The following is a 42,668-nucleotide window of genomic DNA, read 5'->3' as shown; positions in this document are numbered from 1 at the left end:
TCTGTTTAGTATGACAAACGAGCGTTCTCCTCGATGTAGTATCAGGTTTTCCTCGTCTCTGTCCTGTTCAGGAAAGGCACAGAAGATACACCCCGACGGTTTGTCGGTGGACTGGATATAGGATATTCTCCACGGTGCAAATATGTCTTTCATCGATAAGTTCCACCTCTCTGTGTGGTTTATTTCCCGGAAAATACTTTAGGGTATCTCTAGAAACTCACCTTCGAGTCCACTCGGAGAGACCGTCCCGCCTACGCCCTGTTTCGCCCAATCGTATACTCGACCTGCCTGTTCCGTACGAACCGCCTCGGAGGGCACGTCCTGTGCCCCCCTCGGCTTGGGGCGACGTCCTGTCGCCCCATTCGTACTACACAACGGCATGTCGAGTATAGGGGCTCTGGGCTCCGTCGGAACGATCTCTCCGAGGATTAGAGTTTCTAGAGGTGCCTTTTAGGGAAACCTCTTGCCCCTTTTTTTCAGTATGTCCCTTATGGCCCATGTGCCGTGAAACCCTCCGATTAAAGTTCCCAGCATAGCTCCTGCGGAGGTTCCCCAACTAGGGCCGCCTTTAAGGGTTAGCTCTTTACCTATATAAAGGCCCATCAGTATGTACCCGCAAAACAGGAGTGCTATGGATATTATCTTCCCGAAGAGCAGCAGGTCCTGAATAGAGTCGCTTTTCATGGAGACAGGTTATTCCCCGGGAAATAACCTGTCTCCAGCCTGAGACAGTATTTCCCCTATTGCCTGGGCTTGTTCTTTCGTGAGCCCCGATATGGTTATGTTTACCTTCCCTCTGCTCTCTCTCTGAGCCACCTCGATTTTTCTGTCCCTAAAAGGTCTTCCCCAATCAGGGATCTGGGGTCTAGGTGGGGGTGTCTCCCTCTTTTCCGTCTTTAGATGCCTTTCTAGGTCCTTTACCGACCACTCCAGCTGTGCGCAGCGGGAGGCGATTTTGTCGATTTTGTCGTTGTCCTTGAGGGACAACAGCAGTCTGCCGTGGCCTTCGGATATGTGACCCTGTTCCAGGAGATCTCTGGAGAGAGGAGGCAGGTTCAGAAGCCTTATCTTATTTGCCACCGCCGATCTGCTCCAACCGACCTTTGCGGCGGCCTCCTCCTGCGTTAGGTTGAGTTTTTTTATCATTTCCTGTAGGGAGCTGGCGATCTCTAAAGGGGAGAGATCCTCCCGCTGGAGATTCTCTATAAGTGAGACCTCCAGTATCTCTTCATCTGTTCCGTGAAAGTATCTGACCGGTGCCTTTTCCAGTCCCGCCAGAGAAGCGGCTCTCCATCTTCTCTCTCCTGCCACTATGGTATTTTGGCCGTCCTTAACCTTGATGAGTATAGGCTGTATGATCCCGTGGTTTTGTATCGATTGGGCCAGCTCCTCCAGAGCCTCATGAGGGAATATCTTTCGAGGCTGATCGGGATTGGGGACGATCTCCGTCAGCAGTAGTTCCTCTGCTTCAACCTTACCTTGGGGAAGTAGAGCTCCTAAGCCCTTCCCTAAAGATCTTTTTTGACCCATTTCCTGTTCACCTCCTCAGCAAGGTCCCTGTAGGCCTGAGCGCCTTTGCAGTTTTCCTGATAATACCTTATAGGCTTCCCGTAGCTTGGGGCCTCCGACAACGCCACGTTTCTAGGTATTACGGCGTCAAAGACCTTGTCTCCGAAACTCTCCCTGACCTCCGCCACCACGTCGTTGGCCAGTCTGGTCCTGCTGTCGAACATTGTCATGACTATCCCATCCAGCTTGAGATCGGGGTTTAGATACTGTTTTACCAGTTCGATGGTCCTGACCAGCTGTCCCACTCCCTCAAGTGCGTAATACTCGCACTGGATCGGGACTATGGTTCGATTCGCCCCTACAAGGGCGTTTATGGTCAGTAGGCCCAGAGATGGAGGGCAGTCTATAATTGCTACGTCAAACCTGTCTTTGACGCCGTCAAGGGCGTTTTTCAGTCTCGATTCCCTGCTTATGGCGGAGGAGAGTTCCACCTCCGCTCCCGCGAGGTTTATGTTCGCCGGTATCAGCGATACCCCTTCCCAGGGGGTTTCCCTGACGATAGATTGAGCCTCTTTGCCATCTATCAGTATATCGTAGAGGCTTTCAGGGGAACCCTCTCTGTCCTGTCCCAACCCGCTGGAGCAGTTTCCCTGGGGGTCGGCGTCGACGACCAAGACTTTCTTCCCCATAGCTCCAAGCTCTGCCGCCAGGTTTACCGAGCTGGTGGTCTTGGCGACCCCTCCTTTTTGGTTTGTAACAGCGATAGTTATCATTTTTTATCCTCCCACCAAGGTGTTTTTTCCGCTTTTCCTGGCTTTCTAGGGAATCTATCGGGACATGGGCCTGTTTTTACCATAGAGATCAAAAAACCCTGTCTCTCTCCGTTGACGTAGCCCTGTATGTCCGGTTTCCCCAGAGCAAGGGTATCCCATCTTCCGCCTATTTTCTCCATCTCTTCCACGTATCCCGGTCCCTTTATGGCTAAGACCGTCCCTCCTACGGCCACCAGAGGCGAGAGGTATTCTGCGACGATACCTAACTCGCTGACCCCTCTGGCGGTGGCTAGGTCGAAAGACTCTCTCTCCGTTTTAGCTATCTCCTCCGATCTTCCCCAGAGAACCTGAACGTTTTTAAGCCCTAGTGCCTCGATGACAGATGCAAGGGCGTTGGTCTTTCTGCTCTGGCTATCGAGAAGAAATACCTCAAGGTCGGGCCTGCAAATAGCCCATGCGGCACCTGGAAGTCCTCCACCGGTCCCTACGTCGATAATCCTCCCTCTTTCAGGAAGTAGGGATAGGGCAAAGAGACAGTCCTGAATATGGTCACTCCATATAGTCTCTTTATCTTTAGGTCCTGTCAGCCTCACCTTCTCCGAGGACCAGTGGCTTAAGAGCTCGCAGTAAGCCCGTAGTCTGTCCTCCGTAGTTTGAGATATGTCTGGCAGTGTTAGTATTTTTTCATTTTTCATTTATCTAAAACCCCTCTCTTTTATCTATTTTTGACCTTTCTCAAGTATTCTTCTGAAAGCCCAGCCGGCAAACCCAAGGCCAGTGGACTGACGATAAAAACAGACTATGTCCAGTTTTTTAACCGAAAGCCCCTCCATAGGTATGGATACCAGGTTTCCCGATTGGAGGTCCTCTTTTACCGATCCTCTGTTTATAAAAGCCAGGCCTGCCCCTGCTTTTACCAGAGCTCTGGCCACGTCTCGGCTGTTCACGAAAGTCCCTCTATGTTGATCTATTCTCTGCTCCATCAAATACTCTTGGATAAAAGGGCATAGAGAGCAATCCTTTTCGTAAAGTATCAGGTGTTCGTCGTTTAGCTTGGACGGGGTTATCCCCGGACCGCCTCTCCACGGATGATCTGCCGGGGCCACCAGGAGGATGTCGTCTTGACCTATCACGAAAGTCTTAAGGTCTTTATCGTTAAAGGTCCTGGCGTTACCTTCCAGTATGGCTATCTCTATTTCGCCTTGTCGCAGCATTTTGTGTATGTCAGGGTCGTTACCGGTCTGTAAGGTCATCGCGACGTCCGGGTGTATTGAGCGAAAGGCCGCCACGAAAGGGGGGATAACCGAGGTGCCTACGTAGGTGGATACGCCCAGATCCAGCCTGCCGTACCTCATGGCCTGCATCTCCCTGAATCTGGCGGGAATAGCCTCGGACCTTTTGAGCACGTCCAGAGCCAGGGTGTAGAGGGCGTTCCCCTCAGGGGTCAGGGAGAGCCTTCTGCCTCTTCGGTTAAACAGAGATACGTCGTACTCTTTTTCCAACGTAGAGATATGCTGGCTTACCGATGGTTGGGAAAGATATAGCTTTTCCGCCGCTCTGGTGAAAGATCCCTCCTCAACCAGCACGCAGAAGGTTTTTAGCTGATGAAGCAAGGTCATCCTGTATCCTCTCCTCCGTGTTTGCCTTTGTCAGATAGGCTTTTTTCATCATACTATATCACTTTATATAGGCTTGGCTTATATATAGGGTGAACTGATGGAAACTATAAAATTTATCCCGTTGATCATAATTATTCTCGGTGTATGCTTGATCAGGAGGTGGCCGTCATGGATGTTTCTAGACGAGACGACCTGATACAGCTGTGTCAGGAACTTATAAGACACCCCAGCCCTTCCGGGGAAGAAGGGGCTATAGCTCGTTTTGTCCACTCCGCGATGATCACCTTAGGTTACGAGGACGTCTACGTGGACGGTTACGGCAGCGTCGTAGGCACCATCGATTTTGGAGGATCAGGTCCAACCCTTTTGATGGAGTCACAGATGGATCACGCCGAGGTCGGAGACGTTGGAGAGTGGCGAAACTATCCCTTTGGAGGCATGATCGACAGAGGCAGGATATACGGAAGAGGGGCCACCGACCAGAAAGGCATTTTGGCCGCTATGGTCACCGCCCTCGCCTGGCTAAAACAGTGCCCTCCTGAGGGGATCGAAGGGAAGGCGGTTATGGCCGCTATGGTCCATCAGGAGACCTTCGAGAGGGCGGCCTCCAAGCTGGTCGCCGAGAGGATAAGGCCCGATAGGGTTATCTCCGGCGAGCCGTCGGAGTTGACGGTGGAGAGGGGACAGAGAGGTCGTGCGTCCATAGTCCTGGAGACCTCCGGCCGTATGGAGCACAGTTCTATGGGGGACAGAAGCTCCGCGGAGTTTATGATTGCTCTGGTCTCGGAGATAGGGCGGCGGTTTTCCCCGAAGGAAAGCCCTTTTTTCGGAAAAGGGGCCCTGACCCTAACAAGCCTTCACTCCTATCCTCTGGACGCCAGAACCACCATGCCGGTGAGGTGCTGTGCCACCTTTGACAGACGAATCCTGCCGGGAGAGACAGGAGAAGGGGTTCTGGAGGAGATAAGGTCCATTCTGAGGGCCGTAAATACCCCACCAGATCTGGAGTTTAAGGTCTTCATGGACAGAGGGGACGGTCATTGCTACACCGGTGCCATGATCGGTTCCGAGGGGTTTGCCCCTGCCTGGCAGATAGATCAGGATCACCCCTTTATATCCACCGTCCTGGATGGAGTCAAGGCCTGTGGTCTGAACGCCGTTCTTTCCAACAGATCGGGCTTTGGGACAAACGGGTGTATATACGGCGGAGAGATGGGAATACCTACAATAGTGTTCGGTCCCTCGAGGAGGGAGCTTGCCCACGTGGTGGACGAGTATATAGATGTAGATCAACTGGTTATGGGATGTGAATGTTATCGAGCGATAGCTGAAAAAATCCTGACCCGAAAGGAGGAGTTCCGTTATGGGGAAGGCTACTGAGCTTAAATGCTCCCTCTGCGGAAAGATATACGATCCCGATTCTAACGTAATGACCTGCGACGATTGTGGGATAGACGGGACGATGCACGTGTTGTACGACTACGAGGAGGTAAAAAAACAGCTTCCAATGGAGTCTCTGGCCGCCGATCCCGACCGTTCTCTGTGGAGGTATCTCCCTCTTCTCCCTGTGTCCGATATGGCCGCTATACCGTCCCTCCAGGTGGGGTGGACCCCTCTCTACGATAGTCCATCTTTGGCAGACCGATATGAGGTAGGACGGGTCACGATAAAAGACGACGGCAGAAATCCCACCGCCTCCTATAAGGACAGGGCCAGCGCTGTGGCGGTGGCCATGGCGAAAGAGCTAGGTCGAGATGTGGTGGCCTGCGCCTCTACCGGCAACGCCGCCAGCTCTTTGGCGGGATTTGCTGCGGTCGGTGGGCTGAGCAGCGTTATTTTCGTCCCCGAATCCGCCCCTGAGGCCAAGGTCACCCAGCTTCTGGTGTACGGTGCCCAGGTTTATCTGGTTAAGGGAGACTACGAGCAGACGGTAAACCTGGCTATAGAGGCCATAGAGGCCAACGGTTGGTATAACCGAAACTGCGCCATAAACCCCTATCTCGTCGAGGGCAAAAAGACCTGTGCCATAGAGATAGCGGAACAGCTGGGCTGGCAGGTACCGGACAGGGTTATCACGTCGGTAGGCGACGGCTGTATTATCAGCAGCCTCTACAAAGGCTTCTGGGATCTTCTCCAGATCGGCCTCATAGATCGTATGCCTAAAATCACCGGTGTTCAGGCCGAGGGAGCCTGCCCGATCCACAGGGCCATAGAGTCCGGTGCTAAAAGGGTAACCTTCCAACCAGCGGACACCGTGGCGGATAGCATCTCCGTTGGAGCTCCCAGAAACTGGGCCAAGGCCCTGAACGCCGTGAGGTCCAGCGACGGGACCACCGTGACCGTATCGGACAGGGAGATACTGGAGGCTATGACCGAGCTAGCCAGAACCACCGGAGTTTTCGCCGAACCTGCGGGAGTCACGGCCTTCGCCGGGTTTAAGAGAATGGCCCAGGATGGTCTTTTGGACCGTCAGGAGACCGTGGCTATCGTGGTTACCGGAAACGGCCTGAAGGACATAGTCAGCGCTAAAAAAGCGGTAGGCCTTCCTACCGTCGTCGAGCCAAATATCGACTCGTTCAGAGCGGTTAGAGCTTAAAAATACTTAAAGGGAGTGTTTTTGAATATGGCATACAATTTGATCGATCTGACGGTTCATCAGGACAAGCTGAAAAACGCGATTGACAGGGCCAGGGAAAAAGGCATAGTTATCCCCACCTTCGCCCAGATGAAGGACCCCTCTAAAATCCCTGCGGAAATTCAGGAGAAGCTCAAGTCCGTCGGCCTCTGGGACATCGACCCTCTAAACCTGTTCAGGATCACATGGAAGAACGAGCCGGTCAAGGAGGGGGGGCTTTACAGCGGAGTCAACTACATAGAGATTCCCCAGTCTATCTCCGGTGTGAAGGCCCGCATACTTGCGCTGGTGGGAAAGTGGTTCCCCACCGGAGCTCACAAGGTAGGAGCCACCTTCGGCTGTCTCGCCCCAAGGCTCGTGACGGGACAGTTCGACCCTATAAACCAGAAGGCAGTATGGCCCTCGACGGGCAACTACTGTAGAGGAGGGGCCTACAACGCCCAGCTTCTGGGATGCGAGTCCATCGCTATCCTCCCAGAGGGAATGAGCAAAGAGAGGTTCGAGTGGCTAAAGAAGGTGGCAGGGGAGGTCATAGCCACTCCCGGATCGGAGAGCAACGTAAAGGAGATCTTCGATAAGACCTGGGAGCTGAGAAACACCAGGGATAACGTGGTCATATTCAACCAGTTCGAGGAGATGGGCAACTACCTGTGGCACTACCAGGTTACCGGTGACGCCATAGAGGAGATGCTCAAGGATGCAATGAAAGAGGACGACCGTTACTTCGGATGTGCCTTCACGACAGGATCGGCGGGGACCATCGGCTGTGGCGACTACCTCAAAAAGCTGTACCCCTCCAGCGTTATCGCCGCCTCCGAGGCCCTTCAGTGCCCGACTCTTCTCTGGAACGGATGGGGAGCTCACAGGATAGAGGGCATCGGCGACAAGCACGTGCCTTGGGTACACAACGTCAGGAACACCGACATGATCGTAGACGTGGACGACAACGACTCTATGGCCTGGATCAGGCTATTCAACGAGCCAGCAGGCAAAGAATACCTCAAGAAGCAGGGCGTTTCCGAGGATCTGGTGGAGCAGCTCGATCTGGTCGGTATATCCGGCGCAGCCAACATAATCTCCTGCATAAAGATGGCCAAATACTACGAGCTCACAGAGAAGGACGTGCTGGTCACAGTGCTCACCGACTCTATGGAGCTGTACAACTCCCGTCTCACCGAGATGGAGGAGGAGTTCGGCCCCTACGGAGAGATGGACGCCGCCATCGACTACCACCAGCACGCCATGGGCCTCTCGGTGGACTACATGCAGGAGCTCTCCTACAGGGACAGAAAGAGGGTACACGACCTCAAGTACTACACCTGGATCGAGCAGCAGGGCAAAACGATGGAGGAGCTGGACGCCCAGTGGTACGACGCCGACCGCTACTGGGGCGAGATAAGGGATATGGCGGACAAAATAGACGAAAAGATAGAGGAGTTCAACGATAAGGTTGGCCTCGTAAAATAGATCAGTAAAGATCAGCCACTACGCCCTCTTTTAGCTTCTCCGAAAGAGGGCGTATATCGAAAAAATTAAGAAGGTATTGTTTTGTTTGACGTCGTATTCAACGGTGCTTTTATCGTGGACGGCCTTGGCTCCGATCCATTTCGTGCCGATGTGGCGATTCTGGGTGGTGAGATAGCGGCCATAGGCCATGATCTTGGCTCCTCCAGGGAGATTGTCGACATAGATGGTCTGCATCTGGTCCCTGGATTCGTCGACATCCACGGACACTCGGAGCTCCGGGCCATGGTGGACCCTGGGCTCTACCCTAAGCTCCTTCAGGGCTACACTACCGAGCTGGGGGGCAACTGCGGGGTGGGACTTGCCCCGGTTCGCCACGAAGGAAGGGTCGATCTGGCCAAAGAGGTATCAGGGATACTGGGCCTTGGGCCCCAGGACTGGCCTTGGAGCTCCTTTCCCGAGCTGCTGGACCATCTGGGCTCTATGAACTTCGGTCTTGACCTGGGACTTTTAGTTCCTCATGGCCCCCTCAGGCGTTTCGTTATGGGAGAGAGGTCATGTCAGTCGGCCACGGCGGAGGACCTATCCCAGATGGCTATGTTGCTCGATCAGGCCATAGAGGCCGGGGCATTTGGCCTCTCCACAGGGCTTTTTTATGACCCCTGTTGCTACTGCGACGGCAGGGAGCTCGAGGCCCTTTTCTCCGTGGTTGCGGCCCGAGGAGGGCTGGTCTCGGTTCATCAGCGTAGCGAGGGCGACGGTATTCTCGATTCCCTTGAGGAGATCCTGTCTCCCGCCGAGAGGACCGGAGCCAGGCTACAGATATCCCACCTCAAGATAGGGGGTAGACGAAACGCTCACAAGTTGGAGGCGGTGTTGGGCAGAATAGGATCGGCGGTCGACTCTGGGGTGGACGTCGCCTTCGACCAATATCCCTACTCAGCTGGCTCCACGTCTCTGTACAGCCTGTTGCCCCCTAGATGGATGGGCTTAGATTTTAGCCTGCTAAGGCGATCTCTCTGTGATAAAGTAGATAGATCCATCATAAAGGAGGAGATGGAGAACCCGGATGGCTGGGACGGTGTACACTCTCTGGTCGGTTGGGGCGGCATCTACCTGACCTCCGCTCAGAGGGAGGAACATCGGCCATACCTGGGTAAAAGCTTGGAGGAGATAGGCAGGATGAGGGGAGAGGATCCCTTCGACTCGTTCTTTTATCTCCTGTCTGAGGAGGGGAAGGCGTTGACCATGATTGACTTTATCACCTCCGACGAAATGGTGGAGGGGATCATGGCTCACCCGCTCCAGATGTTCGGGACCGACGGCCTTTACTCTCCCTGCCCTCACCCCAGGACCTTCGGCTGTTCCTACAGGGTCCTTGGGGATTACGTGAAGGGAGGAAAACTCTCCCTGCCGGAGGCGGTGAACAAGCTGTCCTCGAGGCCAGCGACCAGGATGGGTCTTTCCGACAGAGGAACTATCCAGGTCGGCAAAAAGGCGGACCTGGTTGCCCTGGACATGGATGCCATGGCTAACATGGCTGACTACGGCCATCCCGACAGGATCGGGGAGGGCATACCTTTCGTCTGGGTAGGTGGAAAGCTGTCGGTCAGGGACAAGACGGTCGTCGGACTGGGAGGGCGGTTGCTAAGGAGGTGATATTTTGGAATCTCTAAAAACACATTCCTCGGAGAGACCGTTCCGCCTGCGCCCTTGTCTCGCCCGGGCGTATACTCGACCTGCCTGTTCCGTACGAACCGCCTCGGAGGGCACGTCCTGTGCCCCCTCGGCTTGAGGCGACGTCCTGTCGCCCCATTCGTACTACACAACGGCAGGTCGAGTATACGGGCTCGAAGGGGCTTCGTCGGAACGGTCTCTCCGAGGAGACTGGAGCGTGCTTTTTTAGAGATTCCTATTGTGTTCCCCTGTGGTTCTCCAGAGTACAGTTAGAGAAATTCACCTATAAAAGGAGGAATATGAGAATGAACCGTAAAACTATGATCGTAGCGATGGCACTGGTGTTTGCCCTTACGACCTCCGCCATGGCGGGGCCGAAGGTGCTTAAACTGGCTCACCTGAACCCACAACAGCCCTTCGAGAACGCCACAGGAGCCATGGCGGCGGTGTTCAAGAGCATGGTCGAGGCCGGCACCAACGGATCGGTCCAGGTCACCCTTTTCCCAGCTGGGCAGCTGGGAAACGAGAGGGAGACCATGGAGCAGGTCAAGATCGGCGTGGTCCAGAGCTATATATCCTCCGCCGGTGGAATGGCCCCCTTCTATCCCCTCTACGGTGTGCTGGACATACCCTTCGCCGTCCCTAACTATGCCGTGGCATGGAAGGTCTTCGACGGCTCCTTCGGCGACTACCTTAAAGAGGACATCCGTCAGGCTACGGGCTTCAGGGTGCTGGGATTCGGCGAGGCCGGCGGCTTCTTCCAGCTCTCCAACAGCAAAAGACCCATCGAGACCGTGGACGACATGAAGGGGCTTAAGATGAGGACAATGACCCTTCCGACCCACCAGAACCTCATGAAGACCTACGGTGCCGCCGCCACCCCCATAGCCTGGGCTGAGGTCTACACCGCCCTCCAGACCGGCGTTGCTGACGGACAGCACAACCCCCTTCCCATAGTGCTCCTTGGGAAGCTCTTCGAGGTTCAGAAGTACCTCACCCTCACCAACCACATCTACAGCACCTATTGCTGGGTTATGAACGACGAGTTCTGGAACGACCTCACCGACAACGAGAAGGACGTCGTAAACTCCTCCGCCATGACCGCCATAGTGGCTGGCCGTGGGCTCAACAGGATAATAGAGGGGTCGGACAAAGGCCTTCCCACCATCATAGAGAAGGGAATGAAGGTCAACACCCCGACACCTGAGGCTATGGAGAAGTTCAGGGCGATGGGCAAAGACTCCGCCATGGCCTTCATAAAGGAGAACTTCGGAGACAAGGGCATCGAGATAGCGGACCTCTACCTCAAGGCCATCGACGAGGCTGTGGCAGAGATAAACCCGGTCAACTAGTCCTCAAGGGGACGGGCTTATGACCGACGGAAAGAAGAGCGCAGGCCAGGGGATCTTCTCCCTGGCCCAGCGCCTAGGTGACGGGTTGGAGCGTTTTTTAGAGATACCGGTACTAATTCTATCGGTGGTCATGACCGTATCGGTGCTGGCGGGGGTGTTTTTTTGCTACGTACTGAGGTCTCCCCTGGGATGGAGCGAGGAATTTTCCAGATACGTGATGATATGGATGGCCCTGCTATCGGTGGGGCTCTGTATATGGAGACAGGAGCACGTCGGTGTCACCATGTTTATAAAAAAGCTCCCAAGGCTTTTGGCTAAACTCGTGGTTTTCGCCTCAAACTGTCTGATAATGTACTTCCTCTACGTTCTGGTGGTTTACGGATTCAGGATGGCCGAGAGGGGAAAGTACCAGATCGCGACCGGGTTGAACACCACCATGGAGTGGTGGCTCATGGCGGTACCGGTAAGCGCTTTGGTGTGTATGGTCATGCTGGGCTGCAAGATGGTCCTGGACGTCCGCAGAAAGAACTTAGACGACATACTGATGTCCGAGGAGCTGGTGGACGCCGTCAAGAGAGAGGAAGGCCTCGACTTCTGATCGAGGCGAAGGGGGATTTTATATGACCGGATTTTTGGGAGCGACCTTCGCCATACTCATAGTCGTCGGGATGCCCATAGGCTTTGTCCTCGGAGTGGCTGCTCTGTTGGGAATGGAGCAGATGGGGGGAGGGGCCATTTTAAACCTGGTCCCTCAAAGATACTTCGCAGGGGTGGATATGTTCACTCTGATGGCTATGCCCTTTTTTATCCTCGCAGGGGAGATAATGAACAAGACGGGCATAACCCAGAGGTTGGTTAAATTCAGCAATATATTGGTTGGGCACCTACAGGGAGGTCTGGCCCACGCCAACATAGTGGCCTCCATCTTCTTCGCAGGAATCACCGGGGCGGCTGTCAGCGACACCGCAGCCATAGGCTCTATGCTCATACCGGCCATGGTGGACGAGGGATACGATAAAGACTTCTCCGCAGCTATAACCGCCGCTTCATCTATCATAGGTCCCACCATACCGCCGTCGAACATAATGGTCATATACGGGGCCTTCATGCAGGTTTCCATCGCGGGGCTCTTCATGACGGGGCTGGTGCCGGGACTTCTCCTCGGAGTGGCCCTTATGATAATGACCGCTCGGATATCGAAAAAAAGAGGTTACCCCGTAGGAGAGAAGAGGGCGACCTTTAAAGAGATGGTCATAGGGCTGAAAGACGCCACCGTGGCTCTTCTGATGCCCCTTATCATCCTAGGGGGGATCCTCTCGGGGATGTTTACCCCCACAGAGGCGGCGGCTGTAGCAGTCGCCTACGCCATGGTTCTCGGCTTCTTTGTGTACAGGAACCTCACCCTCAAAGAGCTTCTGCCTATATTCCTGAAGATGGCCCGCACCACGGGAGTGGTGTTCTTGGTGATAGCGGCGGCCTCCATACTGGGATGGGTCCTGACCATGGAGCAGATACCTATGAAGGTGGCAAACTTCATGCTCAGCATCAGCGATAACCGCTACATAATCATGGGATTAATTCTGGTTATGCTTATGGTGGTGGGGATGTTTATGGATATCGCTGCGGCCCTCATAATACTCGGGCCCATCCTTCACCCTCTGGCGGTGCAGTTAGGGTACCATCCCCTTCACTTCGGGATAATCATGGTGCTGGCACTGAACATAGCCCTCATGACCCCTCCGGTGGGAGCCTGTCTCTTCGTGGCCTGTGGCATAAGCAAGCTGAGTCTTGAGCAGATAAGCAAGGAGATATGGCCCTTTATTATCGTCGAGGTGATGGTGCTTCTGCTCATTACCTTCGTTCCCGCCATCCCTCTCGCCCTTCCAAAGGCGATGGGGCTTTTAGGTTGATTTTACTTTAAAAAAGGAGATGTATTGTGCGATGAAAATCCCTTTTGAGCAGGTTCTGGCAAAGGCGGAGGAGTACAAAGAGGACATGACCCGCTTCCTCAGGGACATGATAGCCATCCCCAGCGAGAGCTGCGAGGAGGAGGGCGTCATAAACAGGATCAAGGAGGAGATGGAGAAGGTCGGATTCGACAAGGTCGAGATAGACCCGATGGGCAACGTCCTGGGCTACGTCGGACACGGCAAACACCTTATCGCTATGGACGCCCACATCGACACAGTCGGCATAGGGGAGATAAAGAACTGGGAGTTCGACCCCTATAAAGGCATGGAGGAAGGGGACGTCATAGGGGGAAGGGGCGCCAGCGACCAGGAGGGCGGCATGGCGGCCATGGTCTACGCCGGAAAGATCATCAAGGACCTGGGCCTGGAGGACGACTACACACTTTTGGTCACAGGAACGGTCCAGGAGGAGGACTGCGACGGCCTCTGCTGGCAGTACATTATCGAGGAGGACGGTATCCGCCCCGAGTTCGTCGTCAGCACCGAGCCCACAAGCTGCCGGATCTACCGTGGTCAGAGGGGCAGGATGGAGATAAAGGTGGAGACCAAGGGCATAAGCTGTCACGGCTCCGCCCCTGAGAGAGGGGAGAACGCCATATACAAAATGGCCCCCATCATCACCGAGCTCAGGGCCCTCCACGAGAACCTTGGGGACGACGAGTTCCTGGGCAAGGGAAGCCTGACCATATCACAGATCTTCCATAAATCGCCCTCTCGTTGCGCTGTGGCCGACGGATGCACCATCTCCATCGACCGTCGGCTCACCTGGGGAGAGACCTGGGAGGGAGCCCTCCAGGAGGTCAGAAACCTCCCGGCGGTCAAGGAGGGAAAGGCGGAGGTGTCTCTCTATACCTACGAGAGGCCGTCATGGACCGGCCTGGTCTACCCCACCGACTGCTACTTCCCTGCCTGGAAGGTCGAGGAGGACCATCCGGCCTGTCAGGCCCTTATAGAGAGCTACCGCCATCTGTTCGACAAGGAGCCTGTCGTGGACAAGTGGACCTTCTCCACCAACGGGGTCTCCATAATGGGCAGACACGGCATTCCGGTCATAGGCTTTGGCCCGGGCAACGAGGAGGAGGCCCACGCCCCCAACGAGAAGACCTGGAAGAGCCACCTTGTCACCTGTGCCGCCATGTACGCCGTCATCCCTGGGCTGTACGTAGAAGGGCAGAAATAGGCTAGTCTCCGACCGCTTTGTGGTGGACTCTCGGAGAGATCGTTCCGCCTACGCCCTGGCCCAACCGTATGCTCGACCTGCCTGTTCCGTACGAACCGCCTCGGAGGGCACGTCCTGTGCCCCCTCGGCTTGGGGCGACGTCTTGTTGCCACATTCGTACTACACAACGGCATGTCGAGTATACGGGCTCTGGGCTCCGTCGGAACGGTCTCTCCGAGGATGAGCGTTTTTAGAGGTTTTTATTTTTAGACTAAATTATATGGATTGAAAGGGGTTTTTTAAAGATGAACAGCGTATTCCGCGGCAGAGACTTTATCACCCTGGACGAGTGGACCAAGGAGGAGATAGATACTCTTCTCGAGGTCTCCAAGGACCTCAAAAGGGACTTCGCCATGAACAAGCCCACTCCCTACCTGCCCTACCAGACGGTATTCCTGATGTTCTTCGAGCAGTCCACCAGGACCAGAAACTCCATGGAGGCGGGCATCACCCAGCTCGGCGGTCACGCTCACTTCCTGGACACCAGCACCATGCAGGTGTCCCACGGTGAGGTCGCCAAGGACACCGCCGTCATACTCTCCAGGATGGGCCACGCCATAGCCTGCCGTAACTGCTTCTGGGGTATAGGAAACGCCTATCTCCGGGATATGGCCAAACACTCTGCCGTGCCGATCCTCAACCTCCAGGACGATCTCTATCACCCGATGCAGGGCCTGGCGGACCTGATGACCATCCAGGAGAAGAGGGGCGGAAACCTGAAAAACCTCAAGGTCTCCATCATATGGGCCTACGCGACGACCCATAAGAAACCTATCTCGGTGCCTCTGACGCAGAGCCTTCTGTTCCCCCGTTACGGCATGGACGTGACTTTGGCCTACCCCGAGGGATACGACCTTCCCGAGTGGGTCATAGAGAAGGCCAAGAAGTACGCCGACCACACCGGCGGCTCCTTCAGGATCACCCACGACCAGGAGGAGGCCTACAAGGACGCCGACGTGGTCATCCCGAAGAACTGGGGATCCTGGGTCAAGAACCCCAGCACCGATGTGGTGGACGCTGGCCTCGAGGCCAACAAGGGCTGGAAGTGTACCGCCGATCGGTTCGCTCTGGCGGACAGGGACTGTATGTACATGCACGCCCTTCCGGCGGACCGCAAGAACGAGGTCGAGGACTGCGTCATAGACGGCCCTAACTCCATAATCTACGACGAGGCCGAGAACAGGCTCCACACCGCCAAGGCGGTCATGGCTCTGACCATGGGCGGCAGAGGAAGATAGATTTAAAGAGCATATCTAAAAACTCTGCTTTGAGTCCCCTCGGAGAGACCGTTCCGCCTACGCCCTGTCTCGCCCAATCGTATACTCGACCTGCCTGTTCCGTACGAACCGCCTCGGAGGGCACGTCCTGTGCCCCCTCGGCTTGGGGCGACGTCCTGTCGCCCCATTCGACTACACGACGGCAGGTCGAGTATACGGGCTCGAATGGGCTCCGTCGGAACGATCTCTCCGAGGGTCAGAGTTTTTAGCGATGTTTTCAATTTAAGCTTAAGGGGAGGGGGGCTTGCCCGTCTCCCCTGGCCCCGTTTTTTCAAATCGAAGGAGGGAAAAAGATGAACACGAAGAAAGCGTTTGTATCGTTGGTGCTAGCGGCATGTGTGGCTCTTATCGGTGTGGTCCCAGGTATGGCGTCGGACAAAAAACCAGGTGACTACAAAATCGTTCTGGTGCTCCCTGGTCCCATAAACGACCAGAGTTGGAACGCCACAAACTACGCAGGGCTTCTGGCCTGCAACGAAAAGCTGGGAACATCCATGGAATACGTCGAGAACGTACAGGCGAGCGATTACGAGTCGACCTTCAGAAACTACGCCGAGAGAGGTTACGACCTCATAATGGCGGCGGGAACCCAGTTCGACGAGGCCGCCAACAGGGTCGCCTCCAAATACCCTGACAGCGTTTTCTGCGTGGTCAACGGGATGGTCTCCAACGGACCTAACGTCCGTCCCGTCCTCCCCAAGGAATACGAGGCCAGCTACCTGGCTGGGATAATAGCCGGGTTCACCACAAAGACCGGAAAAATAGGGATGGTTGGAGGATTCCCCAACAAGCTTATGGTCCGCCTCATGAACACCTACGAGTACGGTGTCAGGATAGGTAGCCCCGAGGTCTCCGCTAACAGGGCCTACGCCAACTCCTGGAGCGATGTGGCCCTTGGCAAGCAGATGGCCACCTCCATGATAGACAAGGGAGCGGACGTCCTTTTCTTCTACGCCAACCAGGTCGGCCTGGGAGCCATACAGGCAGCCAAGGAGAAGGGAGTCAAGTTCGTCGGCTTCGCCAGCAACCAAAACGACATAGCCAAGGGCACGGTGGTGGCCAGCGTTTACTTCGACTTCGCCGCCATGTACACCTGGACTCTCGAGAAGTTCATGGAAGGAACCCTTGCCCCTGAGGTCAACGGAGCGGGAGTCGCCGAGGGCATCGTCAAGGTCGCCTACACCGACCAGGTCTCCGAGGAGGTCAGAGGATACGTGAAGCAGGCCGAGGAGGCCATCTCCAACGGCAACGTGCTTTACTTCGCCTCTCAGTTCCCTGAGTCTCTGGATTAACGTTACCGGCCGGGACGGGCTCGCCCTCTCCCGGCCTTTTTTGTAGGTGGAGGAGGGCTTTACATGAAAGGACAGGAACCTGACGGGGTTCCAGCGGTGGAGCTGAAGGGGATAACCAAGTACTTCCCCGGGACCGTGGCGAACGAGGACGTGCATATATCGGTGAAAAAGGGGGAGGTGCTGGCTCTTTTAGGGGAGAACGGAGCCGGAAAGACCACCCTGATGAGGATACTGTACGGCATGTACCGGCAGGATCAGGGGAAGATCCTGGTGGACGGCTCATCGGTGAGGATAGATTCCCCTCAGGACGCCATGGCTCTGGGGATAGGCATGATACACCAGCATTTCAGCCTGGTGCCGGTCCATTCGGTGGCGGAGAACGTCGTCCTAGGGCTAGGATCCTCTATGGATCGTCTCGATCTGGAGAGGGTCTCCTCGGAGCTGAGGGAGCTAGGTTCGCGGTACGGCCTTGAGGTCGACCCCTACGGCAAGGTGGGACAGCTTCCTGTGGGGATGCAGCAGAGGGTGGAGATAGTAAAGGCCCTCTACAGGAAGGCCAGAATACTCATAATGGACGAGCCTACGGCGGTCTTGACCCCTCAGGAGACCGAGAGGCTCGGCGAGTTCGTCAGGGAGTTCACCTCCCAGGGCAACTCGGTGATCCTCATAACCCATAAGCTGGGGGAGGTCATGGCCATGGCCGACTCGGTCACCGTGATGAGGGCGGGAAAGGTCGTAGGATCGGTGTCGACCGCCGAATCCAGCGAGAGGGAGCTGGCGAGGATGATGGTCGGAAGGGACCTTGAGCTGGTGTCCGGCCACAGGGAGGGCCTTCCCGGGGAGCCGGTGCTTTCGGTGCTGGACCTCACTGTGAAGGACGACAGGGGCTCTATCGCCCTGAACGGACTTTCTCTGACAGTTGGCAGAGGGGAGATATTCGGCATAGCGGGGGTAAGCGGAAACGGACAGCAGGAGCTCGCTGAGGCCATCTGCGGCCTGAGGGCCCCGGTTGATGGATCTATAACCCTCAACGGCAGGGATATCACCGGCCTATCGGTGAAGGAAATAATTGCCTCCGGCGTCGGCTACATACCGGCGGATAGACATAAAGACGGTCTGGTCCTGGATATGTCGGTGGAGGAGAACTTTATACTCAAAAACAGCGGCGACAGGCCTTATTTCAGGTCCGGCGTGATGGACGGCGGCTCCATAGGGGAACACGGAGCGGCCCTTGTGGGCAGGTTCTCCATAAAGGCTCCGTCCCCATCCACAAAGGCGAAGGCCCTCTCCGGCGGAAACCAGCAGAAGGTGGTCATAGCCAGGGAGATCGGCCTTGGATCCAGCCTTTTGGTTGCCGTCCAGCCCATAAGGGGACTGGACCTAGGGGCGGCGGACTACGTCCACTCGGTCCTGATGGAGGAGAGGTCCAAGGGAAAGGCCATTCTTCTCATATCGACGGAGCTTTCGGAGGTACTGACCCTTTCCGACCGAGTAGGGGTCATATACGGTGGGAGAATACTGGACGTCCTGGACCGGAGTGACATGGACGTGGACAGAATAGGCCTTCTGATGGCAGGGGTGGAGGAGGTTCATCATGGCTGATCGTAAGGGTGCGGCCCTTGGGGCGGTGGCCTGGCCCATATTGTCTGTGGCGGTGGGGCTGGCGGCGAGCGGCCTGATGATGACCCTGCTGGGGGCCAACCCCCTATCGGTCTACGGAAAGATCCTATCCATGGCTTTCAGGGACGAATACAACGTGGCGGACATATTCGCCAAGGCGACCCCTTTGATACTCACCGGGCTGGCCTTCGGCTTCGCCTTCAGGGCCAACCTGTTCAACATAGGGGCCCAAGGTCAGTTCTACCTGGGGTCCGTGGCCGCCGCCTGGGTAGCCATCTCCATGGGGGACAGCTCGCCTCTGGTGGTCCTACCTCTGTGCGCCCTGGGTGCCGCCTTGATGGGATGCCTGTGGGCCTCTTTGGTTGGCTTAGCCAAGGCCAGGTTCAACGCAAACGAGTTCCTGATCAGCATGATGTCCACCTACGTGGCGCTGGCGATCATGAACTATCTATTGAGAGGCCCTCTCAGGGAGGTCAAGGGCGAATACCCTCAGACCGACGTTATCGCCGACGCCGGTTGGATACCGGCCCTTATCCCGAAAACCAGGCTGCATTGGGGCTTCGTCCTGGCACTGGCGGCGGCGCTCCTGGCCTGGTTTATCCTCTGGAGGACCTCTTTGGGTTACAGGATCAGGGCCGTCGGCATGAACCGGGACGCCGCTAGATACGCTGGCATAAACTCCGGCGGCATCTTCGTGGCGGTTTTCGCCATAAGCGGCGCCTTTGCGGGCCTGGCCGGGTTCACCGAGGTCAACGGTATGCAGCACATGCTCGTCCAGGGTTTCAGCCCCATGATAGGGGCCGAGGGCATCGGCATAGCCATACTGGGCAACGCCCATCCCCTGGGGATCGTCCTCGCCTCGATCCTTTTCGGGGCCCTTCAGGTGGGAGGGAACCTGGCGGTCCAGACCTCCGGGGTTCCATCCAGCATAATAGGGATCATGGAGGGATTTGTCATGCTCTCTGTGATACTGTCCTACGCAGCTCAGTCAGCCCTCTCCGCTGCCGCCAGCAAAAGGGCTCTCAAGAAAGGGGGAGATCGGAGATGATGGTCATCACCGGGCTTATAGCCGGAGCCTTACAGATGAGCACGCCGCTGCTCCTCGGCGGACTGGCGGAGGTCTACGCCGAACGGACCGGGGTGATGGTCATAGCTATAGAGGGGATCTTCCTGCTGGGGGCCTGGAGCGGTTTCGTGGTGGCCTACTCAAGCGGAAGTATCCTCCTGGGCCTTGTCGCCGCCATGGCGGTCGGGGTCGCAGTTGCGGCGGTCTACGGCCTTTTCACCGTCAGGCTGAAGCAACACCAGATAGTCACAGGGACGGCGCTGAACATCCTCGCGGCGGGGCTTGGCATATACCTCTACAGGGTGATCTTCGGAGTTCCCCTCCTGCCTCTGACTTTGGAGCCCATAAGGCCCATGGCCATTCCCCTGCTGTCCTCCATACCGGTGCTGGGCAAGGCTCTGTTCACCCAAAGCCCTCTGACCTACCTCGCCTGGGCTTTGATACCTCTGGGGTACTGGGTTCTCTATAAAACTCAGCTCGGCCTGATCCTCCGCTCCACCGGCGAGAACCCCGAGGCGGTTGAGGCTGCGGGGATCGACGTGGACAAGGTTCGGTTCAGGACACTGCTGGTGGCAGGGGCCGTCGACGGTCTGGCTGGAGCCTTCTACTCCCTGGCCTTTCTGGGGATGTACACCAACGATATTATCGGTGGACGGGGATGGATAGCCTTCGCCATATGTTTCCTGGGCAACTGGAATCCTATGGGGGTCTTCGTGGGAGCCATGGTCTTCGGCCTAGCCGACGCCGTGGCGATCCAGCTTCAGACCTCCGGCATAACCTTGGTCCCGAACGAGTTCCTTATAGCCATACCCTATATCCTGACCATAGTGGCGACGGTGGCCAGGAGCAACTTCAACGTCCCCGCCACGCTGGGCGTCCCTTACGAAAAAGAGCGGCGATAATATCAAAAATCATAAACTCAACTTCCCACGGAGGTGATTTTTAGTGTATGATCTTGTGGTCAAAGATGGTATGATAATAACCGCTTCAGGGCCGTTATTTGCGGATATAGCCCTGGAAAACGGCAAAATAGCCGCCTTAGGTAAAAAGCTCAAAGGACGGCAGGAGCTGAACGCTCAAGGGCTTATGGTTCTCCCTGGCGTCGTCGACGCCCACGTCCACCTTGATCTCCCGGTCCGGGGGGATCGCTCCAGCGACGACTTTTTATCCGGTACCGGTGCGGCCCTGGCCGGAGGGGTTACCACGGTGGTGGACTTCACAGTAGGAAGCCACGAAACCGCACTGGTTGAGGACCTAGAGTCTCGCCTGGAGACCGCCCGTCCCGCCGTCGCCGACTACAGCTTCCACTGCGAGGTCATAGGATGGCGTCCCGGCAAAGAGGAGCAGATCGCCCAGGCTGTGGAACGGGGAATCACCAGCTTCAAGTTCTTCACCGCCTACGGCGACTCAGGCAGGAGGTCCGACGGAGGAACCCTGTTCAGGTGCTTCTCGAAGATAGCCGAACTCGGGGCTGTGGCGGTGGTCCACGCCGAGGACGACGAGCTTATAAGGGTACTCACGTCGGAGCTGTCGGAGGAGCAGAAGGGGTCCATGAGGGCCCTAGCCAGGACCAGGCCCGACACCTGCGAGGGGGCCGCCATAGATCAGGTGGCCTTCTACGGCGAGGCCACAGGGGCGTCGGTCCACGTGGTCCACGTCAGCTCTGGCCTTGGGGCGAGCCGTATAGACCTGGCCCGGAGGCGAGGAGTGGATATAACCGGCGAGACCTGTCCACAGTACCTTTTCCTCACCGACGAGGTCTACGACCGGCCCGACGGACACCTTTACTCCGCCAGTCCGGCGCTGAGGTCGAACCGGGACCGTCAGGCCCTCTGGAGCTTACTGAGCTCAGGGGTGCTGGACTTCGTCGCCACAGACCACTGTCCCTTCACCAGGGCCCAGAAGACGTGGAAAGGGTCTTTCTCCGACCTGCCCTACGGCCTCCCAGGGGTCGAGCTTCTGTTGCCGCTGGTATATCAGGGGGTCCTGAAGGGCCTCATACCGGTGGAGCATCTGCCCCTCATAACGTCCCAGGCTCCGGCGGACCGTTACGGTCTGACCGGAAAGGGCAGGATAGTCCCGGGATACGACGGTGACTTAGTCATCTTCGACCCGTCGGCAAAGTGGACGGTGAGGGCGGAGGATCTGCACATGAACGTCGATTTCTCCCCCTACGAGGGCATGGAGATCCAGGGCAAGGTCCTGACCACTATATCCAGAGGAGAGGTGGTCTTCGGGAACGGAGCTCTGTGCTGCGACCCCGGGAGAGGCAGATTTATACCTAGAAAACCGAGACCGACGGCTCCACAGAGCCGAGGCACATAAAAATTAAATTCAACTTTGAACGGAGGATGTCCAATGAGCAAGAGAGTCGTAGTAGCCCTAGGAGGCAACGCCATACTTCAAAGAGGCCAGAAGGGAACGGAGCAGGACCAGAGGACCAGCGTCGCAAGCACAGTAGCCCAGATAGTGAAGATGATAGACGCTGGTTACGAGGTGGTCTTGACCCACGGCAACGGCCCCCAGGTAGGAGCTATCCTGATCCAGCAGGAGGCGGGCAAGGACAAGGTCCCCGCCATGCCGATGGACGTGTGTGGCGCCGAGAGCCAGGGCTTCATAGGATATCTTTTCGTTCAGGAGTTTAAAAAGGCCCTCATAGCCCACGGAATAGCCAAAGAGCCCCTCTGCCTGGTGACCCAGGTCGAGGTTTCCTCGGAGGATCCGGCCTTCGCCAACCCCACCAAGCCAGTGGGCCCCTTCTACGACGAGGCGACCGCCAAGGCCAGGATGGAGTCCTCCGGTGAGAGCTGGGTCGAGGACTCTGGCAGGGGCTGGAGGCGTGTCGTTCCCTCTCCCAAGCCTATCAACATAGTGGAGCGTCAGGCGATTCAGGAGCTCGCTGACCGTGGCTACGTGGTCGTGGCCTCCGGTGGCGGCGGTATCCCTGTTGTCAAAGAGGCCGACGGAAGCTACAGAGGGGTCGAGGCGGTAATAGACAAGGACCTGGCCGGAGAGCTTCTGGCCCAACAGGTGAAGGCCGACCTTTTCATGATCCTTACCGACGTTCCGAAGGTCGCACTGAACTACGGCAAGCCCGAGGAGAAGTGGCTGGGCAAGGTGGATCTGGACGAGATGAAGGGCTACCAGGCGGAGGGTCACTTCAAGGCCGGTTCCATGGGGCCCAAGGTCGCAGCGGCCATGGCCTTTGTCGAGAACGGCGGATCCCGGGCGATCATAGCTAGCCTGGACCAGGCTCTTGAGGCCCTTGAGGGCACCGAGGGAACCCAGATAGTAAAGTAGAGCCATACAAAAAGGCCCCGGGACTGGAGCTATCCAGCCACCCGGGGCCTTTTGTGTAGGGGCTGTTCCAGAAAAGGTTTTTCTGGATATACTGGAGAGGTCGGGCTTTTCCTCCGTCGATTTTATGGGAAGGACAGGGATGTGCAGCTCTCCCAGGACCGAGGGGGCCCTATTTAGAGCCATAAAAAAACGAAAGGCTGGTGTTTAAGATGCTGTATCGTCCTGTGAGAAGAAAAGACCGAGAGGTCTCGGACCTGTCCTGGATGGAGTCGGTGCTGGACAGGGCTCTTGCCTGTCACCTGTCCCTTTTCGACGGAGAGTGGCCCTACGTGATTCCCCTGACCTTCGGCTACGAGCCGGGCCATATCTACTTCCACTCCGCTAAGGAGGGCAAGAAGATCGACATAATTCGCTCCAATCCAAAGGCGTCCTTCTGCGTCGAAGTCGACGCGGTGCCCTTCCCCAACCCTAAAGGGAGGAGCGGTCTGCTCCTCCCCTATAAAAGCGTCGTAGGCTACGGCCATGTCTCGGTTGTCCCCGACGACGAAGAGGACCGAAAAAGGCACGGCCTGGCGGTCCTGGCGGCTCACTACTGCCGTCAGGGCGTGGACATCCCTCGGCCCAGAGCCCTGCTGGACAAAGTCGCCGTTTTGGACCTTGAGATAGTCCACATGACGGGCAAGCAGAAAGGGCCTTTTATCGAGAGATAGGCCCTATTTCTCCACGAAAAGATCGGTGAAACGGAACTCCACCGTGTCCACCAGCCCCCTGTTGGTGAGCCTGAGCTCGGGCAGACAGGCAAGGGGCAGCAGGGCCATGGTCATGAAAGGCGAATGGAGGTCGCACCCCAGGTCCTTCCAGGCCCGGTCCAGCGCCGCTACCGACGCCGCCACGGTCTTGGCCGGCTCCTCGCTCATGAGCCCAGCAACAGGCAGGGGCAACAGGGCCAGGACCTTGCCGTCCTTTACGGCGATCATGCCGCCTCCTGCCTCGGCCAGGGCGTTGGCCGCCAGGACCATGTCGTCGTCGTTGGTCCCGACCACCATCAGGTTGTGGGCGTCGTGGGCCACGGTGGAGCCGACCGCTCCACCCTTGAGGCCGAAGCCCGTCACGAAGCCCAGTCCCCTGGTCCCGGTGGCCTTGTGACGCTCGAACACGGCGATCTTAGCCACGTCCTTATCCAGTGATGCCGGGACGGCGCCGTCCACCACCGAAAGCTCTATCTCCCGGGAGTAGGTCCCAACGTGGGCCTCTATTATCTCCATGACCCTGGCTGTGACGGAGGTAGCACCCTCAGGGGCCACCACTTTGAGGTCTTCCTTGGTGACTGGGCCAGCCAGCCTGACGGATTTTTTGGCGAAATCGGGAACCGTGGATCTTTCGATGGGGACGACCATATCGCCCTTCTCGGCGACCAAGACCCCGTTGTATATCACCTTATGGACCGAAACCCGGGACAGGTCCGACAGCAACACCATGTCGGCGAACTTCCCAGGGGAGATGCTCCCTATCTCGTCGGCCTTGCCGAAATACTGGGCGGTGTTTATGGTCACCATCTGGATGGCCCTGATGGGGTCCAGTCCCTCCTCTATGGCCCGGCGGACGATGTGGTCCAGGTGTCCCAGGGACAAAAGGGTGTCAGGGTGGGCGTCGTCGCAGACCAAAAGGGCGAAACGGGTGTCTATACGGCTCTCGGTGACGCTCCTGATCGTCTCTTTAACGTCGTGCCACGCCGAGCCCTCCCTCATCATGGCGTACATCCCAAGGCGCATCCGAGCCAAGGCGTCCTCCTTGCTGACCGACTCGTGGCAGGAACTGACCCCCGAGGCCACGTAGCCGTTGAGACCTCTGTCCAGGTCAGGCATGGAATAGTGTCCCGTGACGGGCTTGCCGGAGCGCAGCGTGGCGGCTATCTCACCGTGTGCGTGGTCGCTTCCCATAAGAACCCCTGGAAAGTTCATTAGCTCCCCGAGACCGGCGATGCCGTCCCAGGTCATGGCTTCGGCCACCTCTGCCGGGCCGAACTCGGCGCCCGAATCCTCGAAGCCCGGCACGGCTGGAACGCAGGATGGCATTGTGGCCCACACGTTCATCGGGACGTCCTTTCCGTCCTCGACCATAAGCTTGACTCCCTCCATGCCCAGGACGTTGGCTATCTCGTGGGGATCCATGAAGATGCCCGTCGTCCCGTGGGGAACCACCGTCCTGGCGTACTCCCTGACGGTTATCATGCTGCTCTCCACGTGGATATGGCCGTCGAGAAATCCCGGAGCTAAAACCATGCCCTCGCCGTCCACCACGGTGGTCTTCTCGCCGACGGTGTGGCTGGCGTCGCCTACGTAGGCTATATGGCCCGACTTGACCGCCACGTCCATCTTGTCCTGGATCTCCCCTGTGTTGACGTTAAGGAGCCGGGCGTTTTTCACCACCAGATCGGCGGGCAAAGTCCCCTGTGCCACGGCTACAAGCTCCTTGCTCACCTGATGGAGCGGCAGTCTTGCGTAATTTACCTTATCGCTCATATAAAATCCCTCCTTCGTGAGGCTACTGGCCTCTTCTAGTTGAGAGTGTACCAAAAAACGTGGTGGACCTCACCGAGGAGGGTAAACCACCGAGAAGGTCTCGCATATGACCGGGGTTTCCTCGTGGAACTTGAGCCCCACCGATTCGAGCTCTCTGGTGAAAAATCGCCTGTGCACCTCCCGCCAAAATTCCAGGGAGCGGTCTCCCTCTCCTTCCGTGGCGGCGAACTGGGCGGTGACCTCGCGGAAAGGGACTATCTCTATCGCCTCGGTCCTTATTATGCACTTGGCGACACCCTCCCAGTCGGTGATGACCGAGAATCCCCCGACCTTGGGGATCTCTTCCCCGCCCTCCTCCATTGCCTCCAGAGAGGACGCTGTTGCCCTCTTAACTCCGTCCAAAACCAGCTGGGCCAGCTCGTCGGCGTCTGCCTCGTTGTCGCAGAAGTACCAGGACTCGTAGGCCGGGGCCTCGGTCTCCGATATGCCCTCCTGGTTCATATAATTTAACCATATTTCACGTACAGATGGATGTGTTTGAGTCATATTCTAAAGCCCTCCTATCTTGGTTTGATGGCACAGCGACCATCCCGGTTCTTGCGATAGGGCTGTGATGTAGGGGCCTCCTTTGTATATGGAGTCCTTTTTCGAGTTGGATATTTCCAGTATGGTCCTCTTTATTTGAAGTATTGATTTATAGTTTTAGCGTGGCTAAATCGGTGATGCCTGACCGATCAAACATTATCATTACAGAAAAGCCTGCGGTAGCTCTCTCTTTGATATATTGCTCCGGATTTTCTATCTTATCGATTTTTTTACCGTTGATTTCAATGATCCGATCTCCCTTTTGTAGCCCAGCCTTTTCAGCCAGGCTACCTTCTTTTACCTCGCTGATTACGTTGCTTTCCAGTGATAAGCCCACATTTGGAGCGGGTTTTTCATTTGCAAAGCCTGGATGTTCGCTTTCTCCCCCTGATGCCAAGTATTTTTCGAGCCCTTTGTCGAAATCTAGGTTTAGTTTAAAGTTATAGTAAAGGTCTTTTCCTTCGCCGTCAGTTAGGCATAGGATCAAGCCTAAACTTTGACCTGAATATTTTCTGGCGAACTTGTGGTATTCCTTTGATTTTTTACCGCGTATGTCGACAATAACCCCAAACAAGTTCCTTGACACTGGATAATCTAATATCATTTTGTAGTCGTTATTATTTTGCCAAAAACCATGTGGGTAGATATCTATTTGGGCGCTAGTATGAGGTGGAATCATCGTGTCGGGAACGTCTCTTGTCATGTCGATGACGAGCGTTTGACCGGGAACTACTTTGTGGGAATTTCCGTTTACGTCTATAAAAGCAGATTTTCGCCAAGAGACAAACATTATATTGTCGGTTGGGTTAGATATTTTGCTATAGACGCAAAACCAACTCAATCTGCACTGAAGAGCCATTGTTTCATCGTGAAAATTATTTGTGTATATAATATCTTCTCCATGTGGTTGAATAATCATTTCTTGAACAGAGAGATCGACCTTGTTCATCGCTATCGCTATAGTCGAAAAAACAAGGATTAAACTCAAAGCAAGGGTGATTTTTTTCATCTTAAAACCCCTCCTGATATATAGATTTAAGTGACGTTAGGGCAATAACCCCGGTTCCGGGGATAGGGCTGTTACGTAGGGGTGTCCCTGGTCTATGGAGTCCTTCATCGAGTCGAATATCTCCAGTATGGTCCTCTTCGTTCGGAACTCGCCGTAGGCGGACTGGTCCTTTTTCTTCACGATAGAGAAGGTCTCTATGACGTATTCCACGTCCTCTCTGGACAAGCCGTAGAGGTGGAAGAAGGCGGCGTCCAGCTCGCACCGGATGACGAAGCGGCGGTTATCGTCCCAGGAAAAGGGCGGTCCGTCGAAGCCCAGGTCCCTGGCGAAGGACTCCATGTCGGAGGCGGTGTAGACCAGCTCAAGGACTCTGGCCCCGATCCACCGGTCCAGGGTCGTCCCTCGATCCCATGGACAGGCACGGTCGTAGACATGGGGTGGGAGGATTGGGAGCTGCTTGAAGACGTGATAACTGAGACTTATTCCCCCATGTTTTTGACGTGTAATATAATCAAAAATAAAACTTGAAAGGTTAGCATGTAAGAAAGATAGTGCAACGGTATGAAGATCAGAGAATATCAACAAAAATTTATGCCCTACTCCCCCGTAAGGAATTACGCTTGATATCACCGTCCGTTCGTCGGTGCTTCTGCATATATCTCGCCATCCTAGCAGCCAGCCTCTGTCCCATCGGTCCTCAAGCCTGGACCGTACCTCCTCCTCGGGGACCCAGTATCTGGGCAGGGGGGAAAAGCTGGGGTTTCGTCTCTCCTGGTTCGAGACGTCCCGACAGTCGGCTCCTTCGTAGGTGGCCCACCTATGGTCGAACTGGTGGACCATCTTCGCCTCGTAGAGGGGAAGGTATCTGAGCCCCTCTCTCTCGAAGACGTTTCCTTTCAAGGTCCAGCCCTTCCCCTCCAGCTGGTCCAAGGTCATGAACAGCCCTGAGTCGTTGGACATGTGAAACATCGCTTTAAACGAGATTCCCCAGGGGTTTCCGTCCTCTCTGTTGTCGTCGATCAGTATGGGGACCACTCTGTAGACCGACTTGGTTATCTCGCCGTCCCTGGCGGTCCTGAATATGGGGCAGGTCCTGGTGTTGGGGTTTATCAGGGCTATGTCCTGGGAGGACAAAGTTAGAGGCCTGTTTCCTCGAAGCTCCTCCGGGTCGAGCAGGAAGAAGGCGAAGCTCGCCTCTGCGACGGGACGGTGGTCCCCTGTGAGGGTCAGGAGGCAGAACTTGTAACTTTTATGGACTCCCGGGAAAATTCCCTTTCTGTTCTCGAAATCGTAGAGCGATGCCAGGTTTCCCCTCTCCATGATGTCCCTGAAGTACCACTGGGTGGTGTTGTCGGTGGCTATGCCTGAGGGTACGACACAGCCTACCCTCCCTTCCTTCGACTGGAGGTGTCTCATCATCTCGGCGAACAGGGTGTAGGTGTTGACGTCCCCCGATCCGCAGAGGGGGTAGAGTCCGCTGGACCGGACCATGTAGGTCGATCCCTCCGCAACCCTCAGGTCCTCCGTGAACGCTCTGTGAAGGTCCGGGTCCTTCTCCCTGAGGGCCTCTATCTTTTTACGTCTCTCCGAGGCGTTGGCCGCCTTTGCCACCTCCTGATCTTTGTCGGCGAACCACTCTTTTTCCTGGATTTTGATCCTCTCCCACGGTGGGTTGCCCAGTACGCAGTCGAAGCCGCCCTCCCAGCCGGTCACCGTGTCCTCTGGGAACCTGCCGTGGGCGGGGATCCTGAAGACGGTGGGAAAGGCAAGATGCCAGTGGAAGAAGCCGTACCTCTGGGCTATGCGCTGGATCTCCCGTATCGTGGATTCTGGAACCCCCCTCATGTCGTGGGCCATCTGCCTGTACAGGTCCTCGGTGGGGGCAGGAGGGGACCCAGGAACCATGTCCCAGACGAAGGCGGAGCACCATCCGTCGGCCAGAAGCTTGGCCTTTTCGTATCGGTCCGACCGGAAATATTCGCCGAAGGCCTCCTCCCTGTCCCTTATGCCCGATATGGAGCTGTCGTCTATAGAGCCCAGCTTTTCCATCGCTCTGGAAAGCTCGGCGAAGGAGCTTGAGAATATCTCCCCGGCGTTCAGCCGGTCCAGCGATCCTTTCGCGTTTTTGTTGCATTTTCTCAGGTCTTTTGCCACATCTTTGTCGTCGCCCTGGATGGCCTTGAAGGCGTCGTCCGGTATGCCTCTCGCCATGAGGGCCGGGGTGGTTCCGAGAAGGCTGTTTCCGCACCTTATGTGGTGGTCAAGGAAGGAGAGAGGTTTCCCAGGCTCCAGAGCCTCCATCCAGAGGCCGACCTTGCACAGTTCCACCGACATGGGGTTTATGTCCACTCCGAAGATACACCGACCTACGACGTCTCTCATGGCCTTTCGGACCGAGTCAGGGGACGGTTCGTCGTCGCCGGTGCGGACCGCCGCCAGCTTTTTGGCGAGCCTGTTGGCGGCGGCTATGAGGAAGTGTCCGCTTCCGCAGGCTGGGTCGCATATCTTAAGGTCCAGCAGGGCCCTTTCGGGGTCCTCTTTTTTGACCGCCTCGTTTAAAACCGGGTCCAGCGCCGAGTCCATCAGGCAGTGGATCAGCGATTCGGGGGTGTAGTAGCTCCCGGTGGTCTTTCGCTCGTTTCCCGCCGCGGAGGAGAGGGTGAACCCCGCACCGCTCAGGTCTATGACTGGGTGAAGCTCCAGAAGGGATTCGTAAACGCTTCCCAGCTCTTCGGCCCCTAGGTTTTTGAAGTCCACAGGGCGAAGTCCGTGGTTTTCGGTCCTGAAGGCCAAAAGCCTTATGGCCTCCAGAAGATGGGAGTTTGATAGCTCCGAGGTCCTCAGGTCCTTTATCGCGGGATTTGAGAACAGAAATCCCCCAAGGGCCGGAAGCCCCAGCTCGGGACAGCCCTGGTCCGAGGACAGTCGATCCATGACCAGCCTCAGGGCCCGGTAGAGGTCTGGATGGTCCGTTCCCCTGATCCTCTGGGCGTTTTTTCGGAGTCGGGCGGTGGAGTAGTGTTTTTTGTATATATCCCTTATATCTCCGGCGGTTTCGGGGAGGAGGAGCAGTTCCCGGTCCTCCGCCACGAAGAGGAATATCAGCCGATAGACCAGCCTCAGGATCTGACGATAGTAGTCCTGACCGAGAAGGTCTCCGTCTCTAAGGCGGTCTCGCAGTTCTCCGTTGGACCTGTGGGCGATGAACCCTCTGCCCAAGGTCTCTATGGCGCTTTGAACCCCGTCCCTCAAGACGTCTAAAGCACGGACTCCCTGGTCCCTTGCGGTCCGTGACCACCGCTCAAGCCAGCAGTTTTCTCCTCTCTCTCCCTCCACTCTGGACTGATGGCACAGGAGCCACAGCAGGACGAAGTCGGAGTATCTCTCTCCCTCCATCATGGCCTGTAGGTCGAACTCGACGAAGGCCTGACGGGTCAGGCTGACGTTGTCCCTGAGGACCCGAAGGATCAGGCCGTTGGACAGGATGCCCCAAAGGGCGTCGTCGGACCTGTTCAGAAAGTCCTGAAGGACGCTGTGAGGGCTTGTCCTGGAGGCTCCCGCTACCTTTGCAGTTCGACGGTCGAGCTCTACGTTGCATCCGACCAGGTGTATAGGCGTGTTTTCCCAGCGGTGGGATATGGCGTAGGATTTGCCGTCCAGCTCCACTGCCCTGCTCCCCTGAAGCCTTCCGTAGCCCAGTTCCTGGAACAGGGGCAAAAGCCATCTCTCACGGGTCAGGGAGGTCCCTACGTCCCCGGAAGGGAGTGTCTCTTGGCCCTTCACGAAGGAGCTCCATATCCCCACCAGCCGGTTCCACGATCGGTTGATGGCCTCGTTTAGCCTCTCTCCCTTTACCAGGTGGTAATCCTCCGGGCGGAGGCCGTCCAGGTCCTTGGAGGTCCCGATCCGCTGGAGGATATCGGGGGGAAGCAGGGCTCCCTCGGTCCTTATGGTGGCGAAGGTTCTCTCGTCGCGATTTTTCATCGGCTGTTTCCCCCAATTTCAGGAAGGTAGATATAGATCCCCAGGAGGTCCGGCGGCAGTTGGGGCTGAACCCTGTAGGAGACCCCTTTGTCCCGAGATGCCTTTCTGATGGACCTGTGGGATTCGAGCTGTTCCTCCGCCAGCCTCTTTGCCTCCTGGTCGAGGTGAGGGGCCAGGTTGGGGTAGCCGTCAAGGATCTTCCCCACGAAGCCCATGGCCTGTTCGGGATAGATGTTTTCCGTGGAGCGGGCGGCGAAGATGGATTCAGCCTCCTCTTTTGTCAGCCATTCGGCCTTTTCAGGGGTTCCCCTGAAGGCCATGAGCCGACAGTCCTCCACCAGTAGAGGGGTGGTTTTGTCCCCTCTGGTGGTTATGAGGTGGAAGCGAAACCTCACCAGCAATAAGGTCGTCCGGCTCGTCACTCCGTCGGTTCGGATAGCGCCGCAGCGGGCCGGTCCCTCGGGGTTGCCGCTGAGGGCCAGGTCCACCACGTGGGCGGCGGTGTTCTCCACCAGTGGGTGGGTTCGGTGAAGGTAGAGCTCTCCGTCCTGCACCGGCAGGGAGAACTTGGCCCTGAATCCATCGGTCCGCCCAAGCATGTCTTTAAGGGCGGTGGTGGCCTCCGAGAGGTCCACCTCCAGGGTTTCGCCGCCTGACACCTTTGCTTTCAGCGATGTGAGGGCGTTTTTCATAAACTCTCCGACGTCCACCCCCGATCCGATGGCCCGTCTGGTCTCCTCCAGTTGTTGGGCGACTTCCTCGGGCTTTATGCCTTCCTGGGCGAAGACGGTTCGAGACCGCTTTTCCTTTTCGGTGGTGCTTTCCCATCGGCTGTAGAGGTCCTCTTTTTTGGGCTTAAAGTAGGCCTCGAAGCCGGGCAGGTAGTTTTGAACGCTGCCCTGATCCTCCCGAAGGAGAAGGCCCTCGAATATGGCCTCCACGACCTCTTCCGACTCTATAGGTACGGGCACGGAGATCCCCAGAGACGTGCGAATGGCCTTGTGCTTTCGTATCAAGGTGTCAAGGACTATGCCGTCCACCTGGTTGTCAATGCCGTAGTAGGTGACGACCCGAACCTCCCGTTTGGGCTGGCCGTATCGGTCCACCCTGCCCTCTCGCTGTTCGTGTCTCGTCGGGTTCCACGATAGGTCGTAGTGGATGACTCCGTCGAAGTGCTCCTGTAGGTTTATGCCTTCGCTTAGGCAGTCGGTGCAGACCAAGACCCTCTTGGGGCAGCTCCCCAGGCGGTTTACCCTGTCCTCCCGCTCTTCGGGGGACAGTTTTCCCGTTACCGATTCCACCTCGATGGAGGGCCCCAGCTTTTCCCTGAGGTTTTCCGCCAGGTATTCGGCGGTCGGTATAAACCGGCAGAAAACGATAGGGCTGATTCCCCGTTTGAGCTGGTCTTTTACTATATCGACGGCTCCCTGAAGCTTTAGGTCTTTAGGGCCTTTCAGGGTTTCGGCCTCTTTTGCGAAGGCCGCCAGTTTCCTCCGTCTGAGGCTTTCCGATCCGTTTTCATCTATGTCGCTGCCTGGGACGAAGTCCGCCGTCTCCGCCTGTTCCAGGTCTCCGACGTCCATGACCGTCCGCCGCCCGAGCTCGTCCACTTCCCCTTGGTTTGCCGAGTCGGCGCAGGCCGATCTGCTTTTGAGGGTCGCCACGGCGGCGGCAGGGCTTGAGGCTATGGACCGGAGCAGGGCCAGGGCGGACCACCAGCGTATTCTTCGGTGAAACTCGGTTCCGGTGTCGTCTTTCACCGTTTCCCTTACGTAGGCCAGAACTTTCTCGAAAAAGGCTTTGTATTCCTCCGAGAGCTTGAAGGTGGCCTCGGTGTCGAACCTCTCCGGGAATGGGGTGTCGTTTTTCAGGTAGTGCCGGATATCCCCTCTCCTTCTTTGGACCATGTGTCTGGCGAGGTTTCGACGATGGACCTCGTTGGCCTGTCCCGACAGGTCCTCGGGCAGGTCTTTAAGGCCGGGGTCCAGGAGGGTCAGAAGGGATCTGAAGGCGTCCTCTTTGCCGCTGTGAGGCGTGGCGGTGACCAGGACTATGTGTCTGTCCTCTTTTTTAGCTATCTGAGAGATGAGCTCGAACCTCATCTGCTTTGCCCCGCTTCCGTGGGACTGGGCACAGGTGTGAGCCTCGTCCACTACGATCATCTCTGGACAGGATCTCAGAAACTCGCTGCATCTTCGTTCGCTTTTTATGAAGTCTATCGATACTATGAGGAAGGGATATCGGTCGAACAGCGATTCTCCCATGACACAGTCCCTCTCCAGCCGGGCTGCGGTGCTGGAGAGGACCAGTTTTGCGTCTATGTGAAACTTCTCCGCCATCTCGGTCTGCCACTGTTCGGTGAGGTGGGGAGGGCAGAGGACCGCAAGGCTCTGTATCTCTCCTCGGTCTAAAAGCTCACGGGCTATGAGGCAGGCCTCCACGGTTTTCCCTATTCCGACGTCGTCGGCTATGAGGAGCCTTACTGGGTCCAGTCTCATGGCGAGCATGAGAGGCACGAGCTGGTAGGGCCGGGGCTCTACCGCCAGTCTGCCGAAGGATCTAAAAGGGCCTGCGCTGGACCGGAAGCCCAGTTTCAGGCCGTCTCTAAGGAGCCTGGCGGACCTTTCGTCCCCGACGGTGCTGCGGTCTGGGAGATCGAACTGGGCTGGTTCCACGTTCTCCAGAGACGGCAGAACTCCGGCTATCTCTCGATCGGTCCCCCCTAGGGGCCGGAGGATCAACAGGCTTTCCTCCGACTCAGGCAGGACGACCCACTCTCTTCCTCTGGCCTTGACCAGAGATCCAACCGAGTAGGTCATATCCCGCGGGCAGCGATTTTTTTGTCTTTCATCGTCCCATTCCGCCTTTCTTGGCCGTGTTTTAGCCTTTCCATCCGAAGAGATGGGGGTTTTCTGCGATTTTTTTCAGCCAGTCGTCCTGGTGGCCGAACCTCAGGACGGTGAAGCCCTGGTCCTCCAGCCTTTCCTCCTGTTCCTGGTCCCTCGCCCTTCGGTCCTTAAAGTCGTGGTGAGGGCCGTCGATGTATATGACCACGTGGCGGTCGTCGTAGTAGAAGTCCGACCTGGTTCCACAGGACGGTATGAAATGCTGTCCGTGGCTCGGCAGCCTCAGGTTGTGCTCTTCCATCAGGTTCAGCCATTTTCTCTCCAGGTCCGACTCGCATCCTTTAAGCAGGCTACCGAGGTGGGCGTCTCTGGTGGCCTCCACCGACGATGTCCTTATCTCCGCCGATGCCAGGGCCATCAGGTATTCCTGGATTTTCTTGCGGTCGAGCAGCAGGTGATCCCTCTGGTTGTAGTAGCTCATGAGGCAGTCGTAACAGGCGGCCTCACAGTTTTCCGTCCCGTGGGGAGCTTTTTTCAGGTCCTCTCCTGTGATCGGGTTGAAGTGACACAGGGAAAGGGCCTCTTTCGCCACAGCTTTGAGGGCCTTGGGGTCGTCCACCAGCTTTCTCAGGACCCCTGCCCCTCCCTCGCCGGACTCGTAGAAGAGTATCTGCTTTCTGTCTCCCGAGTTAGGCAGAGGCTCCGCCGCAAGCTCGCTGTCCTCCAGCTGATATCGAACCTGGATGGCGTTTTTCAGGGCTGACTGAAGGGACGCCATCCGATCCTGGTCCATGGTCTCCGTTGGCCTGAACAGCAGGCAATTCCTCTGGTCCTCCACGTAGGGTATTACCCTGGCGACTTTGGAGGACATGGGGTCGTCCCCTTCGTTCTCATCTTTCATGGCGTTGTTTTTCTCCCAGGTTCCCTTCTCCAGGTCGAGTACGAAGCCCTTTTGATCTTTGTCGCTTCTCCTGACCCATCCCAGGTTTATCCGGTACAGAGTGGCCCCGTGGCCGTAGGTGAGGGTCCCTAGTTCCCCTTCATCCGATACTATGGTGGCGGTCCTGTAGGAGGCCCTTCCTCCGTGCTCTACAAAACGGATTCCGCTTTTCAGCTCGTATCCCTGACGGAGCCTTTCTTCCTCGTCGGCGTTGATCTTCTCTCTCCTTCTGGCTACGACGTTCTGCATCCTGAGGAGGTTGTCGAAGGGGTTTCCCAAGGCGGCTCCGCAGATTTCGCAGTGATCCAGGCCGCTGCCCTCCTCTATCGGGTGGACGTAGCCGCAGGCCTCGCAGATTTTCGCCTTGCCGGTCCCTACGTCGCCGTCCACTGGGAGTATGGCCCTTCCTATGCTGTAGCGGGATCCTTCGTGATATATGATGGACTGAGGGCCGAACTCGGAGACCGCCAGGAACCTGGGCCGAGAGAGAAATTCGTCCCTTTGGCCTTTGCGGCGGCCCGGTATGTAGGCGGATATGGGGAGCCTGGGGAAGTTGTAGCCCGGCAGGAATCCCTCGCTGGCGAAGTAGCGATAGCTGTAGAAATCCGATTGATGGACGTTATCGACGTCGGTCAGCAGATTTATCTGGGATTCGGCCTCGGCCCGGAGCCCGTTGGCCCGATCCTTTTCCTCTCTGGTCCTTGTGGCGTCCAGGCGAATTTTGTTCTGCCTTTTTGCCTGAGCCAGTGCCGCACGGTAGAGCTTTCTCCATCGTCCGCAGGCCTCCTCCATGTTGGCGTCAACCCGATTTAGGACCCCGGAGATCCATCCGTCGTTGTACCAGTCGCTCTGCTTTAGGTCGTCCTCCAGGGACGAGAGGACCTTTTTGACCCTGGTTTCGGTCCTGGCCCTGATGGATTTATCGCCCAGGGCCTCTTTGATTGAGTCCACCAGCTCCAGGGAGGGGTCCTCGCCGGAGAGGTCCAGTATGTCCTTCAACGACCTAAAGAGGTCCTTGCCGCTTTCCGAGAGCCACAGGGCGTAGACGTGGGCACGGATAAGGTCTTCGTTGAGGAGGTCCATGTTAGGAGGTGAGACCGATCCCGAGACCATCTCCGTGGGGCGTTTGAAGAAAAACTGGTCGTGAGGGCTTCCTTTAGTGCAGTAGGAGAACACCAAGGCGGGCTGTCCGCCTCTGCCAGCCCGTCCGCTTCTTTGTGCGTAGTTGGCCGGAGTTGGCGGGACGTTTCGCATGTTGACCACGTTCAGTTCCGCTATGTCCACACCTAGCTCCATGGTTGGGGAGCAGAAGAGGATCGGGAGCTTTCCCTCTCGGAAACGGTTTTCCCTGTCTATTCTGAGATCGTTGCCCACCTGGGCGGTGTGTTCCCTTCCCTCGTAGCCCAGCAGCCCCTGGGCGATGTCTTTGTAAAAATCGACGAAGAATGGGTTTGTCCTTCCGCCACCTATCGATTCGTTTGGGACCCGAAGAGGGTCGTGGAAGGGCTTTTTTCCGTCCCCTGCGACCCACAGCAGGCACGAGGCTGGAAGCTGATATCCCGGGACGTCGCCCTCCGATCTAGGGGGAACGACCTCCTCCACCAGCCCCGCCAAGGTCAGGCGACTCAGTATGTCTTTTATGATTAAGTCGGTGTCCTCCAGGTGGAGCTTTTGGCCGTCCAGCCTGAAGGTGGAGGATCTCCTGAGGTAGTTTCCGTAGCCCCCTTTAGGGGAGAGAAACACGTTGCCAAAGTAGTCGTCTTTGCCCTTGGATCTGGGAAAGAGCAACGCTGAATAGGTCATCTTTTCGTTTTCCTCTATGGACCATGGGTCGATAAGGTGCTGACTGCTGAGCCTCCTTATTTTGTCCTGGTGCTCCTGATCCAGACAGTCAACCCTTATGGCAAGCTCTCTCCTCATGTAGTCCAGGAGGGTTTTGACCACCTTTTTACGGGTCTCGGAGGTGGCTTTGACTAATATCTCGTGAGAGCCTTTCCACAGCGATTCCTCGCCGCATACCTCGTCCAGGGATAGATATTTTATATCCAGCAGGCCGCACTGTTCCAGGTTGGGCAGGTTGATACGCCAGCCCCTTCTCAGGTCGTGATATAGCCTGTATCCCAGGACCTCTTTCAACGCTTTGTGGGTCTGCTTTTGGGCGTGAAACATAGTGCCAGGGTTTTTTGCGTATATCTCCATCGGTAGGTTAAGGGCGTCGAATACCCTGTCAGGAAGCTCGTCGTGCTGGAGTCCCTCTTTCCCCGCCTTTTCCACCGCTCTGTAAAGGGCGGATCGGAGCAGCCCCACCAGGACAAAGTCGTTGAAGTGACCGGCCTGTAGGGAGGCGTCCTGACGGTTGTCGGTAAAGCTCAGGAGTTTTCTGGCGGCCTCTTTAAGCTCCTTGTCGTTTTTCAGCTGCCTTATGGCGGACAGCCCCAGTATGGTTGTGGCGGTGCTTCTGCCCTCGGAGCTCAGTGTGGACAGTCTGGTGAAGTCCGATCCCCTTGCTTGACCGTAGTAGACGTCGCAAAGAGGGCAGAACCTGAAAGGCGTTGGGATGAACGCTCCCTCTATGCCCCCTTGGCCTTCGACTCCGTCGGGCCTCACCGATACCTTAACCGGTACGTTGTCCCTCATGGACTTTTTTATCCTCTCCTGGTCCCTCACGGTCTCGAACCAGTCCTCCGGCAGCCTTTCCCTCAGCGCTTCTTCGTCGTCGGACCAGGGTCTTTCCTCGCCGAAATAGAGGAATCCCGTTTCGTCCTCTTTTCCCTCTAGGTCCCCAAGCTCTCTGGGGATATAGCGGAACAGGCCGGTCTCTTTGTCCTTGATCCGTCGCACTATGTAGTATTCCTGGCCGCATTCTCGGCAGAAGACCATGGGCAGGAGTATTTTGTCCCTCTGCCCTGGGACGAACTGTTGACCGCTCAGCGTCATATAGCGGTCTTTGTGTCCCTCCAGGGAGCAGTAAACCGTATCCCCTCTGCTTATGAACTGATGTAGCCGGAAGGCGAAAGGAGGTTTGCCCATATCCGGGTCGGTCTCGCACTGATACCCTCCAAGGAGGTAATCAGCTATCACCTTAGCACAGGTTTCCGTCGGGACGTCGGTCAGGGCGCTCAGGTCTTTGGCCGCTCCGTGGTCTCCTCTCAGGGTTTTGGGACGGGCACGGATCAGCCTGGCTCCCTCGCCATCCTCGGCTACCCCGAAGGTGCTCTCTATCCAGGACGCCAGTGGATCGCCGACGAACCGGCTGTACTGTGTCGGGGGAGGATCGCCGGACAGGAGCCTTGCCTTTAGCTCCTCGCAAAACCCTTGGTCCTCGTTGGATCTGGAGGGCGTCTTTCTGATGAGGGTCTCCCCTATGACGTTTTCCGGCAGGACCGGCGAGCCGAAGAGGGTTCCCGATACTCGGGCCACGTCCCTTTTCTGCTGGTGATAGTCGCCCTCTCCTGCCATAGTGGCGGACGTTCCAACGCACAGGAGGTCCTCCCCTCCCAGCCTCTCCCTGACCCGACGGACCAACAGGGCCACGTCCGACCCCTGTCTGCCTCTGTAGGTGTGGAGCTCGTCCAGGACCAAAAACTTGAGTCCCTCGGCCCTCTGGATGAGGGTCCTTTCCTTGACCCTGGTGAGCATGAGCTCAAGCATCATGAAGTTGGTCAGTATTATGTCCGGGGGATTGTCGATGATCTCCCTTCTCTTGTCGTCGTTTTCCTGTCCTGTGTAACGCTCGAAGGTCACCGGGGACTTTCCCTCTGGATAGCCGTATTTAAGGAATTTCTCCAGCTCCCCGAACTGGCTGTTTGCGAGGGCGTTCATTGGGTAGACTATTATGGCCTGAACCCCTCTGCCGGAGCCTTTTTTTAGCACGTGATCGACCACAGGGATGATGTAGGAGAGGCTTTTTCCCGACCCTGTTCCAGTCGTCAGGACGTAGTTATGTCCCTTGAGAGCCGCCCTTATGGCGTCCTCCTGGTGCTGATAGAGCCGTAGGAGTTCTCCACTATCGTCGGAGTGGCTTTTTCTCCGAAAGATGTTTCCGCATTCCCTGTGCAGGATTCCCTCCTCGACCAGGTCCTCGACGCTTTTTCCCGATTTGAAGGCGGGGTTCAGCTGGATCAAAGGGTCCGGCCAATAAAGTCCCTGGGAGATTTCCTTCTCGACGTAGCTCCGAATACGTTTTTCCCTGATGTTTATAAAACCCTCGACGAAGGAACGGTAATCGTCTATAAGGCTATCTCGAAAGCGGAAAACATCCACGGAGGTCACTCCTTTCGAATTATCGGTTATAACCACATTAGTATAGTACAAAATAGAGGGTGTTTCTACGGCAAAAGCGAGTCTCCCTCTGTGTTATAGGTGAGGGAGACTCGCTTTTGCCGTAGAGCTTTTTAGGATACCTCTAAAAACAATGTCTATGTTATAAGGTCTAAAACACCGTATGGCTGGCAAAGGGAGATAAGAAGAGGCCCCTCCTCACGGAGTGGCCTCTTCTTATCTGTTACCCGTACGTTGGGTTAAAAGCCCACCGACACCCCGAGCCGTCTGCTGTCGGCGCCGCCGTTCATCATGCCGCCTTTGAAGAGTATGCCCTGGGCGGTTCCGATGTGGGAGACCGTCTCGACGTCGTGTCCCCTCATGTTCAGGAAGATAACGGTCTCAGGGTCGATGAAGTTCTCTATCTGTAGCCTGGAGGCCTTGCCGTCGTTGGCATGGGCGTGGGCTCTGGGCTGTTCGATGGCCTGGTCCATGGTCATGCCAAAGTCGATGACGTTCATGATGAGCTGGCCCACGGTGGTTATGATGCGCCAGCCACCGGCGGCTCCAACGGTCATGAAGGGCTGTCCCTGAGGATCGAGGACGATGGTGGGGCTCATTGAGGATAGAGGCCGTTTGCCTGGCTCAGGTGCGTTTACGCTCTCCGGGTTCTGGGAAAAGTCGTCCATCTGGTTGTTGAGCACGAAGCCGTACTCAGGGACCATCACGCCGGACCCGAAAAAGTAGTTCACCGTGTTCGTGGATGAGACGATGTTTCCCCTCTGGTCTACGACGGAGAAGTGGGTCGTCGAGACCTGTTCGCTCACGGCGTCGCCTATGTAGGCCGTCTTGTTGGCCTCACTATCGTAGGGCCATGGGTCGCCTGGCTCCACCTTTTCCATTACCTCGTATGGTTTGATCCTCTCGAAGAGGGTTTTTGCGTAGGCCTTGCTGGTCAGGCCAGCGAGAGGCACGTTTAAAAATGCGGTGTCTCCCATGTATTTTTGACGGTCCGCGAAGACGAGCTTGAGGGATTCTCCCAGGTAATGGAGATATTCCGGTCCGTTTGCGATCCAGCCGCCCACAGGAAGGTTCTCCATGATGTTAAGCAGCTCGACTATGTGGGTTCCTCCGCTGGAGGCAGGAGGGCAGGAAAAAATTTCGTATCCCCTGTAAGTTCCGCGAACGGGCTTGCGGATGGCTACGTCGTATTCTTTCAGGTCCGCCAGAGCCATGTTTCCGCCGGCTTTGTTCACCGCCTCAACCACCGCCTTGCCTATGGGGCCGTCGTAAAATGCCTTTCTCGGCCCCTTCTCCCCGATGAGCTTAAAGGCCTCGGCCAGTTTAGGCTGCTTCACGATGTCGCCGGCCTGTAGGGGGAAGCCCTCCACGTCCAAGAAGGCCACGTTAGCTATGTCGTTGTAGTCGGTGAGCTTCTCCATGTTATCCTTTATGATGTCGTTCTGCATGGGAACTAGGACAAAGCCCTCCTCCGCCAGACGAATCGCCGGAGCTGCTACCTCCGCCCAGGTCATGGTTCCGTACTTGGTGAGGGCGGTCCATAGCCCCAGTGTCTGCCCGGGAACCGCTATCGACAGCCCGCCTAGCTTGGAGATCTTTTTCTCTTTTGCCTCCTCTGATGCGTACATATCCTTGGTGGAGCTTTTAGGGGCGGTCTCACGGTAGTCTATAACCACGACCTCGCCGGTCTCGGCGAACCTCACCGTCATGAATCCGCCTCCGCCTATGCCCGATGCGTTTGGTTCCACCACGTTTAAGGCCAAGGCCGTGGCCACGGCGGCATCAACGGCGTTGCCGCCTTTTTGCATTATCTCCACTCCCGCCTTTGAGGCCAGCTCGTGGGCTGATGAGACCATGCCGTGTCTGGAAAAGACGTCGGTGATCTCCGCCCTCGGCGCTGCTGTGGCTGTCCCTGCCAGGGTCGCCATGAGAGCCATTGTGCAGCACAGTAGGTGAAATTTCTTCATGTAAAGATACCTCCTCTTATAGTTAAGGATGTCTCATGAGCTTTCTCACCTTACAGTTATACAGCTCTCAAGTGGCTTCGTCTATATTTTTCTCTTTTTTCTCTTTTTGGATCATGTCAAAGGGGGCTACCAAATTAGGCAGCCCCCTTTACCCTTCTAAAACTTGACCTGTTCCGCGATCTTGACCAGCTCGCCCATGCTCCTGGGGGTGCTGCTTATCACGGTCATCATGACATCCTCCGAGGGAACCTCCAGAAATAGGAGGTTGCTTTTGCCTTCGTCGCTTTCGTAAGAGCAGTAGGCAGCAGCCTCTCCCTTGATCTGGAACTGCTTCTCCACGGAAACGCCGTTTCCACTGTCGTAGCCGGAGAAGTTGGACAGAGGTGTTACCTCGATATAGACCGAACGGCTCTCCTCATCCATGAACACCGCTCCGTAGAATTCGCCAGGCTCCGACTCTCCTCTGACTTTGTTGTATCCCTTTATTCTGACCTTCTCCATGGCGGCCTCGAACCTCTCATAGCTGAGGGACATCTCCTGTATTTCCTGCCACTCTCCCTCAGGCTCTCCCATTCCCTCTATGGAGATCTCTTTTATCTCTATTCCCTTAGGAACTGAGAACTTGGACGCCGGTATCGACACGTTCTCTTTGAAGAGGGTGGCGACCTCCAGGTTCTCTACCCCCATCATGGACATCTCCGATTTGAGGGGCAGTGTCTTTTTGTAGAGCCACACCTTGCTTCCCATCACCTCGACGACTTCACATTCTCTGCCGAGGAAGTTTTCGTTTCCGACGATTCTGCCGCCAAGCTGTTCCAACATCTCTTTTCCCATCTTCTCCATGTCCTTCTGAGACATGCCCGAGGTGAGGGCGTTCTTCATGCCGTCGATCTCCTCGTTTTTAATCTTAGTCCCGGAGTTTTCCTTGAGGTCGATGGAGTAGGTATATTCCCCATTTCTGATGGTGAGTGACCTGTTCTCGTCCGTAATGGTGTTCTTGCCCCATGTTACCGACGTGTTCTGCTCTAGAAGCTCGTAGTAAAGGTCGCCGTACTCGTCGAAGTAGACGGTCTTTTTGCCTTTGCTGGTGCCGGATAATTCGTACTCGATGTGTCCCGACTTGACAGGAAACCTCTTGATCTCGTTCGACGCCTCGGCGAGACCGAAAAGCGAAATGGCGAGCAGGGTGAAAATGGCTCCAACTATAGATTTTCTCATCACTGTGTGATACACCCCTCTGGGGTATATAATAAGATCGGTTTTGTCGGCGAATTCTCTCATGTTCTATGTGGAGGTTCAAGATCCTGTCGGCTCTATTTTATGGATAAAACGTGGCAAAACTCCCTGTCTCAGCGATGGGGAAATCAAGGCTAAAACAGAGCACCTTTGCTTTAGGACTGGTCGTAATTAGTCGAAAAAATAAGAATGGGGATTAGGTGTTGACGTAAATCGCTGAGGGTGGTATTATTCCTCCTGCGCCGCTGAGAGCGGTGGCCGCAAGGCCGCTGTAACGGAGGTCGCACCGAACCTTGACAGCTGAAAACGGGGAGTAAGAAACACAGCCAGCAAAAAGGAATTTTTATGGAGAGTTTGATCCTGGCTCAGGACGAACGCTGGCGGCGTGCTTAACACATGCAAGTGGGACGAAGGTTCTTGTCGGAAGGTTTCGGCTGGAAGATAAGGATACTGAGTCGCGGACGGGTGAGTAATGCGTGAGAACCTGTCTCAAAGAGGGGGACAGCCCCGGGAAACCGGGATTAA

Annotated in this window: 29 protein-coding genes and 1 rRNA gene; 17 read left to right on the top strand and 13 right to left on the bottom strand. The window is 56.4% G+C overall.

Features of this window, described 5'->3' with window-relative positions:
- Positions 1-450: 450 nt before the first annotated feature.
- From B9Y55_RS08965 to B9Y55_RS08945, 5 genes are read right to left on the bottom strand one after another with little or no spacing between them, the layout of a single operon-like run.
- The gene (locus tag B9Y55_RS08965) at positions 451-684 is read right to left on the bottom strand and encodes a hypothetical protein (RefSeq protein WP_085545021.1); all 234 of its coding nucleotides are present in this window, start codon (positions 682-684) and stop codon (positions 451-453) included.
- 9 nt (positions 685-693) lie between these two features.
- Positions 694-1,530: a ParB/RepB/Spo0J family partition protein gene (locus tag B9Y55_RS08960; protein ID WP_085545020.1), complete on the bottom strand. Its 837-nt coding sequence runs from the start codon at positions 1,528-1,530 to the stop codon at positions 694-696.
- Positions 1,509-2,282 carry a ParA family protein gene (locus B9Y55_RS08955; RefSeq protein ID WP_085545019.1) on the bottom strand — a complete coding sequence of 258 codons (774 nt, stop codon included), beginning with the start codon at positions 2,280-2,282 and terminating at the stop codon, positions 1,509-1,511. Before B9Y55_RS08955 ends, B9Y55_RS08960 begins: the two co-directional genes overlap by 22 nt.
- Positions 2,279-2,977, bottom strand: a complete 699-nt coding sequence (gene rsmG, locus B9Y55_RS08950) for a 16S rRNA (guanine(527)-N(7))-methyltransferase RsmG (RefSeq protein ID WP_085545018.1) — start codon at positions 2,975-2,977, stop codon at positions 2,279-2,281. Before rsmG ends, B9Y55_RS08955 begins: the two co-directional genes overlap by 4 nt.
- A 24-nt stretch (positions 2,978-3,001) precedes the next feature.
- Positions 3,002-3,901: a LysR family transcriptional regulator gene (locus B9Y55_RS08945; RefSeq protein WP_085545017.1), complete on the bottom strand. Its 900-nt coding sequence runs from the start codon at positions 3,899-3,901 to the stop codon at positions 3,002-3,004.
- A gap of 168 nt (positions 3,902-4,069) precedes the next feature.
- On the opposite strand from B9Y55_RS08945, the gene B9Y55_RS08940 reads away from it, so the two are divergent.
- The 16 genes from B9Y55_RS08940 (at position 4,070) to B9Y55_RS08865 (ending at position 23,483) form a co-directional block, all read left to right on the top strand.
- On the top strand, positions 4,070-5,281 hold the full coding sequence (locus tag B9Y55_RS08940; protein WP_085545016.1) for a M20/M25/M40 family metallo-hydrolase: 1,212 nt from the start codon (positions 4,070-4,072) through the stop codon (positions 5,279-5,281).
- Positions 5,265-6,497 carry a threonine synthase gene (locus B9Y55_RS08935; protein WP_085545015.1) on the top strand — a complete coding sequence of 411 codons (1,233 nt, stop codon included), beginning with the start codon at positions 5,265-5,267 and terminating at the stop codon, positions 6,495-6,497. The genes B9Y55_RS08940 and B9Y55_RS08935 overlap by 17 nt, the downstream gene beginning before the upstream one ends.
- A gap of 27 nt (positions 6,498-6,524) precedes the next feature.
- Positions 6,525-8,003, top strand: a complete 1,479-nt coding sequence (locus B9Y55_RS08930) for a pyridoxal-phosphate dependent enzyme (RefSeq protein ID WP_085545014.1) — start codon at positions 6,525-6,527, stop codon at positions 8,001-8,003.
- Positions 8,004-8,084: 81 nt separating this feature from the next.
- A complete protein-coding gene (locus B9Y55_RS08925) occupies positions 8,085-9,659 on the top strand; it encodes an N-acyl-D-amino-acid deacylase family protein (protein ID WP_085545013.1) in 1,575 nt (524 codons plus the stop codon).
- Positions 9,660-9,982: 323 nt separating this feature from the next.
- Positions 9,983-11,029, top strand: coding sequence for a TRAP transporter substrate-binding protein (locus B9Y55_RS08920; RefSeq protein ID WP_085545012.1), 1,047 nt, complete (start codon positions 9,983-9,985; stop codon positions 11,027-11,029).
- Positions 11,030-11,048: 19 nt separating this feature from the next.
- Complete coding sequence (locus tag B9Y55_RS08915) at positions 11,049-11,627, top strand: TRAP transporter small permease (protein ID WP_085545011.1); 579 nt, start codon at positions 11,049-11,051, stop codon at positions 11,625-11,627.
- A 22-nt stretch (positions 11,628-11,649) separates the two neighbouring features.
- Entirely contained in the window at positions 11,650-12,939 is a 1,290-nt protein-coding gene (locus B9Y55_RS08910; RefSeq protein ID WP_085545010.1) for a TRAP transporter large permease, read from the top strand.
- A 31-nt stretch (positions 12,940-12,970) separates the two neighbouring features.
- Entirely contained in the window at positions 12,971-14,179 is a 1,209-nt protein-coding gene (locus B9Y55_RS08905) for a YgeY family selenium metabolism-linked hydrolase (protein ID WP_085545009.1), read from the top strand.
- Between the two features lie 284 nt (positions 14,180-14,463).
- Positions 14,464-15,456, top strand: a complete 993-nt coding sequence (locus tag B9Y55_RS08900) for an ornithine carbamoyltransferase (protein WP_085545008.1) — start codon at positions 14,464-14,466, stop codon at positions 15,454-15,456.
- A gap of 332 nt (positions 15,457-15,788) precedes the next feature.
- Entirely contained in the window at positions 15,789-16,787 is a 999-nt protein-coding gene (locus B9Y55_RS08895) for a BMP family protein (protein WP_085545007.1), read from the top strand.
- Positions 16,788-16,850: 63 nt separating this feature from the next.
- Positions 16,851-18,389 carry an ABC transporter ATP-binding protein gene (locus B9Y55_RS08890; protein ID WP_085545006.1) on the top strand — a complete coding sequence of 513 codons (1,539 nt, stop codon included), beginning with the start codon at positions 16,851-16,853 and terminating at the stop codon, positions 18,387-18,389.
- Complete coding sequence (locus B9Y55_RS08885) at positions 18,382-19,455, top strand: ABC transporter permease (protein WP_085545005.1); 1,074 nt, start codon at positions 18,382-18,384, stop codon at positions 19,453-19,455. The genes B9Y55_RS08890 and B9Y55_RS08885 overlap by 8 nt, the downstream gene beginning before the upstream one ends.
- Complete coding sequence (locus B9Y55_RS08880) at positions 19,452-20,375, top strand: ABC transporter permease (protein ID WP_234986191.1); 924 nt, start codon at positions 19,452-19,454, stop codon at positions 20,373-20,375. Before B9Y55_RS08885 ends, B9Y55_RS08880 begins: the two co-directional genes overlap by 4 nt.
- 55 nt (positions 20,376-20,430) lie before the next feature.
- Positions 20,431-21,798 carry an amidohydrolase family protein gene (locus B9Y55_RS08875; RefSeq protein WP_234986190.1) on the top strand — a complete coding sequence of 456 codons (1,368 nt, stop codon included), beginning with the start codon at positions 20,431-20,433 and terminating at the stop codon, positions 21,796-21,798.
- A gap of 33 nt (positions 21,799-21,831) precedes the next feature.
- On the top strand, positions 21,832-22,773 hold the full coding sequence (arcC, locus tag B9Y55_RS08870) for a carbamate kinase (protein WP_085545003.1): 942 nt from the start codon (positions 21,832-21,834) through the stop codon (positions 22,771-22,773).
- 209 nt (positions 22,774-22,982) lie between these two features.
- Positions 22,983-23,483 carry a pyridoxamine 5'-phosphate oxidase family protein gene (locus B9Y55_RS08865; RefSeq protein ID WP_234986192.1) on the top strand — a complete coding sequence of 167 codons (501 nt, stop codon included), beginning with the start codon at positions 22,983-22,985 and terminating at the stop codon, positions 23,481-23,483.
- A 3-nt stretch (positions 23,484-23,486) separates the two neighbouring features.
- Here the strand turns inward: B9Y55_RS08865 and ade are convergent, their stop codons facing one another.
- From ade to B9Y55_RS08825, 8 genes are all read right to left on the bottom strand, one after another.
- The gene (gene ade / locus B9Y55_RS08860; protein ID WP_085545001.1) at positions 23,487-25,295 is read right to left on the bottom strand and encodes an adenine deaminase; all 1,809 of its coding nucleotides are present in this window, start codon (positions 25,293-25,295) and stop codon (positions 23,487-23,489) included.
- A gap of 69 nt (positions 25,296-25,364) precedes the next feature.
- Positions 25,365-25,841, bottom strand: coding sequence for an ASCH domain-containing protein (locus tag B9Y55_RS08855; protein ID WP_085545000.1), 477 nt, complete (start codon positions 25,839-25,841; stop codon positions 25,365-25,367).
- 148 nt (positions 25,842-25,989) lie between these two features.
- Positions 25,990-26,889: a PDZ domain-containing protein gene (locus B9Y55_RS08850; protein WP_085544999.1), complete on the bottom strand. Its 900-nt coding sequence runs from the start codon at positions 26,887-26,889 to the stop codon at positions 25,990-25,992.
- Between the two features lie 36 nt (positions 26,890-26,925).
- Positions 26,926-30,873 carry an Eco57I restriction-modification methylase domain-containing protein gene (locus B9Y55_RS08845; RefSeq protein ID WP_085544998.1) on the bottom strand — a complete coding sequence of 1,316 codons (3,948 nt, stop codon included), beginning with the start codon at positions 30,871-30,873 and terminating at the stop codon, positions 26,926-26,928.
- Positions 30,870-33,692 carry a helicase-related protein gene (locus B9Y55_RS08840; RefSeq protein ID WP_085544997.1) on the bottom strand — a complete coding sequence of 941 codons (2,823 nt, stop codon included), beginning with the start codon at positions 33,690-33,692 and terminating at the stop codon, positions 30,870-30,872. The genes B9Y55_RS08845 and B9Y55_RS08840 overlap by 4 nt, the downstream gene beginning before the upstream one ends.
- Positions 33,693-33,753: 61 nt before the next feature.
- On the bottom strand, positions 33,754-38,973 hold the full coding sequence (locus B9Y55_RS08835; RefSeq protein ID WP_085544996.1) for a DEAD/DEAH box helicase: 5,220 nt from the start codon (positions 38,971-38,973) through the stop codon (positions 33,754-33,756).
- A gap of 206 nt (positions 38,974-39,179) precedes the next feature.
- On the bottom strand, positions 39,180-40,907 hold the full coding sequence (gene ggt / locus B9Y55_RS08830) for a gamma-glutamyltransferase (RefSeq protein ID WP_085544995.1): 1,728 nt from the start codon (positions 40,905-40,907) through the stop codon (positions 39,180-39,182).
- Positions 40,908-41,063: 156 nt separating this feature from the next.
- The gene (locus B9Y55_RS08825) at positions 41,064-42,188 is read right to left on the bottom strand and encodes a hypothetical protein (RefSeq protein WP_085544994.1); all 1,125 of its coding nucleotides are present in this window, start codon (positions 42,186-42,188) and stop codon (positions 41,064-41,066) included.
- Positions 42,189-42,485: 297 nt separating this feature from the next.
- On the opposite strand from B9Y55_RS08825, the gene B9Y55_RS08820 reads away from it, so the two are divergent.
- Positions 42,486-42,668 (top strand): 16S ribosomal RNA (locus tag B9Y55_RS08820); the annotation flags it as partial.

The sequence above is a fragment of the Dethiosulfovibrio salsuginis genome (genome assembly GCF_900177735.1).
In the GTDB taxonomy this organism is placed as follows: domain Bacteria; phylum Synergistota; class Synergistia; order Synergistales; family Dethiosulfovibrionaceae; genus Dethiosulfovibrio; species Dethiosulfovibrio salsuginis.
This window is presented reverse-complemented; position numbering and strand designations above follow the sequence as displayed.

Bases quoted from the DNA above. Each gene is read 5' to 3' on its own strand.
- B9Y55_RS08965 (WP_085545021.1), bottom strand. From the start codon at position 684: ATGAAAAGCGACTCTATTCAGGACCTGCTGCTCTTCGGGAAGATAATA.
- B9Y55_RS08960 (WP_085545020.1), bottom strand. From the start codon at position 1,530: ATGGGTCAAAAAAGATCTTTAGGGAAGGGCTTAGGAGCTCTACTTCCC.
- B9Y55_RS08955 (WP_085545019.1), bottom strand. From the start codon at position 2,282: ATGATAACTATCGCTGTTACAAACCAAAAAGGAGGGGTCGCCAAGACC.
- rsmG (WP_085545018.1), bottom strand. From the start codon at position 2,977: ATGAAAAATGAAAAAATACTAACACTGCCAGACATATCTCAAACTACG.
- B9Y55_RS08945 (WP_085545017.1), bottom strand. From the start codon at position 3,901: ATGACCTTGCTTCATCAGCTAAAAACCTTCTGCGTGCTGGTTGAGGAG.
- B9Y55_RS08940 (WP_085545016.1), top strand. From the start codon at position 4,070: ATGGATGTTTCTAGACGAGACGACCTGATACAGCTGTGTCAGGAACTT.
- B9Y55_RS08935 (WP_085545015.1), top strand. From the start codon at position 5,265: ATGGGGAAGGCTACTGAGCTTAAATGCTCCCTCTGCGGAAAGATATAC.
- B9Y55_RS08930 (WP_085545014.1), top strand. From the start codon at position 6,525: ATGGCATACAATTTGATCGATCTGACGGTTCATCAGGACAAGCTGAAA.
- B9Y55_RS08920 (WP_085545012.1), top strand. From the start codon at position 9,983: ATGAACCGTAAAACTATGATCGTAGCGATGGCACTGGTGTTTGCCCTT.
- B9Y55_RS08915 (WP_085545011.1), top strand. From the start codon at position 11,049: ATGACCGACGGAAAGAAGAGCGCAGGCCAGGGGATCTTCTCCCTGGCC.
- B9Y55_RS08910 (WP_085545010.1), top strand. From the start codon at position 11,650: ATGACCGGATTTTTGGGAGCGACCTTCGCCATACTCATAGTCGTCGGG.
- B9Y55_RS08905 (WP_085545009.1), top strand. From the start codon at position 12,971: ATGAAAATCCCTTTTGAGCAGGTTCTGGCAAAGGCGGAGGAGTACAAA.
- B9Y55_RS08900 (WP_085545008.1), top strand. From the start codon at position 14,464: ATGAACAGCGTATTCCGCGGCAGAGACTTTATCACCCTGGACGAGTGG.
- B9Y55_RS08895 (WP_085545007.1), top strand. From the start codon at position 15,789: ATGAACACGAAGAAAGCGTTTGTATCGTTGGTGCTAGCGGCATGTGTG.
- B9Y55_RS08890 (WP_085545006.1), top strand. From the start codon at position 16,851: ATGAAAGGACAGGAACCTGACGGGGTTCCAGCGGTGGAGCTGAAGGGG.
- B9Y55_RS08885 (WP_085545005.1), top strand. From the start codon at position 18,382: ATGGCTGATCGTAAGGGTGCGGCCCTTGGGGCGGTGGCCTGGCCCATA.
- B9Y55_RS08880 (WP_234986191.1), top strand. From the start codon at position 19,452: ATGATGGTCATCACCGGGCTTATAGCCGGAGCCTTACAGATGAGCACG.
- arcC (WP_085545003.1), top strand. From the start codon at position 21,832: ATGAGCAAGAGAGTCGTAGTAGCCCTAGGAGGCAACGCCATACTTCAA.
- B9Y55_RS08865 (WP_234986192.1), top strand. From the start codon at position 22,983: ATGCTGTATCGTCCTGTGAGAAGAAAAGACCGAGAGGTCTCGGACCTG.
- ade (WP_085545001.1), bottom strand. From the start codon at position 25,295: ATGAGCGATAAGGTAAATTACGCAAGACTGCCGCTCCATCAGGTGAGC.
- B9Y55_RS08855 (WP_085545000.1), bottom strand. From the start codon at position 25,841: ATGACTCAAACACATCCATCTGTACGTGAAATATGGTTAAATTATATG.
- B9Y55_RS08850 (WP_085544999.1), bottom strand. From the start codon at position 26,889: ATGAAAAAAATCACCCTTGCTTTGAGTTTAATCCTTGTTTTTTCGACT.
- B9Y55_RS08845 (WP_085544998.1), bottom strand. From the start codon at position 30,873: ATGAAAAATCGCGACGAGAGAACCTTCGCCACCATAAGGACCGAGGGA.
- B9Y55_RS08840 (WP_085544997.1), bottom strand. From the start codon at position 33,692: ATGACCTACTCGGTTGGATCTCTGGTCAAGGCCAGAGGAAGAGAGTGG.
- ggt (WP_085544995.1), bottom strand. From the start codon at position 40,907: ATGAAGAAATTTCACCTACTGTGCTGCACAATGGCTCTCATGGCGACC.
- B9Y55_RS08825 (WP_085544994.1), bottom strand. From the start codon at position 42,188: ATGAGAGAATTCGCCGACAAAACCGATCTTATTATATACCCCAGAGGG.